Here is a 57,671-nt window from a genome sequence, read left to right as displayed (position 1 = left end):
ACCAAGTGAATATCGAAAACAAGAAATCGAAACACCGATGTATTACAGAGTGAATGTAAAGCAAAGAAAATTAAATCCGTATTTAGGAGGCATACAAATGGAATATCGTATTGTAAATAAACCAGAATTTTTAGTGGCAGGTTATGAACTGAAGACGACAAGTAAAGAAGGGAAAAACCATCAAGACATCCCAGTATTTTGGCAAGAATATTTACAAAAAGATCTTGGAACGACAATTCCGAATCGTAAAGATACGAGTCAATGGGTAGAGCTTGGATTATGTACTGATTTTAATTTAGAAACAGGGGACTTCACGTATATTATTGGAATGGAAGTTACAGACTTTGAAAATGTACCAAATGAAGTTGCGAAGCGTACTTTCCCAGCAGCAACATATGCAGTATTTACAACGCCGAAAGTTCCTCATGAAGAAATGGTATCGTCTATTCACCAAACGTGGAATGCAGTATTCTCAGAATGGTTCCCGCACTCAGGATATGAACATTGCGGAGTTACAGAATTTGAGCTATACGATGAGCGTTCCCATGCAGATAAAAGTGAGTTTGCTCAAGTTGAGCTTTGGATACCAGTGAAGAAGAAATAATAAGAGGAAAAGTGAACCACTCAGTGGTTCGCTTTTTTATCATATAGGTTGCTACATTTGACGATTTTTGTCGGTAAATCGATATATCTTAAAAATCGCTGATATAATTTCATGTACCGTAGAAATACTAAGAAAACCACTTCATAATTTCATTCACCGAAAAAATTCCTCAAAAAAAGACGCCCTACAGCGTCTTTCCTATGAACTAAACGGAAACACAATTATAATCGTCGTTCCTTTTCCAAGTTCACTATCAATAGAAATCGTCCCATTATGGGCATGAACGAGTTGTTTTGTAATGGCGAGTCCAAGTCCAGTTCCTATATTGCTTTCTTCTGTATTTGTTCCTCTGTAATATCTTTCGAATAGAAGCTCTTTCGTTTTATCATCCATTCCTTTTCCGTTATCTGAAATAGATAGTGTAAAGAAGTTAGCATTTTGCGAAAGTTTTACGATTACGTTTGTCGTTTCATTATTATGTTTTACAGCGTTTGCGAGTAGGTTTTCGATAATACGCTGGAACCATTTTTCTTCAATAAAATATTGGATTTTGCTTGAACTTGGCACAAATTCAATGTTTTGATTTTGTAGTGTCGGGTTATTAATAAATTGTAATAGTACTTTTTGGACGAACTGATTAATTTCAACATTTACGTGTTGCGCAGGAAGAGTATTATTTTTTAATTGATATGTTAAGCTTAAGTCGTCAATTAATGTAGTCATATATTGAGATTTTTCTTTCATTACATGGCCAAATTGTTGAATGTCTTGATCAGTCCAATTATATTGCTTCGATTCTAGTAATAATGCATAGCCGTATATAGAGCTAAGCGGTGTTTTTAGATCATGCGTCAGGCCGGTAATCCACTCTTCACGTGTTTGTTGCAGTACTTTTCTCATTGCATCGTTCTTTTTCAAAGTAATAGAAAGGTGCTCTAGTGAGTTTGTAACATCTTTAAATATGCGGAACGACCATTTTTCTTTACCGGAGCGCCGGAACCGAACAGGTTTGCCTTTTTTACTAACAGGTTCTTCATATTTTCCTCCGGCTATGTTTTTAAGCCAACGCATCGTGTGTAATAAAGGCTTTCCAAACTTATTTCCATACCAAATTGAAAGAATGACTAAATAAACAAACACAATAAGGAGGATTAAGCTGCATCCGATTAGAAGTTTCTTTGTAAAGATATCATCTAATTCATCATCTGGATAATAATGAGCGTTTGGTGCGGTTAAAACGACGAGATGATCGCTATTTGAATCGTAAAAACTAGATGTATTTTCTTTATAATTCCACGGTTCTTTTTCATTAAGAGCCGTTTTTATAGCCGAGAATGTTTTTTTCGTCTCAGTTGGATAGGAAAAAACTTCTTCGCCATTGTTATTAAATATTTGTAGTGTTGCTTTTTCTTTAGATATTAATTGTTTTTCTTGTTCAGTTAATGCAAATTCATTAAACGATATGGCAGGATGTCCTTGTTGTATCGTTTTTAGTAAAGCGTTACTTTTTAGTTTGGCACCGTAAATAACGATCACTGGTTTCTTTTCTAATTTAATTTCCCAATAGTTTAAATTATAAATGCTGTTGCTGCTATTCTGTAAATACGTAAGTAAGGATGTCTTTGTGTAAGAGGTAGGAACATCGTTAGGCGTATTAAAGTTGTAAAGGACCTTTCCATCTTCATCTACAATTTGAAGCCAATCACTTTTTTCTGTTATTAAATCTTTTACCTCAGATTTTAAAGTAATGTTATTGTCTTCAGAAGAAATATATTCGGAGATTGTAAAGGTATCATAATCAGAAATATTAGGTTCATATAAAGTACTATTAAGAAGAAAAATTAAATAAGAAAAAGAAGCAACTACTGCGATAAGTAACGTAACTAAGACAAAAATGTGTTGTAAAATAAACTGGATTATAAGTCTCTTATTAAAATTCATATCATTAACCTACTTTGTAACGAACTTATAGCCAAGTCCACGAACCGTTTTGATGTACAATGGATTACTTGGATCTTGTTCAATTTTTTCACGTAGTTTTCGAATATGGACCATAACGGTGTTGTCATCCCCGTTATAAGCTGGTGCTCCCCAAACTTTTTCGTATATTTCTTCTTTCGAAAATACGTAATTCGGATTCTCACAAAAGAAGAGTAGTAGTTGAAAGAGTTGAGCGGAGCATTCGACAACGTTTCCATCTACTGTTAGTTCCGCAGAATGTTGATCAATTTCAAATCTCCCAAATGAAATGGAGTATATTTTTTGTTCTTGTATGCTTTGATTCATATGTCTTCGAAGTTGAGCTTTCATACGAGCGACCACTTCTAGTGGATTAAATGGCTTCGTAATATAATCATCGGCACCGTATGAAAATCCGGAAATTTTATCTAAATCAGATGTTTTCGCTGTTAGGAAGAAGATCGGACAATCTGTCTTTTGACGAATGATCGGACAAATATCAAAACCGGACTGTCCAGGAAGCATCACATCTAAAATGATTAAATCGTAATTGTTTTGCTCAGTGAGAGATAAGGCTATTTCTGCAGATGTTGCAGTTGTAATATGAGAAAAACCTTCTTTTTCAAGAATGGTAGTTAGTAATTGTAAAATTGCTGTTTCATCATCAACGAGTAAAATATTTGCGTGATACATATGAATCCCTCCTAATTTCCTCGAATATCATATCATCTTTTTGTAACTTATGGAATTTTTAAGGAAATTTTAAGGTTTTCTTTCACAAAAAATTAAGATTCAAATGATATGATAAAAGTAACATGGGGAGGAGATGAATGTGAATCCGTTTCAAACGATGCGAGCTAGATATTTTTTAATTGTATTTGCATTATGAATTTTAGTAGCACGAAGTAGTAATGAAGTGCTAGAAAATACATTTCATATACAGAATTCATCTTTAATAAATATTCTTATATTTTATATCCTTCCAATAATATGGCTGTTTTACGGATATAGAAAGCATCGTGTTTCATTTTCATTATTTATTAATAGAAACGAAACATTTAATCTAGTGCAAGTTTTGTACATCGCAATTATGCTATGTATTTTTAGTTACGGCTATCTTATTTTGTACATGTACAGCTTCGCGTGGATTACACCAGATTTTATTATGAATGCCTTGCATGAACCGATTATAGATAGTACCGGGGGATATGTATATCAATTTATTATGGTTGTATTTATCGCGCCTATTGTCGGAGAGTTTGTTTTTCGAGGCTTTTTACTACAGCGTTTTGCAGCGAAATGGGGTACTAGTATAGCGGTGGTCGTTGTAGCACTTTTATTTGCGTGCTTACATGTTGATTTCCTTGGTGCAGTTGTGTTTAGCATCGTACTATCAATTGTATATATTCGTACGAAAAGCTTACTCATGCCAATTGCCATTCATATGTTAAACAATGCGTTTGTGCTTAGTTCTTCTTTTTTGGTAAGCAGAGAAAAGATAATGAGTTTTGCCGATTTTTCGAACTATACGACATTCTTTCCAGGATTAATTATTTTTATGGCAGGATTAAACTTAGTACTTATCTTTTTATTTGTGAATCGCAAATATTGGAGTAAAGAAGTGCCTGTTATATATGCGGAGAAGGAAAAGAGCTTTTCGAGTATAGTAGGAGATAAATAAGATATCGAAGGAAATGATAGATTGGCTTTTTATTAGAGATATGTGTGGAAAAAGCTTTTGTAGGTGGTTTCATTCTGCAAGAAATATAAGCGCTTTATCCCGCTATTTGCGGGCTGATTAAAGTTTCACTTTATGAAAACTAAGTCATCATGAATTCGAAATTGAAAGGAGTCTATAAAATTATATGAATGAAACAATATCGTCAAATAAGTTTTTTTATTTGATTGTACTGAGTATAGTATTGATTACGACAGTAAATGTTGTTCTTCGCTGGGAGGAAGCTTACTTCTTTATGTATTTAGCGCTCCATTTATTAGGGGTTTTATGTATAACGGGCGGAGTAGTTGCTGAGAAAAAGCATGAAGAAAGTATTAATTATATGTGTGTGTGTGGTCTTATTTTACTTTTAACTGTACAAGGTATTATGAAATATAGTTCTTTTTCTTTGCAAGATTTTAGTTTGTTAATAGATGTGCTCCCGTAAGGAATAGTATAATCTGTAAAAGCGGCTTGTTTGTAAGTACATGTCTTATACTAGATTATGAGCCGAAGAAAATAGGTGAAACTCTTCTTGTAATAGAAGAGTTTTTTTATGTAGATTGAACGAGCTAGAACAATTCTCACGATTAGCTTGTTCTAATTTTGAAAGTACGAACTTACAATAATAATAGACAGGCAGCATAGAGGAGGGAATAACGTGAAGAAAGTTATTGGGTGGTCGCTTTTTTTGTACGTTGGGTTTGCGTTATTTATATATTGGTATTTATTTGGATGGAATCATGAACTCATTCCGGACATGTATAAAGGAACGAGTGCAGATCCAGAAACTTTTATGAATGCGAAAGAGCTTATGTTAAGCCAAGATTATTCGCGTATGAAAAATTTACTGTACTTTTTAGCGACGCCTCTTGAATGGATTATTTTATTATTTGTACTCGTACTCGGTATTTCAAAAAAGTTTGAGAAATGGTCGAAGGAAACGACTAAAATAAGTGTCTTACAAGTTGCGATTTATTTCTTTTATTTATCATTACTTACAGCGGTACTAGCATTACCGATGCAATGGATCGGCCGTAAAGTATCCGTTAATTACGGTATTTCAACGCAAAGTACACAAAGCTGGATTAAAGATCACGTCATCGATTTTTGGGTGAATTATGCGACTATGTTCCTCATTGTTACGGTTTTATTATGGCTCATCCGTAAATTCCCGAAGAGATGGTGGCTAGCAGGATGGGCACTCTCTGTTCCGTTTACGATTTTTTTAACGTTTGTGCAACCTGTTATTATTGATCCACTTTATAACGATTTCTCGACGCTGAAAAATAAAGAGTTAGAAACGAAAATTTTAGCGATGGCCGACAAAGCTGACATTCCTGCTAAACACGTATATGAAGTAAATATGTCGAAAAAAACGAATTCGTTAAATGCATATGTAACAGGAATTGGTCTTAACTCGCGTATTGTAATGTGGGATACAACGCTTAAGCAATTAAAAGATAAAGAGATTTTATTTATAATGGCCCATGAAATGGGACATTATGTTATGAAACATATATATTGGGGCGTTGCTAGTTATGTCTTGTTATCGTTTGTAGGTATGTATTTAATTAGTCGTATTTTAAATATGTGTATTCGAAAATGGGGAGATACGCTGCAAATTTCAAAAGTGGCATGTTTCTCAATTTTACCTTTGTTTTTCTTAATTTCCTCGTTATTATCTTTTGCATCACAACCAGCAACAAACTACGTTTCTCGTATAGAAGAACGAGCGGCAGATCAATACGCTTTAGATATGACGAAAGATGGGAAATCAGGTGTGAGAACTTTTCAATACTTATCAAAAACAAGTTTAAGCCAAGTAAATCCGCCTGCGTTAGTGAAATTTTTCTTATACACACATCCACCAATTTTCGAAAGAATTCATACGTTTGAACAATATGAAAAACAGAAGAAGCAGTAGGATACTGCTTCTTTTTATTGTGGAGTATTCGAATTTTGGGAAATTATAGTGTATAATATGTGGAATATTCAGTTAAATGTTTAGGAGGTTAATAGTTTGTTTCATTCAAAATCAATGCCAGCTATAAAAATGATTCTTTCGATGTCTATTTTTGGATCGATTGGATTCTTTTCTGTGCAAACTGGTTTACCGTCTTTTGAATTAGTATTTGTTCGTTGTATTTGTGCGACTTTATTTTTAGCATTATGTTGGTTCGTAACAGGGCAATACAAAAGTGAGAAATGGAACAAAAAAGAGACCATACAAATATTAGCTTGTGGTGTATTTCTCGTTTTTAACTGGGTATTTTTATTTAAAGCGTTTGAAGTCATGTCGATTACAATTGCGATTTCTGTGTATCATCTTGCACCGATCATCGTATTAATGATTGGTAGTATTGTATTTAAAGAGAGATTAACAGCATTTGCGGTGCTGTCCATTGTCATATGTTTCATCGGTACAGTTTTAATAGCTGGAGTAGATGGCAATGTGTCGCTTGAGAAATTAATGTCATCTGGAATGGTGTGGGCGCTTCTTGCAGCTTTATTTTATGCATTTACAACGTTGCTCGGAAAAGGAATTAAGCATACGAGTGCATATGCGATGACATTTTTACAAACGTTTTTAGGTATATTTTTATTGCTACCATTCGTAGACTTCGGGAAGTTTCAAGGATTAACAGAGATGAACTGGATGATGATCACAGCGACAGGACTTATACATACGGGATTTGTATATTACTTATTTTTTGACAGTTTAAGAGATTTATCGACGAGATTAATTTCGGTATTAGTGTTTTTAGATCCTGCGGTTGCAATACTATTAGATACAGTCTTTACCGGATTTAGACCGACTAGTATGCAAGTAGTGGGGATTATCCTTATATTTGTAGGAATGGCATTTACTTTCTGGAAGCCGAGGGATGAAAGAGTGAAAGTGTACTCAGAAGCATAATATTTACCGGGATTAAAAGTAGCTACGTCATTAATGTTAATAGGTGGAATGTTTTTTAGTGCAAATGGACAATATTTGCACTTTTTTTGTCTGAAAAATGAAGTTTTTATAAGCAAAGGATTTAATGAAAATCTTATAGAATATGTTAGTGTACAACATTGTAAATCCTTTGAAACTGAAGAAGGATTTACAGAGTGTACGTCATAATAATTTGTCTATGATTCGGTATACCAATTGAAATGAGGACGGAGTTGCTTCCCTTTAGTAGTAATCTTCAAAATAATAGATGTTAAAAATGAATGTATTACATGAGATTTGCAAATACAGCATATGTAATATGGAAAAAGAATGTAGTCTATTATTTTCCATTTTAATGAAATGGAAATGAAGGAGAGAGGGCAATGAAGAAAAGAATGTTGCGTATAATGACGGTAGCGACTATTATGGGTGGTTTATTATTAAATGCAAATGTTCCTAATATAAAAGCAGAAGAGTATCCAGAAATGATTGTATTTGATGATGTTCCAGTAGACTATTGGGCATATGAATATATTATAGACGTTGCATATAATAAAGTTATGCTAGGTTATGGAAATGGGAAATTTGGTGTTGGCGATAATGTAACGCGAGAACAAGTGGCGGCAGTACTGTATCGCGCACTTAATATAAAACATGAAGGACCGTTACACAATCCGTATAAAGATATTTCTGAAAGATCAACAATGTTTCCAAAGGAAATTTTAGCATTAACAGAACATGGTATTTTTAAAGGTGATGAGAAGGGGAATTTCAGACCGAGGGAAACGATAACACGTGCAGAAGTAGCACAAGTCCTTACACGGGCATTTTCATTTGAAGTGAAGAAGAAACATACATTTACAGATGTACCAAATAATTATTGGCCAAAAAATGCAATTAGTGCATTGCAATCTAATAATGTCATAGTAGGAACAGGGAATGGAAAATTTGAACCAAATAAACTTGTAACACGTGAGCAATATGCAGCATTTTTATATAAGGCTATTATTAATTTTCATTTGAAAGATGAGAAGTATTAAGCGGAAATTCAAAAGTTGTTTAATAGTAAGGTGAAAATATTTTAATTATAGTAATATGTTATTTTGAAAAAAGTGCAAAAATTTTGCGCTTTTTTTTATGTAATTCATGTATATTTATTCATTTTAATACAAAACATGAATTTACCAAAAATGAAAAAACAGGGGTGTTAAAGTGACAATTAATAAGAAAAAGATATTATTTAGTAACTTTATTATCAACGAAGTGTAAAGGGAAGTATGTGAAAAATCGTTCACAAATTAGACAAAATTTATATAAACAAGTATATTGATACTTTTTTATTAATTCTTTATAGTAGAAAAAAAGTATGTTTTTAGGGGGAAAATGCGGTGAAGAAAAAGTTTTTAAAAATAGCAACGGCTTTAACAATTATGGGTGGAGTTGTATTAAGTGCAGAAGGTACTAAAGTAAATGCTGAAGTAGTTGTGAAGCAACAACAACAAGCAAATTCTGTTGTATTTAAAGATGTACCAAAAGGTCATTGGTCTTCTGAAGCTATTAACACTCTAGCAGGCTGGGGAATCATTAATGGTTATGGAGATGGGAAGTTTGGTTTTGGTGATAATGTAACACGTGAGCAAGTAGCGGCTTTAATTTATCGTACGATTGATTTTAGCGAAGTGTTTGAGGAAGGCGACGTACTTGAGAATCCATACAAAGATATTAATGAAAACTCAACAATGTTCATAGAAGAAATTTTAGTATTAACAGAAGTAGGTATCTTAAAAGGTGATGGAACTGGGAACTTTAGACCGAAGGATACGCTAACACGTGCGGAAATGGCACAGGTTCTTACGAATGCTTTTGAATTAGAAGCAAAGGGACCTCATACTTTTAATGATGTTCCAGCAGATTCATGGGCAAAAAATGCGATTAGCGCAATACAAACAAATAATATTACAAATGGAATAGGCGAAAATAAATTTGGTCCGTCTATGAGTGTAAAGCGTGAACAATATGCAACATTCTTATATAGAGCAATTTTAAATGATGAGCAACAATAATTTATAAAAAGAGCTGGTGTTATACAACACCAGCTCTTTTTTTGTTTGAAATAAATATATCTTTGGAAAAAATCTGTTAAATTTTCGAAAAAAACTTCCTTTTCTGAAGATTTGTTATATAATATAAAACATAAAATCAAATCTGTTATAAAACAGTTTAAGAAGGGGATGCTAATATGTCGACGCAAACTTCACGGGTTACACTGCCCGGAGAAATGTTACCAGCGTACAACGAAATATTGACACCTGAGGCGCTTAGCTTTTTAAAGGAACTACATGGAAATTTCAATGAACGCCGCACGGAACTTTTACAAAAGCGTGTGGAGAAACAAAAAAGAATTGATGCAGGGGAGTTTCCTACGTTTTTAGAAGAAACAAAGCATATACGTGAAGGTGATTGGACAATTGCCCAGCTTCCGAAAGATTTAGAGGATCGTCGTGTGGAGATTACTGGACCAGTAGATAGAAAGATGGTCATTAACGCTTTAAATTCAGGAGCACATCTTTTTATGGCAGACTTTGAAGATTCGAATGCACCAACTTGGAGAAATGCTGTTGAAGGCCAAATTAACTTACGAGATGCTACTAGGGGAACGATCTCATATAAAAATGAGAACGGAAAAGAATATCGTTTAAATAGTAATACGGCTGTCTTAATTGTGCGTCCGAGAGGGTGGCATTTAGAAGAAAAGCATATGCAAGTTGACGGCAAGAACATGTCTGGCAGTTTGGTGGATTTTGGATTGTACTTTTTCCATAATGCGAAGACGCTTTTAGCAAAAGGAAGTGGCCCATACTTTTACTTACCGAAAATGGAAAGTTACTTAGAGGCAAGATTATGGAATGACGTTTTCATATTCGCTCAAAAATATATCGGTATTCCGAACGGAACGATTAAAGCGACTGTGTTAATAGAAACGATTCACGCTTCATTTGAAATGGATGAAATTTTGTATGAACTAAGAGATCATTCTGCTGGTTTAAACTGCGGGCGATGGGATTATATATTTAGTTTCTTAAAGAGTTTCCGAAATCATAATGAATTTTTACTTCCAGATAGAGCGCAAGTCACGATGACAGCGCCGTTTATGCGCGCGTATTCTTTGAAAGTTATTCAAACGTGTCATCGCCGTAATGCGCCAGCAATCGGAGGGATGGCAGCGCAAATCCCAATTAAGAATGATCCAGAGGCAAATGAGGCGGCTTTTGAGAAAGTGCGTGCTGATAAGGAGCGCGAAGCTTTAGATGGACATGACGGGACTTGGGTTGCCCACCCGGGACTTGTACCGGTTGCAATGGAAGTATTTAATCACATAATGAAAACGCCAAATCAAATTTTTAGAAAGCGTGAAGAAATACGTGTAACAGAAAAGGATTTATTAGAAGTACCGATGGGAACGATTACAGAAAGTGGTTTTCGCACGAATATTAACGTCGGTATTCAATATATTGCATCTTGGTTAAGTGGGCGGGGAGCAGTTCCAATTTATAACTTAATGGAAGATGCAGCAACAGCAGAAATATCAAGAGCACAAGTATGGCAGTGGATTCGTCATGAGGGTGGAAAGCTAAGTGATGGCCGTGATATCACTTTTAAATTGATGGAAGAATTGAAAGAAGAAGAACTAGCAAAAATAGAAAGAGAGATTGGTAAGGAAGCGTTTAAGAAAGGGAGATTTGAAGAAGCTACAAAACTGTTTACAAGCCTTGTTCGCAATAACGAGTTCATGCCGTTTTTAACATTACCGGGTTATGAAATTTTATAAGAAACAAGAAAAGGGGATGGAACATATGAAAAACGAAAGAATTGATACATTGCAAGAAAGCTGGGAGTTAGATACACGCTGGAAAGGGATCACACGTCCATATTCAGCTGAAGATGTAATTCGTCTGCGCGGATCAATTGATATTGAACATACGTTAGCGCGCTGCGGTGCGGAGAAGCTTTGGAAATCACTTCATACAGAAGATTATATTAATGCACTTGGGGCATTAACAGGAAACCAAGCGATGCAACAAGTGAAGGCTGGATTAAAAGCTATTTATTTAAGCGGTTGGCAAGTAGCGGCAGATGCGAATCTTTCTGGACATATGTATCCTGATCAAAGCTTATATCCAGCGAACAGTGTACCGGCTGTTGTAAAACGCATTAACCAAACACTTCAACGTGCTGACCAAATTCAGCATATGGAAGGTAGCGGTGATACGGATTATTTCGTCCCAATTGTGGCGGATGCTGAAGCTGGATTTGGTGGACAATTAAATGTATTTGAACTAATGAAAGGAATGATTGAAGCGGGGGCATCTGGCGTGCACTTTGAAGACCAATTATCTTCAGAGAAAAAATGCGGGCATTTAGGCGGAAAAGTATTATTACCGACGCAAACAGCGGTGCGTAATTTAATTTCGGCACGTCTTGCTGCGGATGTAATGGGTGTACCAACAATTATCGTCGCAAGAACAGATGCAGATGCGGCAGATTTAATTACGAGCGATATCGATCCAGTTGATCAAGAGTTTATTACAGGTGAAAGAACACCAGAAGGGTTTTATCGTACGAAAGCAGGTCTTGATCAAGCAATTGCACGTGGTTTAGCGTATGCGCCGTATGCAGATCTCGTTTGGTGTGAAACGTCGGAGCCAAATTTAGAAGATGCAAAACGCTTTGCGGACGCAATTCATAAGAAATATCCAGGGAAGCTACTGGCTTACAACTGCTCCCCTTCATTTAACTGGAAACAAAAGTTAGATGAAAAAACGATTGCAAGCTTCCAAAAAGAAATTGCATCATACGGTTATAAATTCCAGTTCGTAACGCTTGCTGGATTCCATTCATTAAATTACGGCATGTTTGAATTAGCGCGTGGTTATAAAGAGCGCGGCATGGCAGCGTACTCTGAATTACAACAAGCAGAATTCGCAGCAGAAAAAGATGGTTACTCTGCAACTCGTCATCAACGCGAAGTAGGAACAGGTTACTTTGATGAAGTAGCACAAGTTATTACAGGCGGTACTTCATCAACGACTGCTCTAAAAGGATCTACGGAAGAAGAACAGTTTACGAAATAGAGATAGAAGTAGGTGCCTATAATAGGCACCTATTTTTATTTGAAATATCCAATTTAATATAGTGAATACGCCAACGATAGCAGTGAAAAGAAGGAATGCGAATAATGCTAGACATCCCCATGTAAATAGTTTATCTTTCCATGTTTCCTCATAATCATCAATGAGTTCTTCTACAACTTTCTGCTGCAATGGCTGTAAAGGATGTTCGGTGTGTAGTCCTGTAATAATGTCATGATCTCCTTTGAATTTTAAAGCACGTACAATATGATAAGGATCGTTTCCCATCGATTTTTCAAATTGTCGACATGCTGCGTGCATAATATCTGTTTTCTCTTTTTCAAGATACCAATATCGTTCAGCCATTTCGGGGTATTGTAATGTAAAGTAAATATCACCGAGTTTTTTTCTAAGTTCTAACTCATTCGGATAAGTAGCGATTAATCCGTGTAATCTATCTCTTGCTTTTCCGAGGTTGTTATTTTCAATCTCTTTTTCAATTCTCTTTAATGTTTTTTCGGGGATTATTTCTGCCAGGTAATCCTCCTTTATTAGAATAGGTGTGGTTATATTTTATAAGAAATACTAAAAATTAGAAATTCTATTTTCGAAAAAGATTGTACATTTTATTTTAATGTGCTATGATGATGTCAGTTGAATAGTTAAATTAAGCAATCCATATATTATCAAGTGCCGAAAACGAACGAGAAAAAGTATGTGAGAACTAGTTTATGTTTCGTGTTTGATAATGTGTGGATTCTTTTTTTATACAGGAAGACTAAAATAATTTGTATTTTCTTAGGAGGAAATAATCATGGCAGTAACAGGACAAGTAAAATGGTTTAACAACGAAAAAGGCTTCGGTTTCATCGAAGTTCCAGGCGAAAACGATGTATTCGTACATTTCTCTGCAATCGAAACTGAAGGTTTCAAATCTCTAGAAGAAGGTCAAAAAGTTAGCTTCGAAATCGAAGAAGGCAACCGTGGACCTCAAGCTAAAAACGTAATCAAACTATAATTTTATAGTTTATTATAGAAAAAAGGATGGCTTATGCCATCCTTTTTTTGTTGTTGAGATATACGAACATAATGATTATATTGGGGGGAGAAGGCGGGAATATATATGATGGAAAAGTATATAAATGAAGTAATACTCGATGTTCGTAGAGGTAATGAAGAAGAGTAAAAGGCTTTCCAAAAAAGGAAGGCCTTTTACTCTTCTTTTCCAATTTTTTCTTTTCGCGTTTCTTGCATTCTGGGCATTTTGATTTACGAAAAGGTTTTGTAAAGAACAGTAGAATGAAAAATAAAGCGAATATAATACTAGCTGAGTTTTTCACAATCACAACGTTGTTATTTTTTATATGAATTGTTGGTTGGATCTCTTTTTCTTCCATAATGGACCCCCCATATATTGGATTTATATTTTAATTATAGCAAAGTTAATTATTGTAATGATGTGAAAAGAGGAAGAGATTATAAATATTTTTTTTACAGGTTTTTAATCACTTCATTATTATATAGCTATTTTTAAATTTGATAAATGTTTGATGAATGTTTGATAAATGATAAAGTATTGTAAAAAAGGGGAATCTGTAAAGCATTTCCTTTTCGTAGGTGCTAAAATTATACATGCAGCTGCTACTATAAATAGAAAAAAGGAGATAGTAGAATATGGAAAGTAAAGTAGAACGTTATGTCGAAAATTATGTTGTAAGTAAAAATACGATGGCCTTACTTCCTGTTGTTCTAGGAGAAAAGAAAGTGGTTACGCGAATTGTTGAAATGGAAGATTCTTTTTTCGTATTTCAAAAACCTCTCGATATTATAGAGAGAAGTTGCCGGAAACATGGTTCAAGTTTTTTTGGAAGAAAAGAAGGAACGAAGGAGTTAGCTAGTATTACACATAAAGCTCCTATCGCAATTAGCCCGACAGATCAACTTTATTTTTTCCCTACGTATTCTTATTCTCGAAAAGAGTGTGCGTGGTTGTCTCATTTTCATATTGAAAATAATAAAGAATTAAAAGATGGAAATCTTATTATTAGATTTATAAATGGTTTCGCTGTGAAATTAGAAATATCCAAAAGTAGCTTTGAAAATCAGCAAAATCGTACAGCGAAATTACGGACAGAGTATGAAGACCGTAAGAAAAAACAAGGAAATCCTTGTTTTAAAGAGATTGATAAAAGTGAAGAATCTAAATTAACGCCAGCCTATGAGAAAGTGTATTTTGTAAGGGAAGGTGAAGTGTGAGAGGAAAAGGATGGGGAGACTCATCCTTTTTTGATTTCATTATATATACAGTTACGCTGTAAGATTCATAAATAAAACGAGAAAAATTTGCGGGTTTTTTGTTCTTTAATAGCTTAAGGGAGTGTAAAATTACAATATAAGGGTAATTTTACTACATATACTTATCACGATGTTAATATACGTCATTTTACATTTGTGGCATACAGGATATTTCTTATCTTATTATATAAAAAGGAGATGGTATGTTGAAAAGGACTATGTTATTTTGGGCGCAATATATTCTTGTTTTGCCTATATTATTTCTCACCTTTATGCTTACTGGTTTCGTTGGTAGTCAGTTAATGATAGGTGCTGATAAACAACATTTTATTTTTACGCCTCAAAATGCAACAGAATATAGTCAAATTAGTGAAGTTGATAAATTGCTATTTGCTTTTTCAATTCAGCCAGTTGTCACCATAGTATTTCTGCTATCGATTGTGTACGTACTGACACTTATTGTCTTTCAAATTATTGAATGTAAGAAGAAAAGAAAGATATTACATAGTTTGCAATATATGATTCTTATACCAATTTTTATTTACTTGTGGTTAGGGATAATACAATTTTCCGCAGTTAGTTTAACTTGGATAGATAATTGGAAAGATTATCTTATATTCACTCCTAGTACGATAACTGATGAGCAAGATATATATACGATTGATAAGTTTTTATACAAATTTCGAATGTTACCTATTCCGAGTACAGTATTAATACTATCTTTCTTATATTTATTAATACTTATCGTAATTGATAGTATACGCTTACTAAAAAAGTTTCTTGTAAGAACTAGTCATTAGAAAAAGAGGATTGTTTGAAGGTATAACAATGATTTGTCACTACTCATTTCTACCTGTATGGAAATACGGATTGATACTTCTGTAGTTCCTTCTTTTTCATAATATGTAACCGTTAAGTTATAACCTGTGCGTGGTGTCTAAATTATTCTCATGTTCTGTCGAATATTGAAAGATTATCATAGCATAATAATGAAGGAATTCTAGCGGAAGATATGGAAACTTAATAATTACATCTCCATATGTCATATCTACCATTTCCTCTTTCATATAAGCGATGATACAGTAGAGGTAGTAATTAGAGTAAAGGGGTAAAGTGTAGAATGGATTTTCAGACAATCAAAGAATATTTTTCACCAGAAAATATGGATCACATTGTTGAAAGTTATAAAGCGTTCGGGCCGCTTCTTGGTATTGGTTTACCGATGATAGAGGCGCTTATTCCAGCATTGCCTCTCATTGTGTTTGTACTGGCGAATGCTGTTGCATTTGGTTTTTGGTTCGGTTTTCTTTATTCGTGGCTTGGATCAGTAATTGGTGCAATGCTTGTATTTTTCATCATTCGTAGCTTTGGAAGAACGCGTTTCTTTTCTTTTGTAAATAAACATGAGAGAGTGCGAAAGGCGATGGGATGGATTGAAAGAAAAGGGTTTGCGCCAATCTTTGTCATATTCTGTTTTCCGTTCACACCATCTGCGCTTATAAACGTTGTAGCTGGTTTGTCTCGCATTAGCGTAAAACAATTTGGACTAGCGTTAGCATTCGGAAAGCTTGTTATGATTTTTATTTTAACGTATATCGGTCATGATTTAATGTCGTTTATTCATAAACCGGTAAAATCGGTTATTGTTGGCGTTGGTATTTTTATTTTATGGTATGTCGGTAAGAAAATTGAAGTAAAGTTAGAACTACAGTAGGAAAAGTCTTCTTTGTAAAGATAAGCTTCATTATTAAAGGGCGAGGGGAGAAGCGAATGAAGAAAACTTTGAAAAAAGAAGGGCTAGAGTGGATAAGAACAATTTTAATTGGTGTACTATTAGCTGTATTTTTTCGAACGTTTTTCTTTTCAACGTACGTTGTAGAGGGGAAGTCAATGATGCCGACATTGCAAGATGGCAATATGCTCGTTGTAAATAAGGTGAGTTATCAAGTAGGGGACTTGAATAGGTTCGATGTTGTTGTGTTTCATGCGAATAAAAAAGAGGACTATGTAAAACGAATTATCGGTTTACCTGGAGATCATATTGAATATAAGCATGATAAGCTCTATATAAATGGTCAATTTATTGATGAGCCTTATTTAGAGAAGTATAAGAAAGAGATAAACGGAAGGCAACTAACAGGCGATTTTAAATTAGAAGAGTTAACGAAAGAAAAGTCGGTGCCACCTGGATATATTTTTGTAGTAGGTGATAATCGCCTCGGGAGCTGGGATAGTAGGCACTTTGGATTTGTAAAAGCTGATACAGTTGTCGGTAAAGTTGATTTACGATATTGGCCGATTAAAGAGGTGCAAACGAATTTTTCAAAAGGTTGATATAATTAAGTAGAAGTATAGAAAAAGACAAACAACTCAGTTTGTCTTTTTTCGTGTCCTATAATACAATTATGGTAGCAAACTAACGTTCGTTATGTAAGTGAAAGGTGGGGTTACATGTCACTTCGATTTGTGATTGGTAGAGCTGGAAGTGGAAAAAGTACACTTTGTTTACACGAAGTGCAAGAAGAGTTAAAGCAGCGCCCAAGAGGGAAAACAATATTATATCTTGTGCCAGAACAGATGACATTCCAAACGCAACAGGCGTTAATTGGGAGTGAAGAGGTAAGAGGTTCTATTCGGGCACAAGTTTTTAGTTTTTCGCGATTAGCGTGGAAGGTGCTGCAAGAAGTTGGCGGAGCGAGTCGTCTTCATATTGATGAAGCGGGCGTGCATATGTTACTTCGTAAAATTGTAGAGTCCCGTAAAGATGGATTATCGGTGTTCCAAAAAGCAGCGGAGCAAAACGGTTTCTTTGAACATCTTGGCAGTATGATTGCGGAGTTTAAACGTTACAATGTGACGCCATCTAACGTATATGAAATGTGGCAACAATTAGATGCGCATAGTAGCAGTGCTGAGCAAAAGCTGCTAGCGAATAAAGTGTATGATTTACAGTTATTATATGATGATTTTGAACGTGCTTTAATCGGAAAGTATTTAGATTCAGAAGATTACTTACAATTATTAATTGAGAAGCTTTCAGAATCTGAATATGTAAAAGGCGCGGAAATTTATATAGATGGATTCCATTCATTTTCCCCTCAAGAGCTAGAAATTGTTAGAGGGCTAATGAGATTAGGAACTAGAATCACAATCACATTGACAATAGATGAAAAAACGTTAGCGCAGCCAGTGAATGAACTAGATTTATTTTATGAAACGACGTTAACGTATGAACGAATAAAGCAAGTAGCTCGTGAAGAGAAAATAGAAGTTGAAAAAACAATTTCGCTGATGAAACAGCCGCGTTTTCATTCTCCGGCATTAGCTCATTTAGAAGCTCATTATGAAGCGCGTCCGAATGAAAAATTTAAGGGTGAAGCAAGTGTAACGATTAGTACAGCCGCTAATTTACGAGCTGAAGTAGAAGGTGTTGCTCGTGAAATTAGAAGACTTGTGGCGGATGAAGACTATCGTTACCGAGATATCGCAGTCCTTCTTCGTAATGGAGAAAGTTATTACGACGTAATGCGAACGTTATTTACAGATTATAATATCCCGCATTTCATCGATGAAAAACGCCCAATGTCACATCATCCGCTAGTAGAATGTATTCGTTCTGCTTTAGAGATTATTAGCGGGAATTGGCGTTACGATGCAGTATTCCGCTGCGTGAAAACAGAGCTTTTATATCCATTAGATGTAAGAAAAGAAGCGATGCGCGAAGAGATGGATGAGTTTGAAAACTACTGTTTAGCGTACGGTGTACAAGGGAAGAGATGGACTTCTGAAGATCCGTGGATGTATCGCCGCTATCGTTCTCTTGATGATGCGAGCGGAATGATAACAGATAGTGAACGTGAAATGGAAGAGAAAATAAATCGACTTCGTGACGTTGTAAGAACGCCAGTTATTCGTATGCAAAAAAGACTGAAGCGTGCTGGAACAGTTATGCAAATGTGCGAAGCGGTATATTTATTTTTAGAGGAGCTTGACGTTCCGAAAAAACTAGAAGAATTACGTGTTCGTGCAGAAGAAAGTGGAGATTTCTTATTTGCGACAGACCATGAGCAAGTATGGGAAGAAGTGATGAGCCTTCTTGATACGTTTGTAGAGATGCTTGGTGAGGAGAAGATGTCACTATCTATGTTCACGGACGTTATGTCGACAGGTCTTGAGGCGCTTCAATTTGCGAACATTCCGCCGTCACTAGATCAAGTGTTAATTGCTAACATTGATCGTTCTAGATTATCAAATATTAAATCGACATTCGTTATTGGAGTGAATGAAGGCGTTATTCCAGCAGCACCTATGGATGAAGGGATGCTGTCTGATGAGGAAAGAGAAGTTCTTGGCACGGCAGGAATTGAATTAGCGCCAACGACGAGACAAACTTTATTAGAAGAACAGTTCGTTATGTATCAAATGGTAACGAGAGCATCTGAGAAATTATACATTTCATGCCCGCTTGCAGATGAAGAAGGGAAGACGTTACTTGCTTCTAGTTTTATTAAGAAAATAAAAAGAATGTTCCCTGATGTGAAAGAATCATTTATTACAAATGACGTAAATGACTTATCACGTTCGGAACAAATTTCATACGTAGCAACGCCAGAAGTGACATTGTCTTATGTCATGCAGCAACTGCAAACATGGAAGCGATACGGATTTGAAGGCAATTTAGATTTTTGGTGGGACGTATATAACTTCTACGTAACTTCAGATGAATGGAAACAAAAAAGTAGTCGCGTGTTATCAAGTCTGTTTTACCGAAATCGTGCACAGAAGCTAAGTACAGTTGTAAGTAGAGATTTGTACGGAGATACAATTAAGGGAAGCGTTTCTCGTATGGAATTATTTAACCGTTGTGCGTACGCTCATTTCGCACAGCACGGTTTATCGCTAAGAGAGCGTGATATTTTCAAACTTGATGCACCAGATATCGGTGAACTATTCCATGCAGCACTGAAGAGAATTGCAGACAGGCTATTACGTGAAAACCGTACTTGGGCGGATTTATCAATAAAAGAGTGTGAGCATCTTTCTACTTTAGTAATAGAAGAAATCGCACCATTATTACAAAGACAAATTTTATTAAGTTCAAACCGTCATTTCTATTTAAAACAAAAACTACAACAAATCATATTCCGTACATCACTCATTCTTCGTGAACATGCGAAGTCTAGCGGTTTTGTACCAGTTGATTTAGAGGTACCGTTCGGTATGGGCGGGACTGGATCGCTTCCGCCAATGGAATTTGCGTTGCCAAATGGTGTGAAGATGGAAGTGGTTGGCCGTATTGACCGTGTTGATAAGGCGGAAGATGAGAGTGGTACGTTCCTTCGTATTATTGACTATAAATCAAGTTCGAAAGCGTTAGATTTAACAGAAGTGTATTACGGACTAGCGCTTCAAATGTTAACGTATTTGGATGTTGTTACTTCAAATGCACATACGTGGATGAAAAAGGGCGGTACTGCATCACCGGCGGGTGTATTGTATTTCCATATTCATAACCCGATTGTTGAGATGAAAGGCGATGCATCTGAAGAAGAAATTGAGAAAGAAATTTTAAAGAAATTTAAAATGAAAGGGCTCGTACTAGGAGATGCTGACGTTGTTCGTTTAATGGATAATAAACTTTCAACAGGAAGCTCTGATATTATTTCTGCTGGTCTGAAAAAAGATGGTAGTTTTAGTGCGCGTTCTAGCATTGCAAGTGAACAAGAGTTTAACGTACTTCAAAAGTATGTACACCACTCATTTGAAAATATCGGAAAAGACATCACAGAAGGTGTTATCGATATTGCTCCTTACAAAAAGGGGAATAAAGCGGCTTGTACGTTCTGTAACTTTAAATCTGTTTGTCAGTTTGATGAATCACTTGAAGATAATCAATTCCGTACGTTAAAAGATATGAAAGATAGCGAAGCAATGGAGAAAATTAGAGAGGAGGTTGGCGGAGAATGATAGAAAATTGGCCTGAAAAACCAGAAGGTAGTCAATGGACAGATGACCAGTGGAAAGCGGTTGTAGCGAACGGACGTGATATTTTAGTCGCGGCAGCAGCAGGATCAGGGAAAACAGCAGTATTAGTTGAACGTATTATTAAAAAGATTATAAGTGAGGAAAATCCAGTCGATGTCGACCGCCTGCTCGTTGTAACATTTACGAATGCAGCGGCGCAAGAAATGAAAAATCGAATTGGAGAAGCGTTAGAAAAAGTATTAATTGATGGGCCAGGTTCACAGCATATAAGAAAGCAGCTTAGCTTATTAAATAAAGCTTCCATTTCAACAATCCATTCATTTTGTTTACAAGTGATTAGAGGATATTATTACATGCTTGATGTCGATCCTCGTTTCCGTATTGCGAACCAAACAGAAAATGAATTGTTAAAAGAAGAAGTGCTAGATGACATATTAGAAGAAGAGTATGGAATCGAAGATAATAGTATTTTCTTTGAATTAGTTGACCGTTATACGAGCGATCGTAGTGACGATGACTTACAACGAATGATTTTAGCGCTTCATACAGAATCAAGAGCACATCCAAACCCGGAAAAATGGCTTGATAAATTAGTAGAAGCATACGACGTAGAAGGAAAGACAATTGAAGATTTAGTGTACGCTTCTTACTTATTAGAAGATGTGAAATTCCAGCTTGAAACGGCGGAACAGCATATTCGTAAAGCGACTGAACTCGCAATGCTTCCTGATGGTCCGGCGCCTCGCGTTGAAACCCTGCAAGCAGATTTAGCTTTACTTGGAACGTTATCATCAGCAGCTCGTGGGTCGTGGACAAGCGTGTATGAAGCGATGCAAAACGTATCGTGGCAAACGTTAAAGCGTATTAAGAAAAGTGATTACAATGAAGATATTGTAAAACAAGTAGACTCCCTTCGTAATAAAGCGAAAGATGAAGTAAAGAAATTACAAGAAGAGTTATTTAGCCGCAGACCAGAAAGTTTCTTACGAGATTTTCAAGATATGCATCCAGTATTAGAAAAACTTGTTCAGCTCGTAAAAGTATTTACAGAACGTTTTCAAGCGATGAAGCGTGATAAAGGAATGGTTGATTTCACAGATTTAGAGCATTTCTGTTTACAAATTTTAAGCGAGCAAAGTGAAGACGGTGAAATGAAGCCGTCAGCAGTAGCACTTCAATATCGTAATAAATTTGCTGAAGTACTAGTTGATGAATATCAAGATACGAACTTCGTACAGGAATCAATTATTAAATTCGTAACGAAAGATTCTGAGAGTGAAGGAAACTTGTTCATGGTAGGTGACGTGAAGCAGTCAATTTATCGTTTCCGACTAGCAGAACCAGGACTGTTTTTAGGGAAATACAAACGATTCACACAAGAAGGATCGGGCGGTGGAATGAAGATTGACTTAGCGAAAAACTTCCGTAGCCGTCATGAAGTGTTAGCAGGTACGAACTTTATCTTCAAACAAATTATGGGCGAAGAAGTCGGAGAAATCGACTATGATGCTGACGCTGAATTAAAGCTAGGTGCTGGCTATCCAGAAGGTGAAGATGTAGCGGCTGAATTACTATGCATTCAGCAAACAGAAGAAGAAGTGCTAGACGGTGAAGAAGGTGCCGAAGTAGAAAAAGCCCAGCTTGAAGCTCGTCTTATGGCGCAGCGTATTAAAGCAATGGTCGATTCAGGTTATGAAGTGTATGATCGTAAAACTGATAGTATGCGCCCTGTACAATACCGTGATTTCGTTATTTTACTTCGCTCCATGCCATGGGCGCCGCAAATTATGGAAGAGTTAAAGCTGCAAGGAATTCCAGTATACGCTGATCTTGCAACTGGTTACTTTGAAGCGACAGAAGTAAATATTATGATGAACGTATTCCGCGTTATCGATAATCCAATGCAAGATATTCCGCTTGCAGCTGTACTTCGTTCACCAATCGTTGGACTAAATGACGAAGAACTTGCAACGCTTCGTGCTCATGGAAAGAAAGGTTCATTTTATGAAGTGATGAGTTCATTCTTAAAAGGAGCACCGCTTGAAGAAGAACAAGAATTGCATGATAAATTAGAGTGGTTTTATAACTTACTGCAAGGGTGGCGTGAATTTGCGCGTCAACAATCCCTTTCCGATTTAATTTGGAAAGTGTACGGTGAGACAGGCTATTACGACTTTGTCGGCGGTTTACCAGCCGGAAAGCAAAGACAGGCAAACTTACGCGTACTATATGACCGCGCGAGACAATATGAAGCAACATCGTTTAGAGGATTATTCCGCTTCTTACGTTTTATTGAGCGTATTTTAGAACGCGGAGATGATATGGGAACGGCGAGAGCTCTTGGAGAACAAGAAGACGTTGTTCGCATTATGACGATTCATAAAAGTAAAGGGCTAGAGTTCCCAGTCGTATTTGTAGCTGGACTTGGTCGCCGTTTTAATACACAAGATTTAATGAAACGCTTCTTACTTCATAAAGATTTCGGTTTCGGTTCACAATTTATCGATCCTCGTAAACGAATTAAATATACGACATTATCACAACTAGCGATTAAGCGTAAAATGAAAATGGAATTAATTGCGGAAGAAATGCGCGTATTATACGTAGCGTTAACGCGTGCAAAAGAGAAGCTAATTTTAATCGGAACAGTTAAGGATGCCAATAAGGAAATGGAAAAATGGCTCGATGCGCGGGAGCACAGTGAATGGTTATTACCAGACCATATACGTGCCGGAGCGTCTTGCTATTTAGACTGGATTGCACCTTCATTATATAGACATCGTGATAGTGAAATGCTTCTTGAATTAGGACAAGGAAATATTCCAGGCGACATTTATGAGTATGACACTAGCTGGAAAGTAGAAGTTGTTGACGGAAAAGATTTACTTGCACCAGAACCAGTTCAAGAAGAGAAACAAGAATTGTTAGAAGCGCTTCGTGAGAAAAAGGCTGTTCCGCTAGAAAGTGAACGGAAAGAAGAAGTGTACGATAGATTAATGTGGGAATACGGGTATGAGGACGCGACATCGCACCGTGCGAAACAATCTGTTACAGAAATAAAGAGAAATTATCAATCTGAAGAAGGTAGCGATAATGCCTTTATTAAAAAACTTCGTGCACCAATTAAAACACGTCCGCGCTTTATGGAGAAAAAAGGACTAACGTACGCAGAGCGAGGGACAGCAGTCCATGCCGTTATGCAGCATGTAGATTTGAAGAAACCAATTACGATTGAAGTTCTTCAAGAACAAATTGCAAGAATGGTAAATAAAGAACTATTAACATTTGAACAAGCTGAAGAAATAGCGATTGAAAAAGTCATTTCATTCTTTGATAGTGACTTAGGTAAAAGGGTAGTAGCAGCAAAAAGTGTTGAGCGTGAAGTACCATTTACGATGATGCTTTCAGCAGAAGAAGCGTATCAAGATTGGCAAGGGAAGAAAGGCGAATCAATACTTGTCCAAGGGGTTATCGACTGTATGATCGAAGAGGAAGACGGAATTACATTAATCGACTTTAAAACAGATACGATTGAAGGAAAGTTTCCAGGCGGATTTGATCAAGCGAAACCAATTTTAGAAGACCGATACAAAGTACAGCTTTCACTATATGCAAAAGCACTCGAGAAAAGCTTAAAACATCCTGTGAAAGAGAAGTGTTTATACTTCTTTGATGGGAATCATGTTGTAAAGGTTGAGGAATAGAGATTAGAAAGAGGTTATGGAGTATGGCGACGTTAAGAACTTGTGATCAAGGACACGAGTATTATAAAAGTAGCGATTGTCCAACTTGCCCAACCTGTGAGAAAGAGAGAAAGCCAAAAGAAGGCTTTCTTTCTTTTCTTTCAGCACCAGCAAGGCGAGCGTTAGAACACTATGGAGTTCACACTGAAGAAGAACTTTCAAAGTACAGTGAAAAAGAAATTTTGAAACTGCACGGTATAGGACTGGCATCTTTACCTAAATTGAGAGCGGCTTTAGAAGATAAGGGATTATCATTTAAATAAAGAAAAACTAATCATTAGTGAGGAGTAGCATCTTAATTAATGATTAGTTTATATAATCGGTATTAATTAGCTGGATAAACGCGTATAACGAAATCTCATTTTGAAAATCTTAAATCGATGGACAAAACGCTTTAACAGATGAATTTATGAAGTGTAGATAACTTGATAAAGAATATAAGTGAATTGATTATAATATTAAGAAAGGAAGTGCAATACTATGGATTTCGAAACAGTAATGCAAGAGCTTGAAACTCTCGGCAAGGAACGGACTAAAAAAATATACATATCCAATGGTGCAAAGGAGCCACTTTTTGGCGTAGCTACAGGTGTTATGAAACCAATCGCGAAGAAAATAAAAATTAATCAAAGTTTAGCTGAAGAGCTTTATGCTACAGGTAACTATGATGCGATGTACTTTGCAGGCATTATTGCAGATTCAAAAACTATGAACGAATCGGATTTTGATCGTTGGATGGATGGGGCGTACTTTTATATGTTATCCGATTATGTGGTGGCAGTAACTTTATCAGAGGCAGAGTTTGCACAAGACGTGGCTGATAAATGGATTGCAAGTGGTGACGAACTAAGAATGTCAGCGGGGTGGAGTTGCTACTGCTGGCTTTTAGGGAATCGAAAAGACCATGAATTTTCCGAAAGTAAGATTGCCAATATGCTAGAAGTTGTAAAAAATACAATTCATGATGCGCCAGAACGTACGAAATCCGCTATGAATAATTTTCTAAACACCGTGGGGATTTCATATGTGCCGCTACATGAAAAGGCAGTTGAAACTGCAAAGGAAGTAGGCATAGTGGAGCTAAAACGGGACAACAAGAAAAGCAGTTTTCTAAATGCTTACGAAAGTATTCATAAAGAACTTGATCGAGGAAGACTCGGATTCAAACGTAAATATGTAAGATGCTAAAAATTAGGATTCTGAAATTCTGTAAAATATTTAACTTTTGTATAAATACATCTATTCCTTTATTCTAGAAAAGGACGCTATTTTTTGAATAAAACTTAGATTTTTAAATGACTTTATTGCTATAAATTTAACCCCGTCCTAAATTTAGAACGGGGTTGTGCTTGTTTGAGCTTTTAAAATATAATAAATTTATTTTCATTTTATAAAGAGAGTAAATATCATAAGATATATATCTGTGTGGAAATAAACAATTGAAGGGGAATGTGAATGGATCCCATTAAAGAGAAATTAGATTTATTACGTAATGAAATAAAAGATATGGGTGGTATAATCGATCTAGATTGGTGCGATAGATTGTTATACCCTTATTATAAACACTTTAATGATAGTAAATTGAGATATCGATCAGGTTCATTGTTAGCATTTTGGGGAATTCTCCTAGAGTGGGAAGATGAAAGTGGGTTTCCATTTTATACAGGCACTCAGGAGTATGATTGTCATCATTTTGATATGTATTTAAAGGGGTTTCTAAAGTACGCTCCTAAGATTGAGAGGCAATTTCCGAATATTTATCTTGTTATTGTTGAATCACTGATGGAGTTGGATGAAAGAGAAAGATGGGAAAGTGAATTTCCTAACATATGTAAGGAGCTATTCGATGCTGTTAGGGAGGAACTGTTCCATACTGATGTTACACAGATAAATGATGAGACATATCAAAATGCATATAAAGAAGGAAGAATGCTATATTAAAAGAATATAAGCTTGAATTAAAATTATCTTTAATAGAAGAAACAGCCCTAGCTCTACACAAAATAGAGCTAAAGCTGTTTCTTTTTTACGCTGTTCCAATTTGATCTTGGTCTGCTACATCAGAATCAAACGTATTTGTTGCACTAACGCCGTTAAACGTATTTACGACAAATCCAACATTGGAAGCTCCAGATCCGTTATAAGCTTTCGTATTTTCTTTCGGAGACACGTTATAAAAATCTCCTAAATTGAAAGACCCATTACTGTTTTGAACGACGAGATTCCCCACAACCGAAGGCATACCATTCACCTACTTCACTAAGCTTTTTAATTACTATATGAATTATTTAGAAGAAGGTTCATCAGTAATGTATTGCCTGATTTGCATAATACGAGAGTTATTAAAAGCATAATCAACATTTCCGATTTGAAAGCAACCAGAATTTAAAAGTGTTCGCAATTCAACATTGTTTACTTCGGTAAAAGGACACTCATTTATAATATTTACTTTTACATCTGTTGTTCGCTTTGGAATAGTAATGTGTTCATCTGTGAAAATTTCAAAAGCATCTAAGTGACCTTCTCCTTTTAAATAAAAAGGAATTTCCCGATGAACCAAAAGCGCCCTGCTTTTTAATTCCATTTGATTTGCATCACCAACTTGAAATACTGCAGCAATCCCCAAAGAAATAATAGAAACATTTTGGACAACTGAAACATGATGTAACATAATTTTGAGTCTCCTCAACCTGGAGTCGTAGGGACAGCTGTTACTAATGGTACAAATGGTCCCTCTGTAACGGATTCGAATGGCGTATCAAGAATAGAAGTAAGGATGAGAAGGTTTGCATCTCCGATTAAAAATAATGCGGAAGAAGAAACCCCGTTCATTTTAATCTGCCCTACTTTTAACTCGCGGTTTACAACATTTAAATTCATACATACTTACTCCTTTCGAAAATTGCCCGGTATGTGTTGGATAAAGGAAAGAAAGGCTTTGTCAATATCTTGTTTCATCGCTTGAATAATGACGTCTCGTAAATAATCGGGATCTGTTGAAATGCCCTCATACGATTGAACTTGTGATAAATAATACGGAAGTCTATGCTCCATCTGTTTTTTTATGTCATCGACCATCATTTGTCGATACATCTCATCAAGCGGGGTTCTCTCTTCTTGTTCAAAATGGAGAATTCGATTATATGCTTCTTCATCTAAATAGCGATGCATTTCTTGAAGGATACCTTGATAAAAATCTGGATTGGTGTCTGTTTCAGGATTGACTTTCAACGTTTCTGTATCCACTTGAAAATCTTCAATTTGCTGCCCTTTTGTCGCAAATGGATTTAAACCAATATTTAAAGTGCCGTTTAAATTTTCTACTTTTAATTGATCGAATTTATATTCCACTTTTCCTATAGAAGAGGAGGGGCGACTTTTTAATTCAGTAAGCTCTTCTTGTAATAGGCGAACTTGATTTTCTAGGTTAAGGATGGCTGCTTGTTGTGTTTGGAGAGCTTGCTGAAGTTGGTGTAAGTAAGTATATATATCTTGATTCATTTTGTGAAACCTCCTTTTCAATAGGGAGGGTACATTACTGCTATATATTTATGATAAGGATGGCCTAAGAAGAACTAGTTGAAAGGCTTTATGGAAATAATTTGTCCTTTCGCATTCAAAGGGCGAAGAGGTGCTGTAAATCCACCGCTATTTGAGAATTTAGATAGAGCTTTAATACTTCCGGCAGTACCAATTTGAAATACAGAAGAGGTTGTAATGCTATCGATTTTAATACTGTTGATGATGATGCTTTGGTTTACATAAAAATTCAATGTAATCGCCTCCTTTAAGTTGAACCAATTATTGCTTGATCGATTACATCTGAATCGTTGACAGTCGTTGAACTTTGATAATTGTAGACAGAAACATTATCTCCAACATTAAAGGAACCGGCCCCAGCAAAAGCGCGTGAATAACTAATAGGCCTAATCGCAAATACATCTCCAATATGAAAAATACCACTTGATCCGATATTAACGATACGAATATGTCCAACCATAGCCGGCATACAAAACACCCTTCGTTTTAAAATTTTCTTTTCTACTATTGTATGGGCGTTTTTAATAAAATGTGTACTTTTTTGAAATAAAAGAAACACACACGCTATTGCGTATGTGTTTCGAACATTTGAGTGTGCGTGCAATCTGTGTGTATATGCCAAATAACATTTAAGAGCCTGTCCAGTTCTTGGCTACAATCCACTGTTTTTTGAGAAGTCATTCCGTAGCGTTCAGCAAAATAGATCATTTTTTCGCGTTTTTTTTCGATAGCTTGCTCAAACATTGAAATCGGCTCCATCTCTCAATAAATTTTATGTATATATTTAGTACATATTATACAAAAATTACATAAAAAAGAAACACCTTCGCTAAAAAAAGTATAATTTCTACATTTTATGTCAAATGACGGATGTGGAACAAATATAAGGATGGTTGAATATTGTAAAAATTAGCGTGCATAAGAAGGTTTTTTTCTTAAGGATGCGAATACAATTAAAGGGTATGAGTTTTAGGATGGAGAGTGGAAATATTGCGTTTTGTAACGGCGAAGAAAGAAGAAAAGGTATTTGTAGGTATTGTGGATGAAGAGGAAGAAAGAGTCTTACATTTAAGAGAAGCGCAAAGACAAAAAGGGGAAAAGGTTACGATCCCGATTACTATGTTAGAGTGTATTGAAAGAGGAAGTGAATGCCTTGAGAAGGTGTACGATATTGTAAATTGGGCGAAGGAAAATGCGGGAGCGGCGTATTATCCGTTAGCAGAAGTGAAAATATTAGCACCGATTCCAAGGCCGAGAAAAAATATTCTGTGTGTTGGAAAGAACTATCGTGAGCATGCGGTAGAAATGGGCGGAGTAGAGTCTATCCCTGAAAATATAATGATCTTTACAAAAGCGCCAACAACAGTGATCGGAATTGATGAGCAAATTAATGGTCACCCTCATGCAACGAATGAACTGGACTATGAAGGGGAACTAGCAATCGTTATTGGTAAGCGAGGGAAACAAATAAAAATAGAAAAAGCTCTTGATCATGTTTTTGGATATACAGTTATAAACGATGTAACTGCTCGGGATATTCAAAGGAAACATAAACAATTTTTCCTAGGGAAAAGTTTCGATACATTTTGTCCGATGGGACCGTATTTAATTCATAAATCAATGGTTAGAACGCCGAATGAATTACACATTGAAACGGTGGTAAATGGAGAAGTAAGGCAAACTTCAAATACGAGAGAAATGATTTTTTCAGTAGAAGAAATTATTTCAACTATAAGTAAAGGTATGACATTAGAACCAGGAGATATTATTGCAACAGGGACACCAGCTGGTGTTGGTAAAGGTTTTACACCACCGAAGTTTTTGCACGCTGGTGATGAAGTTGTTATTAAAGTAGAGGGAATTGGTACGCTTAGAAATATTGTGAAATGAAAAAAGAGCTATCTTGTGAAAAGGTAGCTCTTTCCTATGGTCGCGGATTAACAGAGTAATCTATAATAGCGAAAATATACAATACGATTAATGCTAAAGTACAAATTCCAATTAGCGTAGCTGCAAGTGCGCTTCTCTCACGGCCAAAACCGATAATTGTAAGGAAAACAGCAGTCCAAAATGATGTTTTAAGTAGTGTGAATGTATTAGGAGTTGAATAATGACTGAGTAACGTTGTAGATAATATGAAGCCGATGAATGTCATAGAAATAAAAATTGTAGCTAAATAGTTAATGTGTTTACCGTATTTCAACAGCATACAGTTACCCCCCTTTCTAGAAAAGACGGAATATTCAATTTTATTTTACGGTAAATTACTAAAAAAAGAAAGAGGTTGTCCTATATTTTAGGACAACCCCACTATGATTAAGATAGTACAGCTTTAATTTTTTGGAATGCCCACTCTAAATCTTCTTCAGAGATTACTAGAGGTGGTGCAATACGAATTACGTTTTCGTGTGTTTCTTTACATAATAGACCAGCTGCTTTTAGTTGTTCACAGTAAGGACGAGCTGGCTCGTTTAATTCGATACCGATGAATAAACCTTTACCACGAATATCAGTAATCATTGGGTTATCAATTTCTTTTAATTGCCCAACTAATTTTTCTCCCAATTGAAGAGAACGCTCTGTTAATTTTTCTTCTTCTAATACTTCAAGAGCTGCGATAGAAACAGCACATGCAAGTGGGTTACCACCGAATGTAGAACCGTGAGAACCTGGCTCGAATACGCCTAAAATGTCGCTATTTGCTGCAACACAAGAGATAGGGAATACGCCGCCGCCAAGTGCTTTACCAAGTATGTACATGTCAGGAGTTACATTGTCCCAGTCGCAAGCAAATACTTTACCAGTACGGCCTAAGCCTGTTTGGATTTCATCTGCTACGAATAAAACGTTTTCTTTTTTACATACTTCAAAAGCTTCTTTTAAGAAACCAGCTGGTGGAATGTTAATTCCTGCTTCACCTTGGATTGGCTCTAAAATGAATGCAGCTGTATGTGGTGTAATCGCAGCTTTTAACGCTTCTAAATCACCGTAAGGAATTACAATAATGCCAGGAAGCATCGGACCGAAGCCACGCTTGTACTCTTCGTTTGATGACATAGAAACAGCACCCATTGTACGTCCGTGGAAGTTATCTTCACAAACGATGATTTCTGCACGGTTTGCCTCTACCTTTTTCACATCGTAAGCCCAGCGACGAGCTGTTTTAATTGCAGTTTCAACAGCTTCTGCACCTGTATTCATAGGAAGTACCATATTTTTATTTGTTAGTTTCGCAACTTTTTCGTACCAAGGACCTAATTGATCGCTATGGAAAGCACGAGAAGTTAACGTAACTCGATTAGCTTGGTCAATTAAAGCGTTAATGATTTTTGGGTGACGATGACCTTGGTTTACTGCAGAATATGCACTTAATAAGTCCATATAGCGGTTTCCTTCAGGATCTTCTACCCAAACGCCTTCTGCTTTAGAAATAACGATTGGAAGTGGATGGTAGTTATTTGCTCCGTATGTGTCTGTAAGTTCGATAATATCCTTAGTTTGAATCATGATTGTTCCCCCTTTTGTTATTACAAGAAGTTTGTAAATACTCTAAATATTATAGCATTTAAATGTAAAAAAGCGAAACATTTCCTGAAAATAAATGAACATGTTATCATATAGAGTGAAAAAGTGTGAAAAAGAGGAGGCAGGAATACGATGATACATATGCATATTACAGCATGGGCGTTAGGGTTAATTTTATTCTTCGTTGCGTATTCACTTTATTCGGCAGGAAGAAAAGGTAAAGGTGTACATATGGGGCTTCGCCTTATGTACATTATCATTATTGTGACAGGTTTCATGTTGTACATGAGTATTGTGAAGACGGCAACAGGTAGCATGCACATGTGGTACGGCATGAAAATGCTAGCTGGTATTTTAGTGATCGGCGGCATGGAAATGGTTCTTGTAAAAATGAGCAAAAACAAACCAACAGGGGCGGTTTGGGGCTTATTTATTGTTGCGCTAGTAGCAGTATTTTATCTTGGACTGAAATTACCGATTGGTTGGAAAGTATTTTAATTACAAATAAAACCACCTTATCTCTCGAATATTTGGGAGATAAGGTGGTTTTTATTTTATCCCGTAAACCCCCGATTGGTGCGGGCTGATAATCAGTGGGGGATGCCCCTACTGATTAAAGTTTCACTTTATGTCGCATCGATATGCAACTCTTCTCCGTTTACTTTCGTAAAACGGAACATATTTTTATTGGAAGACGAGTGACGAACGAAATGGTGCTGCAGTGTACAGATCATCTCTTCGTTATCGAACAAAAGAATATTTACTCCTTCGCATGCTTCTTCTTTTGGCAAGAAGGATAAATAATTATGACAATACATGCAATCATATAAAGAGTAATGAAGGGATTGTAATGCCTCAGTTAATAATGTAAAGACAGAGTCAGGTAACTCCTCAAGCCATTCATTATAGCTAAGAAGTAATTTTTTTCGAATTCGTATCATTTCCCCGTTTTGCAAATGATGCTGTTCGTTGGCGATTTGTAATACATCTTGTTCATAGAAACGGGCTGGTAGCCAATTGTTGTTATACAAAAGTTCAAATCCATCTTGGATAATATCTTCTAATAAAAATGCTTCATCATTTTCATCATCAAAGAATACCCACTCATTGTTTATATATTCTACATTACCGACTGTATGAGCGCGCGGCTGGTTATACAAAATATGTTTGCGTTGTACCATAGTTCATTTCTCCTTTTATAGAAATAGTTATTCTTGTTATGGACAGTTCGTACGTTCTTTATAACTAGACACACCTAAAGAGAGGTGGGCATACAATAAAACACGCTTTACACTGTGAAACTGCTATTCCGTATATGAATAGTTAGTTATCGTCAAGTTTGTTGTTTTTATGTATCCGCACTCATAGGGTGGGGATTACTGCACGTTCAGAAACAGATATTAGATTAGGAAGGATGATTCTTATGTGCGGGATTACAGGATGGGTGGATTATAAGCGCTCATTAGAAGGGGAAAGGGACGTTGTGACGAAAATGGCGGAAAAGCTAGCAAAACGTGGTCCAGATGATAATAAAGTTTGGATAAAAGGAAATGTCGCATTTGGGCATAAACGGTTAATCGTTGTAGATCCTGAAGGTGGTAAACAGCCGATGACTTGTTTAAAAGATGAAACGAATTATGCCATTTGCTATAACGGCGAACTGTATAATACAGAAGACATTCGGAAGGAGTTGTTAAGAAGAGGGTACACATTCAAGGGTCATTCTGATACGGAAGTATTATTAGCTTCTTATATCGAATGGAAAGAAGAATGTGTCGATCATTTAAACGGTATATATGCGTTTGCAGTATGGGATGAACAGAAAGAACAAGTGTTTATTGCAAGAGATCGATTAGGTGTAAAACCGCTTTTTTATAAATATGATAGTGGACGATTATTATTTGGTTCAGAGTTAAAAGCGATACTGGCGCATCCAGAGGTGAAGGCGGAAGTAACGTTAGAAGGATTATCAGAAATATTCGGTCTTGGACCATCTCGAACGCCTGGTCATGGTATTTATGCTGGTATTAAAGAACTGCGTCCGGGTCATGCGATGACTTTCTCAAAAGACGGTTTATGCATATGGAGATATTGGAATGTGGAAAGTAAAAAACATGAAGATTCATTTGAAGAAACCGTAGAAAAGACACGTTTTTTATTACAAGATGCGATTACGAGACAATTAGTTTCTGACGTACCGTTATGCACATTTTTATCGGGCGGTGTAGATTCAAGTGCTATAACAGCAATTGCCGCAAAAGAATATGAAAGATCAGGGAAAGGTCAATTACACACGTATTCTATTGACTATGAAGATAATGAAAAATACTTTAAAGCGAATGCATTTCAGCCCAATTCAGATGCTCCATTTATTAACTTAATGACTGAGACATTTCAAACAATCCACCACCGTTGTGTCATTTCAAATGAACAACTAGCACAGTATTTAACAGAAGCAGTGCTCGTTCGTGATTTGCCAGGTATGGCAGATATTGATTCTTCATTATTATGGTTTTGCCGTGAAATAAAACAAGATTTTGTCGTCGGTTTATCTGGAGAATGTGCAGATGAAATATTTGGTGGCTATCCGTGGTTTTATAGAGAAGATGATTTACAATCAAGTGCATTTCCGTGGATGCGCTCTACAGAGGCGCGCGAACAACTTCTAAAGAAAGAATGGAGAAATAAATTAAATTTACAACAATATGTGCAAAGGCGCTATGAAGAATCCATTCAAGAAGTTCCAATTTTAGAGGGAGAAAGCCCGCTAGAAGCAAAGAGACGACAGTTATTTTATTTAAATATGGTTTGGTTTATGACAACATTATTAGATAGAAAAGACCGTATGAGTATGGGGGCGAGCTTAGAAGTACGCGTTCCGTTTGCAGATCACCGACTTGTCGAATATGCGTGGAATATTCCTTGGGAAATGAAAATGTATAAAAACCGCGAAAAAGGTCTATTGCGTAAGGCGTTAGAAGGATTACTTCCAAATGATATATTGTATAGAAAGAAGAGCCCGTATCCGAAAACACATAATCCGCACTATACGAAAGCAGTAACAGTATGGTTGCAAGATTTATTAACGGATAAAGGCTCAATTTTGCATGAGTTATTTGATAAAGAGCAGTTGAGCGGATTGATTGAATCTGGTGGCAGTGCATTTCAATCGCCTTGGTTCGGTCAATTAATGACTGGTCCGCAGCTTTTAGCTCATTTAGCGCAAATTCACGTTTGGTTTAAAGAGTATGGGGTGAATATTAAGGAATAGAAGAAAAGCGGCTTACATTTATGTGAGCCGCTATTTTATTAAAAAAATTGTCATATAAAATTCAAAATCATATTAGAAATAATACTTATTTAGAATAATTATTTTGACGTACTTATTATTACTTGTTATAATTGGAAACAAATGTTCTTGAAAAAGATTCTCATTTGCGAAGTTGAGGTGTTATATAGATGAAAAAGAAAAAAATAGGTTTACTCGTAATGGCGTATGGAACGCCAGAATCATTAGATGATGTAGAGGCGTATTATACACATATCCGTCATGGGCGTAAGCCGTCTGAAGAAGCGCTTCAAGATTTAGTAGGGCGCTATAAAGCGATTGGCGGAATTTCACCACTTGCAAAAATAACGAAAGAGCAGGCACATAAATTAACAGATTCATTGAATAAAATGTATACAGAGTATGAATTTGTTTGTTACTTAGGTTTAAAACATATTACTCCGTTTATTGAAGATGCAGTAGAAGAGATGAAGAAAGATGGAATTGAGCAGGCGATTAGTATCGTATTAGCACCGCACTATTCTACATTTAGCATTCAAGCGTATAATGACCGTGCAATTCGCCTATCAAAAGAAATAGGTGGGCCTGTTATTGAACCGATTGAGCAATGGTACGATGAACCGGAGTTTATTTCGTATTGGGCAAATCAAATAAAAGAAACGCTTACTACTATTGCAGATAAAGAGAAAGCAGTCGTAATTTTTTCGGCGCATAGTTTGCCAGAAAAAATTATTGCAGCAGGTGATCCTTACGTAGAGCAATTACAGCAGACAGCGGATTTAATTGCGGTAGAAGCCGGTATAAAGCATTATACAACGGGTTGGCAAAGCGCTGGAAATACACCAGATCCATGGATTGGGCCAGATGTGCAAGATTTAACGAGAGATTTATATGAAGAACATGGTTATGAGTCTTTCGTATATTGTCCAGTTGGCTTTGTGGCAGAGCATTTAGAAGTTTTATATGACAACGATTATGAATGTAAAGTTGTAACTGATGAATTAAATGCCGCATATTTTAGACCAAATATGCCTAATTCACAATCTGTATTTATTGATTGCTTAGCTGAAATTGTTTCCGAAAAAATGAAGGAAATAGTTGACAAGGATTTAGTTTTGAATAATAATTAGTTTATAATAATTTTAAATAAATAATAATTACTATGAGAGAAAGAGGAGGATCCCCCCCATGACGAATCCAAATAATCGCTTAACAACAAACCAAGGTGCTCCAGTTGGAGATAACCAAAATTCTCGTACAGCTGGTCGCCGTGGACCGGTATTGTTAGAAGACTATCATTTAGTAGAAAAACTGGCTCACTTTGATCGTGAACGTATTCCAGAGCGCGTTGTGCATGCACGTGGCGCAGGTGCTCACGGTGTATTCGTAACGAAAAACAGCATGAAGCAATATACGAAAGCAGCGTTTTTACAAAATGAAGGAACTGAAACACCTGTATTCGTTCGTTTCTCAACGGTTATTCATGGTCAAGGTTCTCCAGAAACAGCGCGTGATCCACGAGGATTCGCTGTTAAATTTTATACAGAAGAAGGGAACTACGATATCGTAGGTAACCATTTACCAGTTTTCTTCATTCGTGATGCAATTAAATTCCCAGACATGGTGCATTCTTTAAAACCAGCACCTGATACAAATGTTCAAACACCAGATCGTTACTGGGATTTCATGACATTAACTCCAGAATCAACACATATGATGACATGGGTATTTTCTGATTATGGTACACCAGCAAGTTATCGTGAAATGGAAGGTTTCGGCGTCCATTCATTTAAATGGATTAATGCAGAAGGTAAAATTGTTTACATTAAATACCACTGGAAGCCACAGCAAGACGTACGTAACTTAAATGCGAAAGAAGTGCAAGAGGTACAAGGGAAAGACTTCAACCATGCAACTCGTGACTTATTCGATGCAATTGAAAAAGGGAACTACCCGAAATGGGATTTACACGTACAAATCATGCAACTAGATGAAACGGATTCTTTAGACTTTGATCCACTAGATCCAACGAAAGTATGGCCAGAAGATCGCTTCCCATTAATTGAAGTGGGGACAATGACGTTAAATCGAAACCCGAAAAACTTCTTTGCAGAAGTAGAACAAGTGGCGTTCTCTCCAAGTGCAACTGTAAATGGCATTGAACCATCTGAAGATAAATTATTACAAGGTCGTTTATTCTCTTACCCAGATACACAGCGTTATCGTCTTGGTGCAAACTACTTACAAATTCCTGTGAACTGTCCATACGCAGCTGTTCGTAACCAACAACGTGATGGTGCGATGCAAATCGATCAAAACCCATCTACAATAAACTACGAACCGAGTCGCCATACTGAAAATCCAGTTGAAGACCCAACTTACCGTGATTCAACTATGAAAGTAGAAGGCTACGTATCTCGTGAAAAAATCGAGAAACCAAATGACTTCAAACAAGCGGGTGAGCGTTACCGTTCATTCTCTAAAGAAGAGCAAGACAACTTAATTGCAAACTTAACAAATGACTTAAAAGACGTAAATGAGCGCACGAAATTGCTAGCTGTTTGTAACTTCTTCCGTGCAGATCAAGAGTACGGTATGCGTTTAGCTGGGGCGTTAAATGTTGATATTACGCAGTATGTAGGGAATGCTCCGAAATAAATAGGAAAAGACGGCCAATTCTTGGTCGTCTTTTTATGTAAAATATGTTTTACATATAAGAGGTGTATTTCATGAATGTTGCTATTTTTATTATTGCTTTATGTGTCTTTTTATTTGTAGTGTTTGCTATTGTAAAAATGTTTATAGCAATCGGAAAACAAGGTGATGAGCGCGCTGCGTTTATAAAAAATAAAGCGATGGCTGAAACGTTTCAAATCGCTATGGGATTAATGGTACTTGAGATGATCCCCTTCATTTATCACCGATTAAATGAAACGGTTGGAACGCCGTTTAATCCGGTTCGCTTTTTAGCTGTAATAGCGATTGCGTTTCTTATTATACTAAGCGCAAATAAAAGGAAGTACGGTGATTCGTAAGGTATTGTGCTTTTCAGTCATATCGGAATTTGTTGGTAAATCGATATGTTGTGTCGAAACGTTCATATATTCACGATAATAATAAGTGGGGTATGCACGGGTTTGAATAATTAATATGTATCAATCCCGATATAAAGCAGAAACGATAATTATAACAAGACCCCTTTTATTTAATAGAGTTAAGCAGCCTGAGTTCTACATTGATAGGAACTCAGGCTTTTTTATGCAAAAAATTTATGAAATCGTTTCGGAATAAAGCTTAAGACAAGGAAGAGTGCGATTTCACCTAAAATAGCGACAGTGATATTGAATAAGAAGGTACGGAAATTTGCAGTAATGTGATTGAGTATAGCGTATTTCCAGTAGGATAAGCTCATGAAAATCACTCCTTATAGCGTTTTTTATAGTATATAAAAATTGTTTCGTAAAAGTGCATGTCCTAGTTTGTAATTTGTAAAAATACAAAATGAATTCTCAACAAAACCTCAACAATTGAGTAAGAAAAGAATATGGAATATATTACTTATACCACTACATAGAAATAGGAGTATTTACAAAACTGTTTTCTGAATTAACATAAAATTTACAAAAAACTAATAAATTGTTGAAATAATACAAACAAAAATATATACTCTTTATATACTTTTTACAAAATAAGGATGTGATTAAATGATTTACAAGGTTACTTAATTGTAGATGAGTTGTTTCATTCAAGGATTCGAAATAAATTTAAGTGAGGAGAAATGAATATGTTTCGATTTATGAAATCTCCAATCGGTATAGCGGTTGGGGTAGCTGCGGTTATATTGGCATCACCAAAAGCGAGAAAGGGATTGCGAAAGCTTGCAGTAAAAACAGTATCAGCCTTTCTTGGTGCGAAAGAACAAATTCAAAGTACGGGTTCGGAAATGGAAGAGGCTTTGCCGAAAGTGAAAGAAGCGGCACGTAAAGTAGCTGTGAAAACAGTATCACCAATTATAGGAGCGGTCGAAGCTGTTCCAAATACAATTTCTAAATTCCAGGAAAAATGGGTTTCTCGTGTAAATGCGTATCATTCTGAGCAAAATATAGATTATGAAAATTTGCCCGTCAGTCCTTAAGTACTACATGAGTAATACAGCTTTTTACTTCCTTCAAGACGATAAGGAGGATGGGAATGCAAAGTGAATCATTAAAAACGAGATTTATACGATCATTACCTGGAAGAATTCGAATTGAAATTTATAAGTTAAAACACAACAAGAACATGGCGAACTTGATATTAGACCGATTTAGTCAAGCGGAAGGTATTTATCAAGTAAGTCCCTCAATTTCTACAGGAAGAGCCCTTATTACTTACGATATCAACAAGACCTCTCTACATAACATTTGCAAAATAATTCAACTTATAGAAGAACAAGTGACCAAGCGAAAGAAAACTAGTACAAATAGCAGTGAAGAAAAGAAGGAATTAATAGATTATTCATCTAGTGTAGTTTCTCGTAATAATGACACTGTTCATAGCAAAAAGGATGAAGGTGTGCCGTTACCGTTAGCACTTTCGGTTGTTGGGTTAGGTGCTTTCGGCATAAAACAATTATTTATGGGTAGATCTGCCTTAGCTAGAAGTCCTGGTCTTTTTTATGTATCTGGAGCTTTATCTGTTGTGACGGGTTATCCGTTCCTGAAGCGAGGATTCAAAAAAATGGTTGCTAGCAAAAAGGTGAATTCTGATCTTGTGCTTGGTGTAGGAACACTTGCACTTGCGCTCGCACGGGAGAATATTGTCGTGCTTGCTGGTCTTAGTCTATTAAACTACTTAAACTGGAAGCGTAGTCAGGCAAACATAAACGAAGAAAATGAAGCGTATAAAGAAAATCTCCTTTCTCCAGAGATTAAAGCGTATAGTGAAAAACAATCAAAATGGGGAATGATTTTTGGTGGAGCAACTTGGGCTTTCACTAGAAATCCTTTACGCGGAATGGCAGTTTTATTAGCGGCTAATCCGAAACCAGCTGTCTCATCGGCAGAATATGCGTGGCGACAAGGTGACCTCGTTGCAAGAGAAAGAGGATATGTCATTCCAAGTGGTGGGTCGTTATCACAGTTGTCTCGAACAAAAACGATAGTATTGGATGATACATCTCGTATATTCCAGTCCTCAGCAGAGGGGATGAGTTGTATTTCACAAGACGAAAATGAAGGGCAAGTTTGGTGCACGGCCGCTTCTCTTATTGAGAAGAGTGAGCATGTATGGAAAGAAGAAGTCATGCAACGGGCTGCGCAAACTGGAAGAACGTTAAGGAGAGCGTTTGAAGTTCAAATAGAGAATGAAGGGATAAAAGGTGAAATCCAAGGGGTAACTTCCTTTTTCGGAAGTAAAGATTTTGCCGAGCGAAATGGTGTAGATATAAGTGCGTATGAGCTGGAAGTGAAGAGACTTGAAAAAGAAGGTTTTCAAGTGCAGTTCGTCGCTAAAAATAAAAAATGCCTCGGTCTATTAGTTGGATCGAAGGTTACTATTATTCCAGAATTCACAGAAGTAGTGTGTGGATTACGTGAAAATAAGTGGAATATAGGCGTTTTGCAAAATAGTTTACATGTAAATCATAACATTCTTTCTCATTATGGTGTGGATGATAGCTGGCAGCAGGGGGATGCGGCCAAACGGGTGGAATTGCTTTGCTCAAGTGGAGAAGAGGTATTATTTGCAACTGATCAAAATACAGATTTTCCGTCTATATCATTTGAAGAAATAAAAAATATCTCACAATCTACAGCGTATGCAAACCGAATCAATATGTTGGTGAATGAGAATTTCCGCGCAGCGAAAGTGTGGAATGTGGTAGGAGAGATGTTAGCAGTTTGGTCTATATTCACAGCACCTGTAATCGCCTTATTTGCAAATGCTTTATCGTTAACGTTCTTATCTAGGGCGAAAAGAATGAGTGAGAAGATATTTTCCTATGGAGAATTGTCGAAAATGGATTCTTCTCAGCCAAAAGTGATTCCTGCTAAACAAGATCAAATTCCATGGTATACATTTAATCAAGAAAAAGTGATGAATAGATTACAAGTTGAGAAGCAATATGGATTAAGTGATGCACAAGTGAATATGCGAAAAGAAGAATACGGAATGAACCAAATTGAACCGAAACCGTCAGTTCCTTGGATTGTATCGTTTATGGGTCAATTTAAAGAATTTACATCGCTTATTTTACTCGGAGCAGCCGGATTATCTGTTATATCTGGTGGTTGGTTCGATGGATTAGCGATGGGGACAATTCTCGTTGTAAATGCAATAATTGGGACGCTTCAAGAGCGGAAGGCGGAAAAGGTAGTTGAGGCTTTAAATCAATTCCGAGCTCCTGTTTGTAAAGTAATACGAGAAGAAGCAGAAATAGAAATATCAAGTAGTGAACTCGTTCCTGGAGATATTGTCTGCCTGGAAGCGGGAGACCGCGTACCTGCTGATCTTCGCGTTGTTAACTCTTGGAACTTAGAAATTAACGAAGCGATGTTAACGGGAGAGTCACTTCCAGTTGAAAAGAAAGCGGACGCTATGCCAGAAGAATGCTCGTTAGCAGAACGAAATAATATGCTCTTTATGGGGACGTCTGTAACACGTGGTAAAGCGGTAGCAATTGTAGTAGAAACAGGTATGCGTACAGAGATGGGCTATATGATTTCCTTAATGAAAGGGGAGGAAACAGAGCCTACGCCATTGCAGCAAAAGGTGACATCTATTAGTAAAACATTTATTAAAGGAGCATTTGTAGCTGGTGGTCTTGTACTTATGACGGGGCTACTAAGGGGACTGCCAATTACGCAAATGATCACAACATCGGTTGCTCTTACTGCTTCTGCTGTTCCAGAAGGCTTGCCAATTATGATTACGATTGCTTTAAGTGCGGGTATATTCCGTATGCAAAAGCAAAATGCGCTCGTTCGAAAGCTTTCGAGTTTAGAAACGCTCGGTAGAACGACGGTAATTTGTTCTGATAAAACGGGAACTCTTACGAAAAATGAAATGACGGTTAAAGTAATTGCTACGCCGAATCGTTTATGGAGTGTAACGGGTGATGGGTATGAACCAGTAGGGGCGATTGCTGATGTAACTTCATCTAAAGTTGCTGCTGCTGTAGATACGGATATAGAAGAGGCTACTTATTATGAAACGGAAAGTATACCACTAGAAAATCCGGATTTATCTCGTATTCTTCAAATTGGTGTCCTTTGTAACAATAGTAAATTAGAGCAGGAAGATGACCTATGGATTGTGAAAGGTGATCCGACTGAGGGAGCTTTATTAAGTTTGGCTTCTAAAGCGGGTGCATTACATGAAGATATGGCGTCATTTGAACGTCATCATGAAGAACCCTTTGATTCAGAGACGAAAATTATGAGTGTTGTTTGTAAAGAGAGTAATGCTGAAGAGTTATATAAGTTCTCGAAAGGTTCTGTAGAGGCAATTCTTACTCGTTGTAAATGGTATCAAGATAACGGTCAAATATATCCGTTATGTGATAAGCAAAAAGAAGTTATTTTACAACAAAATGAAGAGTTTGCAAAACAGGCATTAAGAGTATTAGGTTTCGCATACAGCAATGGCGAAAGTGATGATCTTACTTTTGTTGGATTAGTCGGTATGATTGATCCGCCAAAACCTGAAGTGGAAGAGAGTATTCGTGAAGCGATTGAGTTAGGTGTGAAGCCAGTAATGATTACGGGAGATCATCCGACTACGGCGATTTCGATTGCGAAACAAACTGGAATTTGGAACCGTGAAGATCGTGTTTTAACGGGATTAGAAATTGATAACATGGCAGATGAGGAATTAAAAGAAGTTGTGAAAAGTACATCTGTTTTTGCTCGTGTGACTCCGGCTCATAAATTACGAATTGTAACTGCCTTCCAAGCTGATGGTCAAATCGTCGCGATGACTGGAGATGGTGTAAATGATACACCGGCTATAAAAAAGGCGAATATCGGTATTGCGATGGGGCAAACAGGAACAGAAGTTACGAAAGAAGCTGCTGATTTGATTTTGAAGAAGGATCACTTCGGGTCAATTGTTGAAGGGGTAAAAGAAGGTAGAACGATCATCGGAAATATTCGTAAAGCAGTTGGTTGTTTGTTAACGGGGAATTTAGCGGAAGTGTTAGTGACTAGTGCTGCTGTTATTGCAGGAATGCCGATTCCGTTAGTGCCAATTCAAATTTTATTAATGAATCTTATTACTGATGCTTTACCAGCGATGATTTTAGCTGTAAACCCTGGAAACAAAACGAAGCAAACGAAACGCCAAGATATTGTTGATAAAGATTTGTACAAAAAAGTTGTGACAAGAGGAGTATTGCTTGGGGTAGGCTCGCTCGCTGTATTTGGTATTAGTTTAGCGGCTGGAGTGCCACTTCCAGTAGCGCAAACATCAGCATTTGCGGCTTTAGTTGCCGGACAGCTCATTCAAACTTTCTCTTGGAGACAAGAGGGATCAGAAGAAACAATGCGTGATTGGTCAAAAGATCGTTTCTTTATTACAGCGTTAGGAACGTCTTGGCTCGTATTACTATCAGCTATATATGTACCGCCGTTAGCTCGTATATTCCATACCGTTCCGTTAACATTCACGCAATGGATACCTGTTCTTCTTGTGGCGGGCACAGTGTCTCAAATCTCGAAACCTATTATTAATTTAGTTTCATATAAGAATACTGATTTAGTAAAACCGGTAGTTTCTGAATCTGCATTATTAAAAACAGTGTAAAGGAGCAATGAAAATGATACGAAAAGTTGTTATTGGTTCTACTTTAGCGTTAGCAAGTGCGGCTTTATTACCTGTCGTAAGAAATACACTTCGTCCGCTTGTTGAATCAGGAGCAAGAGGTGTGAAGTCTACTTTTGAAACAATTAAAGAAGAAGTAGAAGATATTATTGTGGAAGCGAAAATGGATAGGATGCAAAAGCAATTTGAAAAAGAACTTTCTTATGTGGAAGATGACACTACTGATGAACAAGAAATTATAGAAGCGGCAGCTGAACAAGCGCAAGATGAAGAGGAGGAGATTAAGCATGATGCATAAAGCTGTAGAAAAAGATGTAGATTATCATTTGGAAAAAGCGTTAGAGCATTTTGAGCAGGCATTAGATTTAAGTGTAAAAGCGGCATCAGAAAATAAAGCGATGCAAAAAGAGGTTGCTACGAAAATGGGATCTTTCACTGGTGAAATCTTTCACTCTGTTCGTGAAAAAGGAAAAGTAAATCGTATGAATATAATGAAATGGTTCACTCTTCCTCGCTTTTAAGGGAGGAAGGGGATTAAGTGGAAGGAATATAGGGAGTTTGTATCTCCCTTATTCATATTCCATACTATGTATGTCACGTAAATTGTCTTAATATTCAGAGTTATATTTCGTGCGGAGGAGTGAATGAATTAAATGACAGCATGGATGATGGTATTAGCACTAACATTTTCATCAAGCATTGATAACTTAGGGGTGGGAATTTCTTACGGTATTCGCAACATACGAATTAGTCATTTTTCCAATCTTATCATTTCGGTTATTTGCTTTTTGTTTAGTGTGGCCGGGATTTATTTTGGGTTATGGCTTTCGAAAATTTTGCCTGGGATTATGCCAGTAGTCATTGGTTCTTTCTTATTAGTTGTCATTGGTCTTCGAATTGTATTATTAGCAATTCCTCGTAAGGTGGTAGAAGGTGCGGAAGGTGAAGTAGCATCTACGGAAATAAATGGTTTAACGAAAAATATAGGTGAATCTGGAGGAATCGGATTTGTAGAATCTATCTTTCTTGGCGTTGGTCTGTCTGCTAATGCATTAACGAACGGATTAGGTGCTGGTTTATTCGGTTTGAATCCGATAGCAATATGTGTGGCTGCGGCAATTGGTAGTTTCATAACAGTTTGGGGCGGAGTTGCATTAGGGAGAAAGATAGCTCACGTTCGTATTGGGAAATTTACTTTAGGACAATTTGGAACATTGATCAGCGGAACGTTACTATTAATTATTGCATTTGCTGCGTTTTTTGATTGATTTATCCCGCTAATTGCGGGCAGTAAGACTCTCGCCTCAAAATTCAGCTGTAAAGCAAAGAAGTTAGGTGGGAGTCGGGCTGCTCGTAAAAGTTCGATTGGTTCAACTAATAATTAGTGGGGGATGAACAAACCCCCCACTGATTAAAGTTTCACTTTATAGAAAGAGAAAGGGATGATAGTTTTAATATCAGATGAATAGAAGGTGAGAGAAAGTGAGATTGCTTTATAAAAGATTGAAGTACTCTGAGCTTGAGGCTGAATTACAATTAGTAGAAAGTGTTTTAAGTTCAGGATATTTTATTTTATTAGATATATTCTTTTTGTCTTCGTTATTAACAGTACTAACTTTTTCCTTGCACCATTCATTTCTAGTTGCGTTTTTCATTTTTATTAGTTCTTATATTGTTTGTAGTTGCATATTTTTTTTATTGAGAAAATTGTTGCAATAAGTTGTGCTATTAAAATTTGCAGAAGAAGCTGTCTTGAAAAATTTCGATTTTTTGAGATGGCTTTATTTTATGAGTTTGTAATATATGTTTGCAAAATGTAAACATATATTACGAACTCATACCTTGTAACTCGACAAAAAAATTTGTTAATATGATTGTATAGAAGTTGTAGTTATCTTGCATGTGTCAACTATGATTATTCTCATGAATAGAGGGGAATGGAATATGTCTGAAGGAACTGAAAGAAGTAAACTTGGGTTGTTATTAAAAGAATTACTGAAGGAAAAGTCTTTGTCAATGCGAAAACTGAGTGCGCTTACTGGAATTGATACTGCTACTATTTCAATGATTATAAATGGGAAGCGAAAAGCAAATCCGAAGCATTTGCAAAAGTTTGCAGATTGCCTTGGTATTCCGATTGCAGATTTATTTGTGGCGGCAGGTTATTCTATTGAAACAAAGCAGGAAGAACAATCCGATATTCAAGTATCCATTAATAACATTGAACATTTACTTGAATCTTCACAGTTATATGATCAAAAGTTTAGTATCGCGAATGTAGAGCAACAATTGGCTAATTACGAACAATATTCGCAAACAGAAGAAGGAAAAGAAACGATTGAAAAGGGATTTACTGAGAAGATTCAGAAGGTAAGTAGTATTGGGCCATTTATTAATGATTTGAAAGAATTGTATGAGAGATTTACGAAAAAGAAGGGGACACCTGTAGAACTAGCTTTAATGGGAAGTGCTCTTATCTATTTTATTCTATCAGTTGATGTGATTCCGGATTACATTTTTCCTATTGGTTATTTAGATGACGCTGTTGCTGTGCAACTTGTTTTAAATTCGCTATTAAAAAGGTAAGATGTTTATATGAATAGATAGATAAAGATATTTATATACCGATAGTTCGGAATGTTTGTGTTGTTATGAATATACGAAAAAGGTGTACCCCGTGTTAGAACGGAGTACACCTTTTTCGTATGTTTGTAAGTTTTAGTTCACGGATCTTTCTGTATACTCATAAGCCTTCTCCCCATGCATCGAAATATCAAGCCCCATTTGTTCTTCGTGCTCATCGACGCGAACGGGGAGGAAGAAGTTAATCGCTTTAATAATGGCATACGTCATAATGATCGTGAATGCATATGTTGCTCCGATTGCTACAAGTTGTTTGAAAAGGAGAACTGCGTTTCCATAAAATAATCCGTTAGCACCATCGCTATTTATAGAAGTTGTTGCGAAAAGTCCAGTTGCAATACCGCCCCAAGTTCCTCCGATGCCGTGGCATCCAAATGCATCGAGTGTATCGTCGTATCCGAATTTCGTTTTTAAGAAGAAAACGGCGCTGAAGCATAATATGCCGCCAATTGCTCCGATAAGAAGAGCGGAGAAAGGTGTAACAAATCCGCAAGCTGGCGTAATTGCGACTAAACCAGAAACAACCCCGCAAGCAGCTCCCATCGCAGTCGGTTTTGATTGGAAGAACCATTCAGAAAGCATCCAAGTTAGAGCTGAAGCGGCAGCGGCTATATTTGTATTAATAAATGCAGTTAAAGCTACGTCATTTAAAGATAATGCACTACCGACGTTAAAACCGAACCAGCCGAACCAGAGTAAGCCTGCGCCTAGCATTGTAAATGGTAAATGATGAGGAGAGGTACCGCTTATGTTTTTTCGTTTTCCTAGGAAAATAGCTAATACAAGACCGGCAACACCAGATGTGATATGAACGACATTACCACCAGCGAAGTCTAACGCACCAAGTTCTCTTAGCCACCCGCCAACGCCCCACACCCAATGAGCGACAGGATTGTAAACGATTGTTGTCCAAAGAAGGATAAAAATAAGAAAGGCGGAAAATCGCATTCTTTCGGCGAATGCACCTGAAATTAAAGCGGGAGTTAAAATAGCGAACATAAGTTGGAACATCATAAATAAATTGTGAGGAATAGTAGATGAGTAGTCTGGGTTTGGTGCGTAGGTAACTCCGTTTAGACCGAACCAATCGAGATTGCCGATAAGCCCGTGCAAATCTGGTCCGAATGATAAAGAATAACCGATAACAATCCATTGAATCGAAACGATAGCCATTGCGCTATAACTATGCATTGTCGTGCTGAGTACGTTTTTACTGCGAACCATGCCCCCATAAAAAAGTGCCAATCCTGGTGTCATCAACATGACCATTACTGTCGTTACAAACATAAAAACTGTATCTCCCGTATTCATTCTCTCTCCTCCTATTATGTTAGAAAAAATAACATCGTTTTGTTATGTTTCATATCATATTCGAAAAAGAAATAAAAATCAACTAAAAATTCAGAAAACTTTTTGAATGATGTTAGAAAATCTAACATGAATTATTTTAGAGGGATAAAATCAGCGTATGCGATTTGTTCTAATAATTGGTATAATATTCTTACAATTAGAAGTTTGGGGGATGCGTGTGAAAAAAATATGGACTAAGGAACTATTCATTTGTTTTTGTTTAGCTGTCGTTTTGTTTGTACCAATACATACTTTTGCAGACGAAAAAAGAGAGTGGCGAGATGAAGTCATATATTCCATTATGATTGATCGCTTCAATAATGGAGAACCGAAAAATGACAAACAGTTAGACGTTGGAAATTTAGAGGGGTATCAGGGCGGAGATATACGAGGGATTATAAAAAGATTGGATTACATAAAAGAAATGGGTTTTACTACTATTATGCTTTCGCCGCTTTTTGAAAGTGAAAAGTATGATGGATTAGGCGTTCGAAACTTTCAAAAAGTAAATGAACATTTCGGAACAGAAAATGATGTGAAAGAACTTGTAAATGAGGCTCACAAAAAAGGAATGAAAGTTGTCTTTCAATTTCCGTATGAAGAAAATGAACAACAATTAATAGAATCGATGAAATGGTGGATAAAAGAAGTTGATTTAGACGGAAGTTATGTGATACATAGTGAAAAAAAGCCGCGTGCTTTTTGGGATGAAGTGCAAAAGGATTTGCAGAAGGTAAAGAAAGATTTTCGCATTATGACAAAGGAAGATAATGAGTACTATAAAAAAATAGTAGAGTCATTTTCAAAAGCAGATATGTCTGTGAAACCTTTATATGATGTGAGTGGAAAAGAAGAGGAATTCGCTACGTTTTTAGATAATCAAGAAACAAAGCGATTTGCGCGTATTGCAAAAGAAAATATGTATTACCCGCCGTCTCGTTTAAAACTAGCTATCACTTACTTATATACATCCCCGGGGATACCGAATTTTTATTACGGAACTGAAATCGCATTAGATGGAGGGGATGCTCCAGATAATAGACGATTAATGGATTTTAAATCGGATGAAAAGTTTATGCAACACATAACGAAGCTAGGTGAACTTAGACAAACGAGACCATCTTTACGACGCGGTACGTTTGAACTTCTATATGATAAAGATGGAATGAGTGTATTAAAAAGAAAGTATAAAGATGAAGTAACATTAGTAGCGATTAATAATACGAAAGAAACACAAAAAGTTTCCTTACCTGTAAGTGCAATTGGTGAAAAACAAGAGCTAAGAGGATTGTTAGAAGACGAAATTATAAGAGAAGAAAACGGAAATTTTTATCTCGTTTTAAAGCGTGAGGAATCGAATGTGTATAAAGTTAGTGAAGAAACAGGTGTGAATTGGTTATTTATCTCCTTAATAGTTGGTGTGAACGTATTGTTTATTACTTTTTTAATTGCGGTTAAAAAGAAGCGTAGATAAGGTCATAATTTAGATAGAAAAGAAAAACTCCTCTAATGAGAGGAGTTTTTCTTTTTAGCGATAGTTAATGAACTGTACGTCGATTGGTAAGTCAACGCTGCGAACGGCTGCGATTACTGCTTGTAAGTCATCACGGCTTTTCGCTGTTACGCGTACTTGGTCATCTTGTACTTGTGTTTTTACTTTTAATTTCATTTCTTTAATGATGTTGTTAATTTTTTTCGCGTTATCTTTATCGATACCTTGTTGCAGAGTTGCACGTTGGCGAACAGTGTTACCAGATGCAGCTTCAACTTTTCCATAGTCCAAGTTTTTAATTGGAACGTTACGTTTTACAAGTTTAGAAATTAGAACGTCTTTTACTTGGTCTAATTTGAACTCGTCATCAGAAGTTAAAACAAGTACTTCTTTTTCTAATTTAATATCACTTTTACTTCCTTTAAAGTCATATCGGTTTTGGATTTCCTTTAATGCGATGTTAATTGCGTTTGTTACTTCAGGTAATTCTACTTTCGAAACGATGTCAAAAGAACTCTCTTTTGCCATAGTTAGCACCTCCAAATAAATTTCTATCTTTTCATGCACCTAAATAGGCTATGTAATATACATATTAAAGTATAGCGGAAAATACATCGATTAGATAGAGTGTTGCAACTTAAGTGTTTTGACTAATCGCCCATAGGGTAATATAGTCCTATAGATACAGTCTTTATTTAATTATAGTGAATTTTGGGCAGTTGGACAAATAAAGGAAAAATCGTGTTATAATTAACTTTTGTTTGGAATGATAAAAAAGATAACTTTATATATATAGAAGGGAATTAAAAAATATGTATTTGCAATTAGGATCGATTGAACAGGTAACTGTTTTACGCGAAACGGAAATCGGATATATGGTTGGAAACGAAGAGGAAGAAATCTTCCTACATAAAAACGAATTAGCTGGAGAAATTGCAGAAGGCGATACGATTGATGTATTCTTATACCTTGATCACCAAAATCGTATTTCAGCAACAATGAAGGAACCAATTATTACAACACATGATTGGAATTGGGTAAAGGTTGTAGAAGTTATTCCTAGTTTAGGTGTGTTTGTTGATATTGGTGTATCAAAAGATATACTAATTCCACTTGATGAGTTCCCGATTTATATGCCAGTATGGCCTCAAGAAGGTGACGAATTATATTGTACGTTAAAATTAACGAATCGTGATCGTTTAATTGCTCTTCCGGCAAGAGATAGTGATATGCAAGAAATTATCGTAGATGCAACGCCATCTATGCGTAATAAAAATGTAAATGGACGTGTGTATCGCTCACTTCAAGTTGGTTCATTCATACTAACTGACGAGCATTTTCGTGCTTTCTTACACCATACAGAAAGAAAAGAGCAAGTCCGCATCGGTGAGCGCGTAACAGGCCGTATTATTGACGTGAAAGATGACGGTACAATCAACATTTCACTTCTTCCTCGTAAAGAAGAAGGAATGGAAGATGATGCTGCAGTAGTTTATGCATATATGGAAGAACGAGGCGGAGCAATGCCGTTTTGGGATAAGAGTCACCCAGAAGACATTAAAGAACGTTTCAATATGAGTAAGGCTGCATTTAAGCGTGCACTTGGTAAGTTGATGAAAGAAGAGAAGATTTACCAAGAAGAAGGTTGGACTTACTTTAAGAAATAAAGTGAATGAAAAAGAGCTATCTTTTCTCTAAGTTTATTAGGGAGGAGGTAGTTCTTTTTGCGTTCGGTAAAAGTCGAAAATATTGATGAAAGATTAAAAAGCACGACCTTATTTGAACAAATAAGATCGTGCTTTATTTTAGTTCTCTTTCCCGAAAAGATGAGAAAATGTATCTTTCAAATCACTATCATTTATTTTAATATCTGCCTTTTTTAATTCATCTTGTAATAATTGTTGACCGAAGGAAGGATCGGCAATACGTTCTTCTTCTAAGTCTTTACGTATAGAGTCTTTCACTTTATCGTAAGGTTCTAAATCTTTTTTATCAGTTAGTTTAATAATGTGATAGCCGTTTGCTGATTTAACGGGATTGCTAATTTGCCCAACCTTTAATTTATAGGCAGCTTTTTCGAATTCAGGTGTCATTTTTCCTGCCTTGAAGTACCCGAGGTCTCCGCCATTATCTTTTGATAGTACATCTTGAGATTCTTGTTTTGCTAACTCTTCAAATGAAGCGCCGGTATCCAATTTTTTCTTTATTTCTTTTGCTTCATTTTCGTCACTTACTAAAATGTGACTAGCTTTAATTTCTGGTTTATAGTGGTCTTTTACATCTTTTTCTGTAACGCTTTGTTTAATCGCTTCATTCAATGCGAGTTTGAATCTAATTTGATCTTTGAAATCTTCTTCATCTTTTAAACGATTATTTTCTAGTGCTGCTTTGAATTGGTCTCCATATTGATTTTTTGCTTTTTCTACTTCTTTATCTACTGCATCATCAGATACTTTATATTTTTTAGTGATAACATCTTGTGCTACCATTTCATATAGCATGTCTTTTCCATAGCGATCTTTTAATTGCTTTTCGAAATCGCTCTTCGTAATGGTTGAGTTGGTTGTTGTGGCGATTGTGGCCGAGTCATTTTTTTGTCCGCAAGCAGATAGCATTATTATACTTATTAGTGCAGTGATAATGAATATACTTTTTCCTTTCATGCTAACACCTCATCCGAATATGTTATCGCTATTGTAGAATATAGAAGTGAACATGAAGTGAATTTTTAATGTTTTTTTTCTGTAAAATGTAAAAAAAGTACATCAACATTAATGTTGATGTACGATGTAATCAAAGGTGATCGGTTTTCTTAGAATATGCACGTTTTCCTTGCTGAATATTTTTTTGCTCTTGTTCATTTTTTTGAGTGCGCTTTGCATTATTATCGCGTGCTTTTTTGTCGTTATCGCTCGTATGTGGCATATGTATCAACTCCATTTCTAAACGTTGTATGTTTATCATTTCCTTTTTCGTAAAGACTATGTATAGTGGTGCATTCATGAATACTAAAGGTGGATTAGAAATGGATTTGAAGCTGAATTATACGGAACTTATTAAGAAGTTAGTCGTTGTGATTATTGCAGGTTTATTAAATGCGATTGGGATGAATTTATTTTTAACGCCAGCGAAAGTATATGCGAGTGGCTTTGCTGGATTATCTCAATTATTATCACAAATATTAGGTGACTTTTTATCTATTCACATATCTACGGGTGTATTGTTTAGTTTATTTAATATTCCTGTCGTTATTTTAGCGTGGAAAAAGGTTGGGAAGGCTTTTACATTTTTTAGTTTTCTTTGCGTTGTATTTATGACTTTGTTTTTGGAAATTATCCCAGTTAGAGCGGTTTCGAACGATATCATATTGAATGCGATTTTTGGTGGTATTATTTCAGCGATTGGGGTAGGGATTGCTTTAAAGTGGGGTGCTTCTACAGGTGGTTTAGATATTATCGCCATGATTTTATCTAAAATAAAAGATAAGCCTGTCGGTACGTATTTTTTCTTCTTTAATGCACTTATCATTATCGCTGCTGGCTACGTATATGGATGGGAAAAGGCATTATATACTTTAGTCACTTTGTACGTATCAACGAGAATTATTGATGCGATTCATACCCGTCACGTGAAGATTACGGCACTAATTGTTACAAAGAACGGGGGAGATGTGAGAAAAGCGATTCACTCTCGTTTAGTGAGAGGGATTACAACTATACCAGCAACAGGTGCTTATACAAATGAAAATAAAGAAATGTTAATGATTGTTATTACTCGTTACGAGTTGTACGAATTAGAGAGGGTTATTAAACAGGTGGACCCAGGTGCATTTACAAATATACTGCAAACGGTCGGTGTGTTTGGATTGTTTAGAAAAGATTAAAGAGGACCAAAGCTGGTCCTCCTTTTTTAATGCGAATTCGTAATGTTTTGCAATTGCTCCTGCATTTCACGTAGCTGAACTTTTTCAGCAGTTGAAGAGTTTGCATAAGCAGAGTGCAAAGAGTTTTTTGCTCTATAAACGAGTTCCTGTTGTTCAGCACCACTTGAACAAGAAACGGCACTTGCAACAGCGTCTCTAGCTTGTTGGAATAGTAAGTTCCCCATTTAAACCCCTCCAAATGAAGAGTTACTTCTTGCTTTTTCTGCCTCAGCTAATGTACCTCTGTACGGGAATCTTGCATCATGCTTCATAATAGAATCGGCTCCTTGTTGGATAAAACGTTTTGATTTGTTCTTTTTACCCATTCGAAAAACCCCCCTTATTTAGCTGAAAACAATTGACGCGCTTCTGTGCGTCTAATAATAGTATGAGCGTTTGGCGAGAAACTATAAGCAGGGAATTTTTAGATTACAACCCAAGAACCTCTTCTAAATATAGAGCGATACCATCTTCTTCATTTGTTAATGTCGTATGATTTGCGAGTGATTTTAATTCAGGGATTGCATTCCCCATTGCGATTCCATGACCAGCAAATTCAATCATTTCAAAGTCGTTATCCTCATCACCAAAAGCAATGATGTGCTCTTTTGGAATGTTGTAATGACTTGAAATTTTTTGTAATCCGACAGCTTTATTTAGGCCGCTTTTTACAATTTCAATAATTGGCCAAGGCGCACCCCATTTTCTATGATCGATGACTTCAGCGTGCATATCTGTTAAATGCTGGCGAATGGCAGCGGAATGCTCATCATGTGCATCGATTAATAAGCAAGTTGGATGGTCGTTTAAAATATTTAATAAATCTCCTGTGAAAATCTTTGGAGAACCGAATTCAAAAATATGTTTTTTATCTTCATCAATTTCACGGACATACACATCATCCATGACTTCAGCATAGACATTTTTTACGCCGAAATCAAAGCAAGCTCGGACAATTTCTTGCGCTGTTGAAAGTTCAAGAGGAGAGTGATGTGTTCCCCAACTTGAATCAAGTGGGTGATGCACGTAAGCACCATTAAAGTTTACGATTGGTGTGTTAAGGCTAAGTTCTTTATAATAATCGTAACTAGCGCGGAATGGACGCCCTGTTGAAATAACAACAATATGTCCTTGTTCTTTTGCTTTTGCAATTGTGTTTTTAGTTCTTGGAGAAATTATTTTGTTGTCTGTTAATAAAGTTCCGTCTAAGTCTAATGCGATTAAATGTTGTTTATTCATAATTTCACCTCTTATAATAATTTTTTTGTTTCGATCTGTATTTCCGTTTTTAATATGCAGAAATAAGAGGTTAGACTGGGTGAAACTACTGTAAATGAAAGTTTCACTATATATCCATCTTACGTCGCGAAGCGCTGTGGTGTCTACTATTTCTCATTGGAAATTAGGAAAAGTCAACATCTTTTTAGAAAGTTCAAACAATGTTTCTTTCATTATGGACAATTTGTGAAAAGGGTTATATTGTTTGAACAATGCGATTTATAATGAACATGTAATCTTCTCGTATATGTTTGACTCTCCTTTGAAACTGGCCTAAAGTAGGTTGGTTTCTTTTTTTTCAACAAATATGCCAATAATTCCTGCTTAAGCTTGTGTAATTATATATATGTATATGGGTAAACCGTAGTACTTGTTTCCTAAACATGACAGAAAAGCTTTCTTTTAAAATGGATATACTAATGAGGCAAGACGTCATGGAAGGAGAATGGAAATGGGACAAAATCGCAGGTTTCGATCAGGGCAAAAAGCGCCAAATGATGGCATTTACGTAGAAATTGGTGAAACGGGAAGTATGGTGAAAAATCCGCAAATGGTACAATTAACTGCCGGTGAAAAGTTTCCAGATAACACGAATCATAACCGTCAGTGGACATATAAAAGAAAACCGTAACAGAAGCCGCAATCGTTATTGCGGCTTTTTTGATTAGGAAAATGAATGTTACTTTTTGCATTTTCCAATAATAAGTTTGAAATACATAAGCAAAATTATTGTATAAAAAAGTCAGTTGGCGTATAATCAAATCAAAGGTCAAAGAAAGTCAAACATTTGGAGGACGGTAAAGATGGACTTAAATCAAATGACAACGAAAACACAGGAAGCGATTATGAGTGCTCAGTCTTTAGCGGTATCTCATCATCATCAAGAAGTAGATACTGTTCATCTATTGCTTACGTTATTAGAGCAGCAAGACGGATTAGCAGTACGTATTTTTCAAAAAATGAATGTCGATATAGAAGCGTTAAAGCAAGGCGCCGAAAGTTTAATTAAGAAAAAGCCTTCTGTAACTGGAAGCGGAGCAGAGGCGGGGAAATTATATGTAACCGGTGCTTTGCAACAACTGCTTGTAAGAGCAGGGAAAGAAGCAGAGAAATTGCAGGATGATTACATTTCAATCGAACATGTATTGCTTGCTTTTTCTGAAGAAAAAGGCGATATAAATCAATTATTTACGAGATTTCATATTACGAAAGATAACTTATTACAGTCTTTAATGACAGTTCGGGGGAATCAAAGAGTGACTAGTCAAAATCCAGAAGCAACTTATGAAGCGTTAGAAAAATATGGCCGTGATTTAGTGGCGGAAGTGAGAGCAGGGAAAATTGATCCTGTTATCGGACGGGATAGTGAAATTCGCCGCGTTATTCGCATTCTTTCACGTAAAACGAAAAACAATCCTGTTTTAATTGGTGAGCCAGGTGTTGGTAAAACAGCAATTGTTGAAGGATTAGCACAGCGTATCGTGAAAAAAGATGTACCAGAAGGGTTAAAAGATAGAACAATCTTTGCATTAGATATGAGTGCCCTTGTAGCCGGAGCAAAATTCCGCGGTGAGTTTGAAGAGCGCCTGCAAGCTGTATTAAATGAAATTAAAAAGAGTGAAGGGCGTATTTTATTATTCATTGATGAACTTCATACAATCGTCGGCGCTGGTAAAACAGAAGGAGCGATGGATGCAGGGAATATGTTAAAACCGATGCTAGCTCGTGGTGAACTGCATTGTATCGGGGCAACGACGCTCGATGAATATCGTAAATATATCGAGAAAGATCCAGCGTTAGAAAGACGTTTCCAACAAGTATTAGCAGAAGAGCCAACTGTTGAGGATACAATTTCAATTTTACGTGGTTTAAAAGAGCGTTTTGAGATTTATCACGGTGTAAATATTCATGACCGTGCAATTGTAGCGGCATCGGTATTATCAGATCGATATATTTCAGATCGTTTCTTACCCGATAAAGCAATTGACCTTGTCGATGAAGCCTGTGCAACAATCCGAACAGAAATTGATTCTATGCCAACAGAATTAGATGAAGTAACGCGTCGTATTATGCAATTAGAAATTGAAGAAGCTGCCCTTGGGAAAGAAAAGGACTTTGGTAGCCAAGAACGCCTAAAAACATTACAACGTGAATTATCGGACTTAAAAGAAGTTGCAAGCGGTATGAGAGCGAAATGGGAGAAGGAAAAAGAAGACATTCACAAAGTACGTGACTTACGTGAACATTTAGAGCGCTTGCGCCGTGAATTAGAAGAAGCAGAAGGTAATTACGATTTAAATAAAGCAGCTGAACTTCGTCACGGGAAAATTCCTGCAATTGAAAAAGAGTTAAAAGAAGCGGAAGAAATGGGTGCGCATAATAAACAAGAAAATCGTTTATTACGTGAGGAAGTAAGTGAAGAAGAAATTGCAGATATTGTTTCACGCTGGACTGGTATTCCTGTCGCAAAACTCGTTGAAGGTGAACGTGAGAAATTATTACGTCTAGAACAAATTTTATCAGAGCGTGTTATCGGTCAAGAGGAAGCGGTAAGCCTTGTATCAGATGCAGTACTTCGTGCTCGCGCTGGAATTAAAGATCCGAATCGTCCAATTGGTTCATTTATTTTCTTAGGACCTACAGGTGTTGGTAAAACTGAGCTTGCAAAAACGTTAGCACAAACGTTATTTGACAGTGAAGAGCAAATGATTCGTATCGATATGTCTGAGTACATGGAGAAACACGCAGTGTCACGCTTAATTGGTGCGCCTCCTGGATATGTTGGATATGAAGAGGGCGGACAATTAACAGAAGCAGTAAGACGTAAACCGTATTCTGTTATTTTGTTAGACGAAATCGAAAAGGCGCATCCAGAAGTATTCAACATTTTATTACAAATGTTAGACGATGGACGCATTACAGATTCACAAGGACGTACAGTAGACTTTAAAAATACGGTTATTATTATGACTTCAAATATTGGATCTGCTCACTTGTTAGATGGATTAGAAGAAGATGGTTCCATTAAAGAAGAATCAAGAGAACTTGTAATGGGACAATTAAGAGGACATTTCCGACCAGAGTTTTTAAACCGTGTCGATGAAATTATTTTATTCAAACCTCTTACAACGAATGAAATTAAAGGTATTGTTGATAAAATTGTAAAAGAGTTACAAGGTCGTTTAGCTGACCGTCACATTACAGTGGAATTAACGGATTCTGCAAAAGAATTTGTTGTAGAAGCTGGCTTTGATCCGATGTACGGAGCTCGTCCATTAAAACGATACGTACAGCGTCAAGTGGAAACGAAATTAGCGAGAGAATTAATTGCAGGAACGATTACGGATAATAGTCACGTAGTTGTCGATGAAGAAAATAATGAATTAGTCGTTCATGTGAAATGAAAATAAAAAAGAGTTCGGATAAAATCCGGACTCTTTTTAGTGTTGTTCTACTGGCTCGT

At 36.4% G+C, this 57,671-nt stretch carries 59 protein-coding genes and 1 pseudogene (2 of these 60 cut by a window edge); 37 read left to right on the top strand and 23 right to left on the bottom strand.

Annotation, left to right across the window (positions count from 1 at the left end; all coding sequences use genetic code 11):
• Positions 1-604, top strand: the 3' portion of a protein-coding gene (locus tag CDB3_RS18705) for an AraC family transcriptional regulator (RefSeq protein ID WP_128855517.1). It extends 299 nt beyond the left edge of the window; 604 of the gene's 903 nt are visible here — the last part of the coding sequence; the start codon falls outside the window, past its left edge; it ends in the stop codon at positions 602-604.
• Between the two features lie 198 nt (positions 605-802).
• On the opposite strand, the gene CDB3_RS18700 is transcribed toward CDB3_RS18705, so the two are convergent.
• Both CDB3_RS18700 and CDB3_RS18695 read right to left on the bottom strand, forming a co-directional pair.
• Complete coding sequence (locus CDB3_RS18700; RefSeq protein ID WP_128855516.1) at positions 803-2,545, bottom strand: ATP-binding response regulator; 1,743 nt, start codon at positions 2,543-2,545, stop codon at positions 803-805.
• Between the two features lie 9 nt (positions 2,546-2,554).
• Positions 2,555-3,256 (bottom strand): response regulator transcription factor, encoded by a 702-nt coding sequence (locus tag CDB3_RS18695; RefSeq protein ID WP_128855515.1) that lies wholly within the window; start codon positions 3,254-3,256, stop codon positions 2,555-2,557.
• 196 nt (positions 3,257-3,452) lie between these two features.
• Here CDB3_RS18695 and CDB3_RS18690 point away from each other — a divergent pair, with 196 nt between their 5' ends.
• The 8 genes from CDB3_RS18690 to aceA all read left to right on the top strand — a co-directional run bounded on the left by CDB3_RS18690 (position 3,453) and on the right by aceA (position 12,350).
• Positions 3,453-4,244, top strand: a complete 792-nt coding sequence (locus CDB3_RS18690; protein ID WP_256869881.1) for a CPBP family intramembrane glutamic endopeptidase — start codon at positions 3,453-3,455, stop codon at positions 4,242-4,244.
• Positions 4,245-4,428: 184 nt separating this feature from the next.
• Positions 4,429-4,728: a hypothetical protein gene (locus CDB3_RS18685; RefSeq protein WP_128855514.1), complete on the top strand. Its 300-nt coding sequence runs from the start codon at positions 4,429-4,431 to the stop codon at positions 4,726-4,728.
• 213 nt (positions 4,729-4,941) lie between these two features.
• Positions 4,942-6,207, top strand: a complete 1,266-nt coding sequence (locus CDB3_RS18680; RefSeq protein WP_128855513.1) for a M48 family metallopeptidase — start codon at positions 4,942-4,944, stop codon at positions 6,205-6,207.
• A 96-nt stretch (positions 6,208-6,303) separates the two neighbouring features.
• Complete coding sequence (locus CDB3_RS18675; protein ID WP_128855512.1) at positions 6,304-7,200, top strand: DMT family transporter; 897 nt, start codon at positions 6,304-6,306, stop codon at positions 7,198-7,200.
• A 401-nt stretch (positions 7,201-7,601) separates the two neighbouring features.
• On the top strand, positions 7,602-8,258 hold the full coding sequence (locus CDB3_RS18670; protein ID WP_128855511.1) for an S-layer homology domain-containing protein: 657 nt from the start codon (positions 7,602-7,604) through the stop codon (positions 8,256-8,258).
• Between the two features lie 348 nt (positions 8,259-8,606).
• The gene (locus tag CDB3_RS18665) at positions 8,607-9,281 is read left to right on the top strand and encodes an S-layer homology domain-containing protein (RefSeq protein WP_128855510.1); all 675 of its coding nucleotides are present in this window, start codon (positions 8,607-8,609) and stop codon (positions 9,279-9,281) included.
• 176 nt (positions 9,282-9,457) lie between these two features.
• On the top strand, positions 9,458-11,047 hold the full coding sequence (gene aceB / locus CDB3_RS18660) for a malate synthase A (RefSeq protein WP_128855509.1): 1,590 nt from the start codon (positions 9,458-9,460) through the stop codon (positions 11,045-11,047).
• A 25-nt stretch (positions 11,048-11,072) separates the two neighbouring features.
• Positions 11,073-12,350, top strand: coding sequence for an isocitrate lyase (gene aceA / locus CDB3_RS18655; RefSeq protein WP_097829987.1), 1,278 nt, complete (start codon positions 11,073-11,075; stop codon positions 12,348-12,350).
• On the opposite strand, the gene CDB3_RS18650 is transcribed toward aceA, so the two are convergent.
• Entirely contained in the window at positions 12,312-12,884 is a 573-nt protein-coding gene (locus CDB3_RS18650; protein WP_256869880.1) for a DUF6584 family protein, read from the bottom strand. The two genes, aceA and CDB3_RS18650, sit on opposite strands and share 39 nt — an antisense overlap.
• 277 nt (positions 12,885-13,161) lie before the next feature.
• On the opposite strand from CDB3_RS18650, the gene cspA reads away from it, so the two are divergent.
• Positions 13,162-13,365, top strand: coding sequence for an RNA chaperone/antiterminator CspA (gene cspA, locus CDB3_RS18645; protein ID WP_000301522.1), 204 nt, complete (start codon positions 13,162-13,164; stop codon positions 13,363-13,365).
• Positions 13,366-13,564: 199 nt separating this feature from the next.
• Here the strand turns inward: cspA and CDB3_RS18640 are convergent.
• Positions 13,565-13,744: pseudogene (locus CDB3_RS18640) on the bottom strand (hypothetical protein); the annotation flags it as partial.
• Between the two features lie 277 nt (positions 13,745-14,021).
• On the opposite strand from CDB3_RS18640, the gene CDB3_RS18635 reads away from it, so the two are divergent.
• The 9 genes from CDB3_RS18635 (at position 14,022) to CDB3_RS18590 (ending at position 26,311) form a co-directional block, all read left to right on the top strand.
• On the top strand, positions 14,022-14,603 hold the full coding sequence (locus tag CDB3_RS18635; protein ID WP_128855508.1) for a competence protein ComK: 582 nt from the start codon (positions 14,022-14,024) through the stop codon (positions 14,601-14,603).
• A 242-nt stretch (positions 14,604-14,845) separates the two neighbouring features.
• Positions 14,846-15,442, top strand: coding sequence for a DUF4306 domain-containing protein (locus CDB3_RS18630; protein WP_128855507.1), 597 nt, complete (start codon positions 14,846-14,848; stop codon positions 15,440-15,442).
• Positions 15,443-15,762: 320 nt separating this feature from the next.
• The gene (locus CDB3_RS18620; protein ID WP_128855506.1) at positions 15,763-16,356 is read left to right on the top strand and encodes a TVP38/TMEM64 family protein; all 594 of its coding nucleotides are present in this window, start codon (positions 15,763-15,765) and stop codon (positions 16,354-16,356) included.
• A 56-nt stretch (positions 16,357-16,412) separates the two neighbouring features.
• The gene (lepB, locus tag CDB3_RS18615) at positions 16,413-16,976 is read left to right on the top strand and encodes a signal peptidase I (RefSeq protein WP_128855505.1); all 564 of its coding nucleotides are present in this window, start codon (positions 16,413-16,415) and stop codon (positions 16,974-16,976) included.
• A gap of 117 nt (positions 16,977-17,093) precedes the next feature.
• Complete coding sequence (gene addB, locus CDB3_RS18610; RefSeq protein ID WP_128855504.1) at positions 17,094-20,609, top strand: helicase-exonuclease AddAB subunit AddB; 3,516 nt, start codon at positions 17,094-17,096, stop codon at positions 20,607-20,609.
• Entirely contained in the window at positions 20,606-24,331 is a 3,726-nt protein-coding gene (gene addA / locus CDB3_RS18605; protein ID WP_128855503.1) for a helicase-exonuclease AddAB subunit AddA, read from the top strand. Before addB ends, addA begins: the two co-directional genes overlap by 4 nt.
• A 23-nt stretch (positions 24,332-24,354) precedes the next feature.
• The gene (locus tag CDB3_RS18600) at positions 24,355-24,633 is read left to right on the top strand and encodes an RNA polymerase alpha subunit C-terminal domain-containing protein (protein ID WP_128855502.1); all 279 of its coding nucleotides are present in this window, start codon (positions 24,355-24,357) and stop codon (positions 24,631-24,633) included.
• A 217-nt stretch (positions 24,634-24,850) separates the two neighbouring features.
• Positions 24,851-25,558 (top strand): DNA alkylation repair protein, encoded by a 708-nt coding sequence (locus tag CDB3_RS18595; protein WP_128855501.1) that lies wholly within the window; start codon positions 24,851-24,853, stop codon positions 25,556-25,558.
• A gap of 267 nt (positions 25,559-25,825) precedes the next feature.
• Complete coding sequence (locus tag CDB3_RS18590; protein ID WP_002149902.1) at positions 25,826-26,311, top strand: hypothetical protein; 486 nt, start codon at positions 25,826-25,828, stop codon at positions 26,309-26,311.
• An 85-nt stretch (positions 26,312-26,396) separates the two neighbouring features.
• Here the strand turns inward: CDB3_RS18590 and gerPF are convergent, their stop codons facing one another.
• The 7 genes from gerPF to CDB3_RS18555 all read right to left on the bottom strand — a co-directional run bounded on the left by gerPF (position 26,397) and on the right by CDB3_RS18555 (position 28,654).
• Positions 26,397-26,612 (bottom strand): spore germination protein GerPF, encoded by a 216-nt coding sequence (gene gerPF / locus CDB3_RS18585; protein WP_001141566.1) that lies wholly within the window; start codon positions 26,610-26,612, stop codon positions 26,397-26,399.
• A 42-nt stretch (positions 26,613-26,654) separates the two neighbouring features.
• Positions 26,655-27,041: a spore germination protein GerPE gene (locus tag CDB3_RS18580; RefSeq protein WP_128855500.1), complete on the bottom strand. Its 387-nt coding sequence runs from the start codon at positions 27,039-27,041 to the stop codon at positions 26,655-26,657.
• Positions 27,042-27,055: 14 nt separating this feature from the next.
• Complete coding sequence (locus tag CDB3_RS18575) at positions 27,056-27,250, bottom strand: spore gernimation protein GerPD (RefSeq protein ID WP_128855499.1); 195 nt, start codon at positions 27,248-27,250, stop codon at positions 27,056-27,058.
• Between the two features lie 6 nt (positions 27,251-27,256).
• Positions 27,257-27,871 (bottom strand): spore germination protein GerPC, encoded by a 615-nt coding sequence (gene gerPC, locus CDB3_RS18570; protein WP_128855498.1) that lies wholly within the window; start codon positions 27,869-27,871, stop codon positions 27,257-27,259.
• Between the two features lie 74 nt (positions 27,872-27,945).
• The gene (gene gerPB / locus CDB3_RS18565) at positions 27,946-28,143 is read right to left on the bottom strand and encodes a spore germination protein GerPB (RefSeq protein ID WP_128282130.1); all 198 of its coding nucleotides are present in this window, start codon (positions 28,141-28,143) and stop codon (positions 27,946-27,948) included.
• A gap of 14 nt (positions 28,144-28,157) precedes the next feature.
• Positions 28,158-28,379 (bottom strand): spore germination protein GerPA, encoded by a 222-nt coding sequence (gene gerPA / locus CDB3_RS18560; protein ID WP_001111191.1) that lies wholly within the window; start codon positions 28,377-28,379, stop codon positions 28,158-28,160.
• A gap of 95 nt (positions 28,380-28,474) precedes the next feature.
• Positions 28,475-28,654 (bottom strand): aspartyl-phosphate phosphatase Spo0E family protein, encoded by a 180-nt coding sequence (locus CDB3_RS18555; protein WP_071744611.1) that lies wholly within the window; start codon positions 28,652-28,654, stop codon positions 28,475-28,477.
• Positions 28,655-28,900: 246 nt separating this feature from the next.
• Here CDB3_RS18555 and CDB3_RS18550 point away from each other — a divergent pair, with 246 nt between their 5' ends.
• Entirely contained in the window at positions 28,901-29,800 is a 900-nt protein-coding gene (locus CDB3_RS18550) for a fumarylacetoacetate hydrolase family protein (RefSeq protein ID WP_179139722.1), read from the top strand.
• Between the two features lie 34 nt (positions 29,801-29,834).
• On the opposite strand, the gene CDB3_RS18545 is transcribed toward CDB3_RS18550, so the two are convergent.
• A complete protein-coding gene (locus tag CDB3_RS18545; protein WP_128855497.1) occupies positions 29,835-30,119 on the bottom strand; it encodes a hypothetical protein in 285 nt (94 codons plus the stop codon).
• A gap of 107 nt (positions 30,120-30,226) precedes the next feature.
• A complete protein-coding gene (rocD, locus tag CDB3_RS18540; protein WP_128855496.1) occupies positions 30,227-31,417 on the bottom strand; it encodes an ornithine aminotransferase in 1,191 nt (396 codons plus the stop codon).
• A gap of 150 nt (positions 31,418-31,567) precedes the next feature.
• Between rocD and CDB3_RS18535 the strand changes: the two genes are divergently transcribed.
• On the top strand, positions 31,568-31,933 hold the full coding sequence (locus CDB3_RS18535; RefSeq protein WP_128855495.1) for a YisL family protein: 366 nt from the start codon (positions 31,568-31,570) through the stop codon (positions 31,931-31,933).
• Positions 31,934-32,061: 128 nt separating this feature from the next.
• Here CDB3_RS18535 and CDB3_RS18530 read toward each other — a convergent pair whose 3' ends face one another.
• Complete coding sequence (locus CDB3_RS18530; protein ID WP_071770331.1) at positions 32,062-32,616, bottom strand: DUF2777 domain-containing protein; 555 nt, start codon at positions 32,614-32,616, stop codon at positions 32,062-32,064.
• A gap of 242 nt (positions 32,617-32,858) precedes the next feature.
• On the opposite strand from CDB3_RS18530, the gene asnB reads away from it, so the two are divergent.
• The 4 genes from asnB to CDB3_RS18510 all read left to right on the top strand — a co-directional run bounded on the left by asnB (position 32,859) and on the right by CDB3_RS18510 (position 37,759).
• Positions 32,859-34,706, top strand: a complete 1,848-nt coding sequence (gene asnB, locus CDB3_RS18525; protein ID WP_128855543.1) for an asparagine synthase (glutamine-hydrolyzing) — start codon at positions 32,859-32,861, stop codon at positions 34,704-34,706.
• A 188-nt stretch (positions 34,707-34,894) separates the two neighbouring features.
• Positions 34,895-35,854 (top strand): ferrochelatase, encoded by a 960-nt coding sequence (gene hemH / locus CDB3_RS18520; RefSeq protein ID WP_128855494.1) that lies wholly within the window; start codon positions 34,895-34,897, stop codon positions 35,852-35,854.
• Between the two features lie 58 nt (positions 35,855-35,912).
• Positions 35,913-37,382, top strand: coding sequence for a catalase KatB (gene katB, locus CDB3_RS18515; RefSeq protein ID WP_128855493.1), 1,470 nt, complete (start codon positions 35,913-35,915; stop codon positions 37,380-37,382).
• Positions 37,383-37,453: 71 nt separating this feature from the next.
• Complete coding sequence (locus tag CDB3_RS18510) at positions 37,454-37,759, top strand: hypothetical protein (protein WP_097830011.1); 306 nt, start codon at positions 37,454-37,456, stop codon at positions 37,757-37,759.
• A 221-nt stretch (positions 37,760-37,980) separates the two neighbouring features.
• Here the strand turns inward: CDB3_RS18510 and CDB3_RS31750 are convergent, their stop codons facing one another.
• Entirely contained in the window at positions 37,981-38,136 is a 156-nt protein-coding gene (locus CDB3_RS31750) for a hypothetical protein (protein WP_170961004.1), read from the bottom strand.
• 372 nt (positions 38,137-38,508) lie between these two features.
• Here CDB3_RS31750 and CDB3_RS18505 point away from each other — a divergent pair, with 372 nt between their 5' ends.
• The 7 genes from CDB3_RS18505 to CDB3_RS18475 all read left to right on the top strand — a co-directional run bounded on the left by CDB3_RS18505 (position 38,509) and on the right by CDB3_RS18475 (position 46,109).
• Positions 38,509-38,859 carry a YtxH domain-containing protein gene (locus tag CDB3_RS18505; protein ID WP_071770326.1) on the top strand — a complete coding sequence of 117 codons (351 nt, stop codon included), beginning with the start codon at positions 38,509-38,511 and terminating at the stop codon, positions 38,857-38,859.
• 56 nt (positions 38,860-38,915) lie between these two features.
• Positions 38,916-43,505 (top strand): cation-translocating P-type ATPase, encoded by a 4,590-nt coding sequence (locus CDB3_RS18500; RefSeq protein WP_128855492.1) that lies wholly within the window; start codon positions 38,916-38,918, stop codon positions 43,503-43,505.
• A 13-nt stretch (positions 43,506-43,518) separates the two neighbouring features.
• Positions 43,519-43,821, top strand: coding sequence for a hypothetical protein (locus CDB3_RS18495; RefSeq protein ID WP_002087012.1), 303 nt, complete (start codon positions 43,519-43,521; stop codon positions 43,819-43,821).
• A complete protein-coding gene (locus CDB3_RS18490) occupies positions 43,811-44,044 on the top strand; it encodes a hypothetical protein (RefSeq protein WP_128855491.1) in 234 nt (77 codons plus the stop codon). The genes CDB3_RS18495 and CDB3_RS18490 overlap by 11 nt, the downstream gene beginning before the upstream one ends.
• A gap of 132 nt (positions 44,045-44,176) precedes the next feature.
• Positions 44,177-44,791 carry a sporulation membrane protein YtaF gene (gene ytaF, locus CDB3_RS18485; RefSeq protein WP_128855490.1) on the top strand — a complete coding sequence of 205 codons (615 nt, stop codon included), beginning with the start codon at positions 44,177-44,179 and terminating at the stop codon, positions 44,789-44,791.
• Positions 44,792-45,005: 214 nt separating this feature from the next.
• On the top strand, positions 45,006-45,242 hold the full coding sequence (locus tag CDB3_RS32995; RefSeq protein WP_071770321.1) for a hypothetical protein: 237 nt from the start codon (positions 45,006-45,008) through the stop codon (positions 45,240-45,242).
• Positions 45,243-45,467: 225 nt separating this feature from the next.
• Positions 45,468-46,109 carry a helix-turn-helix domain-containing protein gene (locus CDB3_RS18475; RefSeq protein ID WP_128855489.1) on the top strand — a complete coding sequence of 214 codons (642 nt, stop codon included), beginning with the start codon at positions 45,468-45,470 and terminating at the stop codon, positions 46,107-46,109.
• A 132-nt stretch (positions 46,110-46,241) separates the two neighbouring features.
• Here the strand turns inward: CDB3_RS18475 and CDB3_RS18470 are convergent, their stop codons facing one another.
• A complete protein-coding gene (locus tag CDB3_RS18470; protein WP_128855488.1) occupies positions 46,242-47,477 on the bottom strand; it encodes an ammonium transporter in 1,236 nt (411 codons plus the stop codon).
• 157 nt (positions 47,478-47,634) lie between these two features.
• Here CDB3_RS18470 and CDB3_RS18465 point away from each other — a divergent pair, with 157 nt between their 5' ends.
• A complete protein-coding gene (locus tag CDB3_RS18465) occupies positions 47,635-48,990 on the top strand; it encodes an alpha-amylase family glycosyl hydrolase (RefSeq protein ID WP_128855487.1) in 1,356 nt (451 codons plus the stop codon).
• A 54-nt stretch (positions 48,991-49,044) separates the two neighbouring features.
• On the opposite strand, the gene CDB3_RS18460 is transcribed toward CDB3_RS18465, so the two are convergent.
• A complete protein-coding gene (locus tag CDB3_RS18460; protein ID WP_002149870.1) occupies positions 49,045-49,536 on the bottom strand; it encodes a YajQ family cyclic di-GMP-binding protein in 492 nt (163 codons plus the stop codon).
• A 284-nt stretch (positions 49,537-49,820) separates the two neighbouring features.
• Between CDB3_RS18460 and CDB3_RS18455 the strand changes: the two genes are divergently transcribed.
• Positions 49,821-50,675, top strand: coding sequence for a CvfB family protein (locus CDB3_RS18455; protein ID WP_128855486.1), 855 nt, complete (start codon positions 49,821-49,823; stop codon positions 50,673-50,675).
• A gap of 138 nt (positions 50,676-50,813) precedes the next feature.
• Here the strand turns inward: CDB3_RS18455 and prsA are convergent, their stop codons facing one another.
• Positions 50,814-51,671, bottom strand: coding sequence for a peptidylprolyl isomerase PrsA (prsA, locus tag CDB3_RS18450; RefSeq protein WP_128855485.1), 858 nt, complete (start codon positions 51,669-51,671; stop codon positions 50,814-50,816).
• 130 nt (positions 51,672-51,801) lie between these two features.
• On the bottom strand, positions 51,802-51,933 hold the full coding sequence (locus CDB3_RS18445) for a DUF3941 domain-containing protein (RefSeq protein ID WP_001120851.1): 132 nt from the start codon (positions 51,931-51,933) through the stop codon (positions 51,802-51,804).
• A gap of 100 nt (positions 51,934-52,033) precedes the next feature.
• On the opposite strand from CDB3_RS18445, the gene CDB3_RS18440 reads away from it, so the two are divergent.
• Positions 52,034-52,891, top strand: coding sequence for a YitT family protein (locus tag CDB3_RS18440; RefSeq protein ID WP_000364457.1), 858 nt, complete (start codon positions 52,034-52,036; stop codon positions 52,889-52,891).
• Positions 52,892-52,917: 26 nt separating this feature from the next.
• On the opposite strand, the gene CDB3_RS18435 is transcribed toward CDB3_RS18440, so the two are convergent.
• From CDB3_RS18435 to CDB3_RS18425, 3 genes are all read right to left on the bottom strand, one after another.
• A complete protein-coding gene (locus CDB3_RS18435) occupies positions 52,918-53,115 on the bottom strand; it encodes a DUF3813 domain-containing protein (RefSeq protein ID WP_000527405.1) in 198 nt (65 codons plus the stop codon).
• A complete protein-coding gene (locus CDB3_RS18430; protein WP_000516818.1) occupies positions 53,116-53,256 on the bottom strand; it encodes a hypothetical protein in 141 nt (46 codons plus the stop codon).
• A 103-nt stretch (positions 53,257-53,359) separates the two neighbouring features.
• The gene (locus CDB3_RS18425; protein WP_128855484.1) at positions 53,360-54,169 is read right to left on the bottom strand and encodes a Cof-type HAD-IIB family hydrolase; all 810 of its coding nucleotides are present in this window, start codon (positions 54,167-54,169) and stop codon (positions 53,360-53,362) included.
• Between the two features lie 490 nt (positions 54,170-54,659).
• Here CDB3_RS18425 and CDB3_RS18420 point away from each other — a divergent pair, with 490 nt between their 5' ends.
• Both CDB3_RS18420 and clpB read left to right on the top strand, forming a co-directional pair.
• Positions 54,660-54,839: a YjzC family protein gene (locus CDB3_RS18420; RefSeq protein WP_000531422.1), complete on the top strand. Its 180-nt coding sequence runs from the start codon at positions 54,660-54,662 to the stop codon at positions 54,837-54,839.
• A 172-nt stretch (positions 54,840-55,011) separates the two neighbouring features.
• Positions 55,012-57,612 carry an ATP-dependent chaperone ClpB gene (gene clpB, locus CDB3_RS18415; protein WP_128855483.1) on the top strand — a complete coding sequence of 867 codons (2,601 nt, stop codon included), beginning with the start codon at positions 55,012-55,014 and terminating at the stop codon, positions 57,610-57,612.
• A 36-nt stretch (positions 57,613-57,648) separates the two neighbouring features.
• On the opposite strand, the gene CDB3_RS18410 is transcribed toward clpB, so the two are convergent.
• A protein-coding gene (locus CDB3_RS18410) for a YjzD family protein (protein WP_001211112.1) crosses the window boundary here: on the bottom strand, positions 57,649-57,671 show its end. 160 nt of this gene lie beyond the right edge of the window; the window shows 23 of its 183 coding nt (coding positions 161-183); its start codon lies beyond the right edge, outside the window; the stop codon is at positions 57,649-57,651.

The organism is Bacillus sp. CDB3, from assembly GCF_002081505.1.
GTDB lineage: Bacteria > Bacillota > Bacilli > Bacillales > Bacillaceae_G > Bacillus_A > Bacillus_A cereus_AT.
Note: the sequence above shows the minus strand (reverse complement) of the source record. Positions and strands in the feature narration are given on the sequence as shown.

Bases quoted from the DNA above. Each gene is read 5' to 3' on its own strand.
- CDB3_RS18460 (WP_002149870.1), bottom strand. From the start codon at position 49,536: ATGGCAAAAGAGAGTTCTTTTGACATCGTTTCGAAAGTAGAATTACCT.
- gerPC (WP_128855498.1), bottom strand. From the start codon at position 27,871: ATGAATCAAGATATATATACTTACTTACACCAACTTCAGCAAGCTCTC.
- CDB3_RS18500 (WP_128855492.1), top strand. From the start codon at position 38,916: ATGCAAAGTGAATCATTAAAAACGAGATTTATACGATCATTACCTGGA.
- aceA (WP_097829987.1), top strand. From the start codon at position 11,073: ATGAAAAACGAAAGAATTGATACATTGCAAGAAAGCTGGGAGTTAGAT.
- CDB3_RS18530 (WP_071770331.1), bottom strand. From the start codon at position 32,616: ATGGTACAACGCAAACATATTTTGTATAACCAGCCGCGCGCTCATACA.
- CDB3_RS18620 (WP_128855506.1), top strand. From the start codon at position 15,763: ATGGATTTTCAGACAATCAAAGAATATTTTTCACCAGAAAATATGGAT.
- CDB3_RS31750 (WP_170961004.1), bottom strand. From the start codon at position 38,136: ATGAGCTTATCCTACTGGAAATACGCTATACTCAATCACATTACTGCA.
- CDB3_RS18545 (WP_128855497.1), bottom strand. From the start codon at position 30,119: ATGCTGTTGAAATACGGTAAACACATTAACTATTTAGCTACAATTTTT.
- CDB3_RS18430 (WP_000516818.1), bottom strand. From the start codon at position 53,256: ATGGGTAAAAAGAACAAATCAAAACGTTTTATCCAACAAGGAGCCGAT.
- CDB3_RS18590 (WP_002149902.1), top strand. From the start codon at position 25,826: ATGGATCCCATTAAAGAGAAATTAGATTTATTACGTAATGAAATAAAA.
- CDB3_RS18600 (WP_128855502.1), top strand. From the start codon at position 24,355: ATGGCGACGTTAAGAACTTGTGATCAAGGACACGAGTATTATAAAAGT.
- CDB3_RS18555 (WP_071744611.1), bottom strand. From the start codon at position 28,654: ATGTTTGAGCAAGCTATCGAAAAAAAACGCGAAAAAATGATCTATTTT.
- CDB3_RS18535 (WP_128855495.1), top strand. From the start codon at position 31,568: ATGATACATATGCATATTACAGCATGGGCGTTAGGGTTAATTTTATTC.
- hemH (WP_128855494.1), top strand. From the start codon at position 34,895: ATGAAAAAGAAAAAAATAGGTTTACTCGTAATGGCGTATGGAACGCCA.
- CDB3_RS18455 (WP_128855486.1), top strand. From the start codon at position 49,821: ATGTATTTGCAATTAGGATCGATTGAACAGGTAACTGTTTTACGCGAA.
- CDB3_RS18425 (WP_128855484.1), bottom strand. From the start codon at position 54,169: ATGAATAAACAACATTTAATCGCATTAGACTTAGACGGAACTTTATTA.
- gerPF (WP_001141566.1), bottom strand. From the start codon at position 26,612: ATGCCTTCGGTTGTGGGGAATCTCGTCGTTCAAAACAGTAATGGGTCT.
- CDB3_RS18700 (WP_128855516.1), bottom strand. From the start codon at position 2,545: ATGAATTTTAATAAGAGACTTATAATCCAGTTTATTTTACAACACATT.
- CDB3_RS18505 (WP_071770326.1), top strand. From the start codon at position 38,509: ATGTTTCGATTTATGAAATCTCCAATCGGTATAGCGGTTGGGGTAGCT.
- CDB3_RS18465 (WP_128855487.1), top strand. From the start codon at position 47,635: ATGCGATTTGTTCTAATAATTGGTATAATATTCTTACAATTAGAAGTT.
- ytaF (WP_128855490.1), top strand. From the start codon at position 44,177: ATGACAGCATGGATGATGGTATTAGCACTAACATTTTCATCAAGCATT.
- addA (WP_128855503.1), top strand. From the start codon at position 20,606: ATGATAGAAAATTGGCCTGAAAAACCAGAAGGTAGTCAATGGACAGAT.
- CDB3_RS18445 (WP_001120851.1), bottom strand. From the start codon at position 51,933: ATGCCACATACGAGCGATAACGACAAAAAAGCACGCGATAATAATGCA.
- CDB3_RS18630 (WP_128855507.1), top strand. From the start codon at position 14,846: ATGTTGAAAAGGACTATGTTATTTTGGGCGCAATATATTCTTGTTTTG.
- prsA (WP_128855485.1), bottom strand. From the start codon at position 51,671: ATGAAAGGAAAAAGTATATTCATTATCACTGCACTAATAAGTATAATA.
- CDB3_RS18635 (WP_128855508.1), top strand. From the start codon at position 14,022: ATGGAAAGTAAAGTAGAACGTTATGTCGAAAATTATGTTGTAAGTAAA.
- gerPA (WP_001111191.1), bottom strand. From the start codon at position 28,379: ATGCCGGCTATGGTTGGACATATTCGTATCGTTAATATCGGATCAAGT.
- clpB (WP_128855483.1), top strand. From the start codon at position 55,012: ATGGACTTAAATCAAATGACAACGAAAACACAGGAAGCGATTATGAGT.
- CDB3_RS18575 (WP_128855499.1), bottom strand. From the start codon at position 27,250: ATGAATTTAAATGTTGTAAACCGCGAGTTAAAAGTAGGGCAGATTAAA.
- CDB3_RS18495 (WP_002087012.1), top strand. From the start codon at position 43,519: ATGATACGAAAAGTTGTTATTGGTTCTACTTTAGCGTTAGCAAGTGCG.
- CDB3_RS18595 (WP_128855501.1), top strand. From the start codon at position 24,851: ATGGATTTCGAAACAGTAATGCAAGAGCTTGAAACTCTCGGCAAGGAA.
- CDB3_RS18695 (WP_128855515.1), bottom strand. From the start codon at position 3,256: ATGTATCACGCAAATATTTTACTCGTTGATGATGAAACAGCAATTTTA.
- CDB3_RS18470 (WP_128855488.1), bottom strand. From the start codon at position 47,477: ATGAATACGGGAGATACAGTTTTTATGTTTGTAACGACAGTAATGGTC.
- rocD (WP_128855496.1), bottom strand. From the start codon at position 31,417: ATGATTCAAACTAAGGATATTATCGAACTTACAGACACATACGGAGCA.
- CDB3_RS18670 (WP_128855511.1), top strand. From the start codon at position 7,602: ATGAAGAAAAGAATGTTGCGTATAATGACGGTAGCGACTATTATGGGT.
- CDB3_RS18475 (WP_128855489.1), top strand. From the start codon at position 45,468: ATGTCTGAAGGAACTGAAAGAAGTAAACTTGGGTTGTTATTAAAAGAA.
- CDB3_RS18420 (WP_000531422.1), top strand. From the start codon at position 54,660: ATGGGACAAAATCGCAGGTTTCGATCAGGGCAAAAAGCGCCAAATGAT.
- katB (WP_128855493.1), top strand. From the start codon at position 35,913: ATGACGAATCCAAATAATCGCTTAACAACAAACCAAGGTGCTCCAGTT.
- lepB (WP_128855505.1), top strand. From the start codon at position 16,413: ATGAAGAAAACTTTGAAAAAAGAAGGGCTAGAGTGGATAAGAACAATT.
- addB (WP_128855504.1), top strand. From the start codon at position 17,094: ATGTCACTTCGATTTGTGATTGGTAGAGCTGGAAGTGGAAAAAGTACA.
- aceB (WP_128855509.1), top strand. From the start codon at position 9,458: ATGTCGACGCAAACTTCACGGGTTACACTGCCCGGAGAAATGTTACCA.
- CDB3_RS18490 (WP_128855491.1), top strand. From the start codon at position 43,811: ATGATGCATAAAGCTGTAGAAAAAGATGTAGATTATCATTTGGAAAAA.
- CDB3_RS18580 (WP_128855500.1), bottom strand. From the start codon at position 27,041: ATGTTACATCATGTTTCAGTTGTCCAAAATGTTTCTATTATTTCTTTG.
- asnB (WP_128855543.1), top strand. From the start codon at position 32,859: ATGTGCGGGATTACAGGATGGGTGGATTATAAGCGCTCATTAGAAGGG.
- CDB3_RS18435 (WP_000527405.1), bottom strand. From the start codon at position 53,115: ATGGGGAACTTACTATTCCAACAAGCTAGAGACGCTGTTGCAAGTGCC.
- cspA (WP_000301522.1), top strand. From the start codon at position 13,162: ATGGCAGTAACAGGACAAGTAAAATGGTTTAACAACGAAAAAGGCTTC.
- CDB3_RS18510 (WP_097830011.1), top strand. From the start codon at position 37,454: ATGAATGTTGCTATTTTTATTATTGCTTTATGTGTCTTTTTATTTGTA.
- CDB3_RS18440 (WP_000364457.1), top strand. From the start codon at position 52,034: ATGGATTTGAAGCTGAATTATACGGAACTTATTAAGAAGTTAGTCGTT.
- CDB3_RS18685 (WP_128855514.1), top strand. From the start codon at position 4,429: ATGAATGAAACAATATCGTCAAATAAGTTTTTTTATTTGATTGTACTG.